52 protein-coding genes, 7 tRNA genes and 1 other RNA gene (1 of these 60 running past the window's edge) are annotated in these 57503 nt (G+C 65.3%); 57 read left to right on the forward strand and 3 right to left on the reverse strand.

The annotated features are described in order from the left end of the window. From QF819_05895 to QF819_06045, 31 genes are all read left to right on the forward strand, one after another. Window positions 1-781: hypothetical protein (locus QF819_05895; GenBank protein MDP6802695.1), on the forward strand; the 781-nt coding region annotated here is incomplete at its 5' end. Between the two features lie 75 nt (window positions 782-856). After that, window positions 857-1876, forward strand: coding sequence for an FtsH protease activity modulator HflK (gene hflK, locus QF819_05900; GenBank protein ID MDP6802696.1), 1020 nt, complete (start codon window positions 857-859; stop codon window positions 1874-1876). Beyond that, window positions 1873-2814: a protease modulator HflC gene (hflC, locus tag QF819_05905; GenBank protein ID MDP6802697.1), complete on the forward strand. Its 942-nt coding sequence runs from the start codon at window positions 1873-1875 to the stop codon at window positions 2812-2814. The genes hflK and hflC overlap by 4 nt, the downstream gene beginning before the upstream one ends. A 17-nt stretch (window positions 2815-2831) precedes the next feature. Further along, window positions 2832-3893, forward strand: a complete 1062-nt coding sequence (gene mnmA / locus QF819_05910) for a tRNA 2-thiouridine(34) synthase MnmA (protein ID MDP6802698.1) — start codon at window positions 2832-2834, stop codon at window positions 3891-3893. Between the two features lie 37 nt (window positions 3894-3930). Continuing rightward, window positions 3931-4016: transfer RNA gene (locus tag QF819_05915), tRNA-Ser, on the forward strand. A gap of 73 nt (window positions 4017-4089) precedes the next feature. After that, window positions 4090-4181: transfer RNA gene (locus tag QF819_05920), tRNA-Ser, on the forward strand. Between the two features lie 22 nt (window positions 4182-4203). Next, window positions 4204-4280 (forward strand) — tRNA-Arg (locus QF819_05925). Window positions 4281-4348: 68 nt separating this feature from the next. Next, window positions 4349-5206 carry a NosD domain-containing protein gene (locus QF819_05930; protein ID MDP6802699.1) on the forward strand — a complete coding sequence of 286 codons (858 nt, stop codon included), beginning with the start codon at window positions 4349-4351 and terminating at the stop codon, window positions 5204-5206. Between the two features lie 103 nt (window positions 5207-5309). Next, window positions 5310-6776, forward strand: coding sequence for an alkaline phosphatase family protein (locus tag QF819_05935; GenBank protein MDP6802700.1), 1467 nt, complete (start codon window positions 5310-5312; stop codon window positions 6774-6776). A gap of 19 nt (window positions 6777-6795) precedes the next feature. Beyond that, complete coding sequence (locus tag QF819_05940) at window positions 6796-8829, forward strand: tetratricopeptide repeat protein (protein ID MDP6802701.1); 2034 nt, start codon at window positions 6796-6798, stop codon at window positions 8827-8829. A 24-nt stretch (window positions 8830-8853) separates the two neighbouring features. Further along, window positions 8854-9387, forward strand: a complete 534-nt coding sequence (gene tadA / locus QF819_05945; GenBank protein MDP6802702.1) for a tRNA adenosine(34) deaminase TadA — start codon at window positions 8854-8856, stop codon at window positions 9385-9387. A 2-nt stretch (window positions 9388-9389) separates the two neighbouring features. Then, a tRNA-Ser gene (locus QF819_05950) sits at window positions 9390-9479 on the forward strand. Between the two features lie 63 nt (window positions 9480-9542). Beyond that, window positions 9543-9632: transfer RNA gene (locus tag QF819_05955), tRNA-Ser, on the forward strand. Window positions 9633-9678: 46 nt separating this feature from the next. Continuing rightward, window positions 9679-9754 (forward strand) — tRNA-Ala (locus QF819_05960). 40 nt (window positions 9755-9794) lie between these two features. Further along, window positions 9795-9894: signal recognition particle sRNA small type (ffs, locus tag QF819_05965), an RNA gene on the forward strand. Between the two features lie 36 nt (window positions 9895-9930). After that, window positions 9931-11793, forward strand: coding sequence for a DNA polymerase III subunit gamma/tau (gene dnaX, locus QF819_05970; GenBank protein ID MDP6802703.1), 1863 nt, complete (start codon window positions 9931-9933; stop codon window positions 11791-11793). A gap of 1 nt (window position 11794) precedes the next feature. Next, a complete protein-coding gene (locus QF819_05975; GenBank protein MDP6802704.1) occupies window positions 11795-12106 on the forward strand; it encodes a YbaB/EbfC family nucleoid-associated protein in 312 nt (103 codons plus the stop codon). A 2-nt stretch (window positions 12107-12108) separates the two neighbouring features. Further along, a complete protein-coding gene (gene recR / locus QF819_05980; protein MDP6802705.1) occupies window positions 12109-12717 on the forward strand; it encodes a recombination mediator RecR in 609 nt (202 codons plus the stop codon). Next, the gene (gene pgsA / locus QF819_05985) at window positions 12714-13313 is read left to right on the forward strand and encodes a CDP-diacylglycerol--glycerol-3-phosphate 3-phosphatidyltransferase (protein ID MDP6802706.1); all 600 of its coding nucleotides are present in this window, start codon (window positions 12714-12716) and stop codon (window positions 13311-13313) included. Before recR ends, pgsA begins: the two co-directional genes overlap by 4 nt. Beyond that, on the forward strand, window positions 13310-13804 hold the full coding sequence (locus tag QF819_05990) for a phosphatidylglycerophosphatase A (protein ID MDP6802707.1): 495 nt from the start codon (window positions 13310-13312) through the stop codon (window positions 13802-13804). Before pgsA ends, QF819_05990 begins: the two co-directional genes overlap by 4 nt. Before the next feature lie 30 nt (window positions 13805-13834). Next, complete coding sequence (locus tag QF819_05995; protein MDP6802708.1) at window positions 13835-14347, forward strand: CinA family protein; 513 nt, start codon at window positions 13835-13837, stop codon at window positions 14345-14347. 107 nt (window positions 14348-14454) lie between these two features. Next, window positions 14455-15555, forward strand: coding sequence for a recombinase RecA (gene recA / locus QF819_06000; GenBank protein ID MDP6802709.1), 1101 nt, complete (start codon window positions 14455-14457; stop codon window positions 15553-15555). Window positions 15556-15613: 58 nt separating this feature from the next. Continuing rightward, window positions 15614-16084, forward strand: a complete 471-nt coding sequence (locus QF819_06005) for a regulatory protein RecX (protein MDP6802710.1) — start codon at window positions 15614-15616, stop codon at window positions 16082-16084. A 46-nt stretch (window positions 16085-16130) separates the two neighbouring features. Next, window positions 16131-18833: an alanine--tRNA ligase gene (gene alaS, locus QF819_06010; GenBank protein MDP6802711.1), complete on the forward strand. Its 2703-nt coding sequence runs from the start codon at window positions 16131-16133 to the stop codon at window positions 18831-18833. Further along, a complete protein-coding gene (locus tag QF819_06015; protein MDP6802712.1) occupies window positions 18830-19648 on the forward strand; it encodes a tyrosine protein phosphatase in 819 nt (272 codons plus the stop codon). Before alaS ends, QF819_06015 begins: the two co-directional genes overlap by 4 nt. After that, window positions 19645-20712 (forward strand): glucose-1-phosphate thymidylyltransferase, encoded by a 1068-nt coding sequence (locus QF819_06020; protein ID MDP6802713.1) that lies wholly within the window; start codon window positions 19645-19647, stop codon window positions 20710-20712. Before QF819_06015 ends, QF819_06020 begins: the two co-directional genes overlap by 4 nt. Then, on the forward strand, window positions 20709-21608 hold the full coding sequence (gene rfbD / locus QF819_06025) for a dTDP-4-dehydrorhamnose reductase (protein ID MDP6802714.1): 900 nt from the start codon (window positions 20709-20711) through the stop codon (window positions 21606-21608). The genes QF819_06020 and rfbD overlap by 4 nt, the downstream gene beginning before the upstream one ends. After that, a complete protein-coding gene (locus tag QF819_06030; protein ID MDP6802715.1) occupies window positions 21605-22453 on the forward strand; it encodes an ABC transporter permease in 849 nt (282 codons plus the stop codon). Before rfbD ends, QF819_06030 begins: the two co-directional genes overlap by 4 nt. A 58-nt stretch (window positions 22454-22511) precedes the next feature. Continuing rightward, the gene (locus tag QF819_06035) at window positions 22512-23252 is read left to right on the forward strand and encodes an ABC transporter ATP-binding protein (GenBank protein MDP6802716.1); all 741 of its coding nucleotides are present in this window, start codon (window positions 22512-22514) and stop codon (window positions 23250-23252) included. A gap of 172 nt (window positions 23253-23424) precedes the next feature. Next, entirely contained in the window at window positions 23425-26598 is a 3174-nt protein-coding gene (locus QF819_06040) for a glycosyltransferase (GenBank protein ID MDP6802717.1), read from the forward strand. Between the two features lie 16 nt (window positions 26599-26614). Beyond that, the gene (locus QF819_06045; GenBank protein ID MDP6802718.1) at window positions 26615-28078 is read left to right on the forward strand and encodes a class I SAM-dependent methyltransferase; all 1464 of its coding nucleotides are present in this window, start codon (window positions 26615-26617) and stop codon (window positions 28076-28078) included. A gap of 8 nt (window positions 28079-28086) precedes the next feature. Here the strand turns inward: QF819_06045 and QF819_06050 are convergent, their stop codons facing one another. From QF819_06050 to QF819_06060, 3 genes are read right to left on the reverse strand one after another with little or no spacing between them, the layout of a single operon-like run. Beyond that, the gene (locus QF819_06050) at window positions 28087-29733 is read right to left on the reverse strand and encodes a glycosyltransferase (GenBank protein ID MDP6802719.1); all 1647 of its coding nucleotides are present in this window, start codon (window positions 29731-29733) and stop codon (window positions 28087-28089) included. A 4-nt stretch (window positions 29734-29737) separates the two neighbouring features. After that, window positions 29738-30850, reverse strand: coding sequence for a glycosyltransferase family 1 protein (locus QF819_06055; GenBank protein MDP6802720.1), 1113 nt, complete (start codon window positions 30848-30850; stop codon window positions 29738-29740). Next, window positions 30847-31986: a glycosyltransferase family 1 protein gene (locus QF819_06060; protein MDP6802721.1), complete on the reverse strand. Its 1140-nt coding sequence runs from the start codon at window positions 31984-31986 to the stop codon at window positions 30847-30849. The genes QF819_06055 and QF819_06060 overlap by 4 nt, the downstream gene beginning before the upstream one ends. A gap of 133 nt (window positions 31987-32119) precedes the next feature. On the opposite strand from QF819_06060, the gene QF819_06065 reads away from it, so the two are divergent. The 26 genes from QF819_06065 to smc all read left to right on the forward strand — a co-directional run. Then, complete coding sequence (locus QF819_06065) at window positions 32120-33250, forward strand: glycosyltransferase (protein ID MDP6802722.1); 1131 nt, start codon at window positions 32120-32122, stop codon at window positions 33248-33250. Window positions 33251-33362: 112 nt separating this feature from the next. Further along, window positions 33363-33944 (forward strand): SIS domain-containing protein, encoded by a 582-nt coding sequence (locus QF819_06070; GenBank protein MDP6802723.1) that lies wholly within the window; start codon window positions 33363-33365, stop codon window positions 33942-33944. Then, window positions 33941-35479, forward strand: a complete 1539-nt coding sequence (locus QF819_06075) for an exopolysaccharide biosynthesis polyprenyl glycosylphosphotransferase (protein MDP6802724.1) — start codon at window positions 33941-33943, stop codon at window positions 35477-35479. The genes QF819_06070 and QF819_06075 overlap by 4 nt, the downstream gene beginning before the upstream one ends. 22 nt (window positions 35480-35501) lie before the next feature. After that, on the forward strand, window positions 35502-35870 hold the full coding sequence (locus QF819_06080) for an EamA family transporter (protein ID MDP6802725.1): 369 nt from the start codon (window positions 35502-35504) through the stop codon (window positions 35868-35870). Beyond that, complete coding sequence (gene udk / locus QF819_06085) at window positions 35867-36526, forward strand: uridine kinase (GenBank protein MDP6802726.1); 660 nt, start codon at window positions 35867-35869, stop codon at window positions 36524-36526. The genes QF819_06080 and udk overlap by 4 nt, the downstream gene beginning before the upstream one ends. Then, window positions 36523-37407 carry a decaprenyl-phosphate phosphoribosyltransferase gene (locus tag QF819_06090; GenBank protein MDP6802727.1) on the forward strand — a complete coding sequence of 295 codons (885 nt, stop codon included), beginning with the start codon at window positions 36523-36525 and terminating at the stop codon, window positions 37405-37407. The genes udk and QF819_06090 overlap by 4 nt, the downstream gene beginning before the upstream one ends. Window positions 37408-37431: 24 nt before the next feature. Beyond that, window positions 37432-38310, forward strand: coding sequence for a 4-(cytidine 5'-diphospho)-2-C-methyl-D-erythritol kinase (gene ispE, locus QF819_06095; protein MDP6802728.1), 879 nt, complete (start codon window positions 37432-37434; stop codon window positions 38308-38310). 41 nt (window positions 38311-38351) lie between these two features. Next, window positions 38352-38660, forward strand: a complete 309-nt coding sequence (gene spoVG / locus QF819_06100) for a septation regulator SpoVG (protein ID MDP6802729.1) — start codon at window positions 38352-38354, stop codon at window positions 38658-38660. 44 nt (window positions 38661-38704) lie between these two features. Further along, window positions 38705-38779, forward strand: a tRNA-Gln gene (locus QF819_06105). Between the two features lie 95 nt (window positions 38780-38874). Then, window positions 38875-39813, forward strand: a complete 939-nt coding sequence (locus tag QF819_06110; GenBank protein MDP6802730.1) for a ribose-phosphate pyrophosphokinase — start codon at window positions 38875-38877, stop codon at window positions 39811-39813. A gap of 47 nt (window positions 39814-39860) precedes the next feature. After that, entirely contained in the window at window positions 39861-40559 is a 699-nt protein-coding gene (locus tag QF819_06115; protein MDP6802731.1) for a 50S ribosomal protein L25, read from the forward strand. Continuing rightward, window positions 40543-41139 (forward strand): aminoacyl-tRNA hydrolase, encoded by a 597-nt coding sequence (pth, locus tag QF819_06120; GenBank protein MDP6802732.1) that lies wholly within the window; start codon window positions 40543-40545, stop codon window positions 41137-41139. The genes QF819_06115 and pth overlap by 17 nt, the downstream gene beginning before the upstream one ends. 82 nt (window positions 41140-41221) lie before the next feature. Further along, window positions 41222-43279 carry a sodium-translocating pyrophosphatase gene (locus QF819_06125; protein ID MDP6802733.1) on the forward strand — a complete coding sequence of 686 codons (2058 nt, stop codon included), beginning with the start codon at window positions 41222-41224 and terminating at the stop codon, window positions 43277-43279. Between the two features lie 177 nt (window positions 43280-43456). Then, window positions 43457-44023 carry a 30S ribosomal protein S6 gene (gene rpsF, locus QF819_06130; protein MDP6802734.1) on the forward strand — a complete coding sequence of 189 codons (567 nt, stop codon included), beginning with the start codon at window positions 43457-43459 and terminating at the stop codon, window positions 44021-44023. After that, window positions 44016-44471, forward strand: coding sequence for a single-stranded DNA-binding protein (gene ssb, locus QF819_06135; GenBank protein ID MDP6802735.1), 456 nt, complete (start codon window positions 44016-44018; stop codon window positions 44469-44471). The genes rpsF and ssb overlap by 8 nt, the downstream gene beginning before the upstream one ends. A gap of 78 nt (window positions 44472-44549) precedes the next feature. Next, a complete protein-coding gene (gene rpsR, locus QF819_06140) occupies window positions 44550-44777 on the forward strand; it encodes a 30S ribosomal protein S18 (protein MDP6802736.1) in 228 nt (75 codons plus the stop codon). A gap of 21 nt (window positions 44778-44798) precedes the next feature. Next, entirely contained in the window at window positions 44799-45749 is a 951-nt protein-coding gene (locus QF819_06145; protein MDP6802737.1) for a DUF2232 domain-containing protein, read from the forward strand. Between the two features lie 10 nt (window positions 45750-45759). After that, window positions 45760-46524, forward strand: a complete 765-nt coding sequence (gene rplI, locus QF819_06150; protein MDP6802738.1) for a 50S ribosomal protein L9 — start codon at window positions 45760-45762, stop codon at window positions 46522-46524. A gap of 20 nt (window positions 46525-46544) precedes the next feature. Continuing rightward, window positions 46545-47726: a peptidyl-prolyl cis-trans isomerase gene (locus tag QF819_06155; GenBank protein ID MDP6802739.1), complete on the forward strand. Its 1182-nt coding sequence runs from the start codon at window positions 46545-46547 to the stop codon at window positions 47724-47726. Beyond that, the gene (locus tag QF819_06160; GenBank protein ID MDP6802740.1) at window positions 47723-48205 is read left to right on the forward strand and encodes a bifunctional nuclease family protein; all 483 of its coding nucleotides are present in this window, start codon (window positions 47723-47725) and stop codon (window positions 48203-48205) included. The genes QF819_06155 and QF819_06160 overlap by 4 nt, the downstream gene beginning before the upstream one ends. Window positions 48206-48504: 299 nt before the next feature. Continuing rightward, window positions 48505-50025 carry a penicillin-binding protein activator gene (locus QF819_06165; protein MDP6802741.1) on the forward strand — a complete coding sequence of 507 codons (1521 nt, stop codon included), beginning with the start codon at window positions 48505-48507 and terminating at the stop codon, window positions 50023-50025. 87 nt (window positions 50026-50112) lie between these two features. Further along, window positions 50113-51468, forward strand: a complete 1356-nt coding sequence (locus QF819_06170; GenBank protein MDP6802742.1) for a sodium-dependent transporter — start codon at window positions 50113-50115, stop codon at window positions 51466-51468. Further along, window positions 51465-52583, forward strand: a complete 1119-nt coding sequence (locus QF819_06175; GenBank protein ID MDP6802743.1) for an ABC transporter substrate-binding protein — start codon at window positions 51465-51467, stop codon at window positions 52581-52583. The genes QF819_06170 and QF819_06175 overlap by 4 nt, the downstream gene beginning before the upstream one ends. A 158-nt stretch (window positions 52584-52741) precedes the next feature. Continuing rightward, on the forward strand, window positions 52742-54136 hold the full coding sequence (gene selA, locus QF819_06180; GenBank protein MDP6802744.1) for an L-seryl-tRNA(Sec) selenium transferase: 1395 nt from the start codon (window positions 52742-52744) through the stop codon (window positions 54134-54136). A gap of 7 nt (window positions 54137-54143) precedes the next feature. Then, complete coding sequence (locus QF819_06185; protein MDP6802745.1) at window positions 54144-55439, forward strand: SPOR domain-containing protein; 1296 nt, start codon at window positions 54144-54146, stop codon at window positions 55437-55439. After that, window positions 55436-57503, forward strand: partial view of a chromosome segregation protein SMC gene (smc, locus tag QF819_06190; protein MDP6802746.1) — the 5' portion only. Its footprint extends 1580 nt past the window's final position; 2068 of the gene's 3648 nt are visible here — the first part of the coding sequence; its start codon is at window positions 55436-55438; its stop codon lies off the right edge, out of view. Before QF819_06185 ends, smc begins: the two co-directional genes overlap by 4 nt.

Raw genomic sequence — 57503 nt, forward strand, 5'->3', positions numbered from 1 at the left:
GCACGCCATGGAGCTCTGCCCGGACTCGGCGGACCCGTACATCCAGCTCGGGAAGGCGTATCTTGCGGGCGGGTACGAGCTGGAGGGAATCGAAGCGTTTCGCCGGGGGGTGGAAGTGTCTCCGGACGATCCCCGTCCTTACGACAACCTGGCGGCTGCGTTGTTTGATCGGCGGCTTTTCCCGGAAGCCGCGGCGGCCTACGAAGCCCTTCTGGCGCTCCCGGCCCACGGACACGATGCCGCGTGGGAGAGCTGGGCTCACGGTCGTGTCGCCTATGCGTATCGCTGGGGAGGGGCGTTTGATCGGGCCGCTCCACACTATGTGCACATCCTGGACTACCACAAGTCGGTCGGGACAGATCCGTCGGACCGCAGCTACTTCAACGCTCTTCGGGGTCTGGCGACGGCTTACACGGAAACGGGCCAGGTGGACGCAGCCATTCAGCTTTACGATGAGCTGATCTCCGTGAAGTCCGATCGTGCCGGGTACTACTATCAGTTGGGCGAACTCCTCAACGACGCAGGCCGATACCGGGAGGCCGTCACGCGTGTGAAGCAGGGGCTTGGGTTTGACATGAACTGCGGTGCCCATGCGCACTGCGTCCTCGGTCGGGCGTACGAGAAACTGCTGGAGTACGATCCGGCGAAACGCGAGTTTGAAATCGCCGTCCGGTGCAATGACCCACGATTCAATGATTACGCCACCAAGCAGATCGAGCGTCAGGAGCAACTGATCAAGATTCGAGAGCTCAAGGCGCAGAAAGAGAAGTACGGCTATTAGCCCGGAGTCTGGACTGACCGCCGATTCTGCCGGAATCCCGGCGGTCAGCTTCAGGTCCGAAAACAGGAGGGTGTCGTGAGTACCCCGAATCCAGACAATGTGGAGGAGTTCCTGAGGAATGTCCTCAAACCGAAGGGGGATCGTCCGTCGATGCGTCTCCCGATCATTCCGATTGTGCTGGTGCTTCTGGGCCTCGGAGCCGTTCGTACCACCTTCTTTACGGTAGAACCGGAAGAGGTCGGGGTTGTGCTCCGGTTCGGACAGTATGTCCGGGAAGTGGACCCAGGCCTGCACATCCGATTGCCATTCGGCATTGAGCGTTATGTGCGTGTTCCCGTGCAGAGGCAACTGAAGGAAGAGTTCGGATTCCGAACCACCGCCGCGGCCCAGCGTTCCGAGTACATCCGGGACCGGGGATCTCGTGCGGAAGCGGTCATGCTCACCGGGGACCTGAACATTACTGATGTGGAGTGGATCGTGCAGTACAAGGTCGTCGATCCGGTGGCGTTTCTCTTTCGGGTGCGTGCCGCGCGGGAGACTTTCCGCGACATGTCCGAAGCCGTCATGCGGTCGGTTGTCGGGGACCGCTCCGTGGACGAAGTGCTGACAGTGGGGCGGCAGGAGATCGAGGACCAGTGCCTGACCAAGCTGCAGGAACTCTGCTCGCAGTACGAACTGGGACTGGATGTCCAGATGGTCGCCCTTCAAAATGTCAACCCGCCCGAAGAAGTGAAGGCGTCCTTCAACGAGGTCAATCAGGCCGTGCAGGAACGGGAAACACTGATCAACATGGCTCAGGCGGAACTGAACCGGGAGATTCCCAAGGCCGAGGGTGAGGCGCTTGCTCTGATCGAATCGGCGCATGGCTACGCCATCGACCGCGTGAACACGGCAGAGGGGGACGCCTCTCGCTTTGCCTCCGTTCTGGCCGAGTACAAGCGGTCTCCCCAAGTGACCCGCGACCGGCTCTATCTGGAGGCCATGGCGGATGTTCTCCCCAGAGTGGGCAAGAAGGTGGTCCTGGATGAATCGCTGGACGGGGTGCTGCCGCTTCTCGATATCAACCGGCTTACGGAGACGGGAGGTGCAAGATGACTCCGGGGAAAATGGGTCTTCTAGCGGTTCTCCTGATGCTGTTCGTCGTGGGCGGCAGTACTCTCTATGTCGTCTCCGAGACCGAGCAGGTCATTATTACCCAGTTTGGTCGGCCGGTGGGAGAACCCGTTGTCGTGGCGGGTCTCCATTTCAAGATCCCGTTCGTCCAGACCGCGAATCGGTTTGATCGGCGTTGGCTGGCCTGGGACGGCGACGCCAACCAGATGCCCACTCGTGACAAGAAGTTCATTTGGGTGGACACCTATGCACGCTGGCGCATCAAGGATCCGTTGCTTTTCTTCCAGCGGGTTCGGGACGAGCGTGGTGCCCAGACACGATTGGATGACATCCTGGACGGGGAGACCCGGAAGGCCATCGCCAATGTGGACCTCATCGAAGTGGTGCGCTCGGAAAACCGGGAGTTCACGGTCACGGCGGAGGTAGCCGCCGGCGAAGAAGCGGCAAAGTCCGCGCAAATCTCCGTGGGTCGCGAGGCGATCACCAATGAAGTCCTCCGGCGTTCTTCGATCAAGACCGGGGCCTTCGGGATCGAACTGGTCGATGTGCGTCTCAAGCGGATCAACTATGTGGAGAATGTCCGGCGCTCGGTCTACGAGCGAATGATCTCGGAACGGCAGAAGATCCGGGACAAGCTTCGCTCGGAGGGGCAGGGTCGGAGTGCGGAGATTCTCGGCGTGAAAGAGAAAGAGCTGAAGAGGATTGCCTCGGGTGCGTATCGCCAGGCGCAGGGGATTCGCGGGATTGCGGATTCCACGGCCGCGCGGGTCTATGCATCGGCTTATGGGGAGGAGCCGGAGTTCTACAACCTGCTGCGGACGCTGGAGCTCTACCGCTCTACGATGGGCGAGGAGGATGTGCTGGTTCTCTCCACCGACGGGGACTTCTACCGCTTCCTTCGCGGAAGCTCGAACCCGTAGCGATTGTGCGCGTTCTTGTGGCCCTCTCCGGAGGAGTCGACAGTGCAGTCACGGCCCTCCTGCTGGCTCGGGAGGGCCGTGATCTCGTGGGGGTCACGCACAAGAACTGGTGCTACGGGGAGGACCCCGATGGCGGACGGTCGTGCTGCTCCCTGGAGTCAATCGAAGCGGCGCGAAGCCTCGCTTCGCACCTGAGCTTTCCGCACTATGTGGTCGATTCCGAGGACCCCTTTGACGAGTCGGTCATCGGCCCTTTCACCCGCGACTATCTGGAAGGCCGCACCCCGAACCCGTGCGTCGAGTGCAACCAGGCCGTTCGCTTTCCTGCGCTGGCGAAGCAGGCGCGGGACCTGGGTTGCGGAGCGTTCGCCACGGGGCATTACGCCCGTGTGGACCGTTCCGGGCCCGCCCCGCGCATTCTCCGCGCGGTAGATCGCACCCGCGATCAGAGCTACATGCTCTGGCGTGTCGGCGAGCAGGACCTGGAGATGGCGCTCTTCCCGCTCGGAGGTTTCGCCAAGGATGAGGTCCGGGAGGTCGCTGCGCAGGAGGGGCTTGGTGTGGCGAATCGACCGGACAGCCAGGAGATCTGCTTTGTTCCGGACGGGGACTTCGGGGCGTTTCTCGAGTCCCGCGAAGGAGACTCCGGCCGCCTGTCGGACACGCTCTCACCCGGGGACATCGTGACGGAGGCGGGGGAGGTTGTGGGAACACACCGCGGCACGGCCCGGTATACCGTCGGGCAGCGCCGGGGGCTTGGCGTGGCGCTGGGGGAGCCGGTCTATGTCCTGCGCGTGGACGCGGTGCAGAACCGCCTTGTCGTGGGGCCGGAGGCGGGGCTATTCGCGAGCCAGGCGGTTCTTCGGGCCGTTCGCCGCCCGACGAATCGGGGGGACGGGCGGTTCCTCGTTCAGATCCGGTCCCGGCACACGGCGGCTCCCGCTTCCGTCTCTTTTCCCTCCCCGGGCTTGGCGGTCGTGGAGTTCGACGAACCCCAGAGGGCCATCACCCCGGGTCAGTCCGCCGTCTTGTATGACGAGGATGCCGTGGCGGGCGGAGGAATCATCGCTCAGGGTTGACAGGAGATGCTCTCACCGTACAATGTCCGGCTCCCGGGGAGGGATGGCCGAGTGGTCGAAGGCGACGGTCTTGAAAACCGTTGAGCGAAAGCTCCGTGGGTTCGAATCCTACTCCCTCCGCCACCGGACTCCAGTGTCCGGGAGCGGAGGGGGCGGTGTCCCGGGCCGGGGTGGAGACTTCCGCCCGGAATGACAGGGAGAGGTGCGAGAGTGGCTGAATCGGGCCGCCTGCTAAGCGGTTAGGGAGAGAAATCTTCCTCGAGGGTTCGAATCCCTCCCTCTCCGCCACTGATTCGGGAAGGTGTGGTGCGCGCCCATAGCTCAATTGGATAGAGCGTTTGGCTACGGACCAAAAGGTTGGGGGTTCGAGTCCTCCTGGGCGCGCCATGCCATCCTGATGATTGCACTCTAGCCTCGGACTCTCCGGAGACCGGGGATCGACGCGGAGAAAGCAGATGAGATTCAAGACCCCGGCAGCCCTTCTTCTCCTCTTTGCCATGGCAGCCCCCGCCGATGCGGCCCGGCTTCGTGTGGAGGCCGCGCCGTATCTACAGGATGTTGTGGACTCCGCAGCCTATGGGGACACCGTGTTCGTGGCTCCGGGTCTCTACCCGCAGCTTCGTCTCCGGACGGGGATTCGGCTCATATCTGAAGGGGGTCCGGAGGTGACTACTCTCCGGAACGATCGCTTCTGGGTGATCCAGGCAAAGCAGACGGACAGCCTGACGGTCGTGGACGGTTTCACGCTGGATGGCGTGGAGGCTGCGGAGGGCATTTTGCATACGGAGGACTCGTTCCTGACCGTGCGGAACTGCGTTCTCCAGAATGGATGGAGCGGGATTCGGTCCGAGTACAGCGACCTTCGCGTGGAGAACTGCGTAATCTCCGGCTGCCAGAACGGGATCTACCTCTTCGAATCTCGCGGCACAATCATCGGCAATACCATTTCCGGATGCATCAACGGGATGTCCGTCACCAGTTCCAGCCCGCGCATCCTGCGCAACGAAGTCGTGCGGAACTCGGTGGGGATCTTCGTGACGGAACACTCGAACCCCAGCATCGGCGGCAGTCTTTCTTCCGCCAACCGGATTCATCACAACCGTGGCGGGAATATCAGGAACAGCTCCTATCTGAAGGAGTTCAGCATTCGGACGAAGAAACCGATGACCTTGAGCGTCCCGTTCAACTTCTGGGGGACGGATTGCCCCGACAGTCTCTCCTTCCGCGGGCCTGTGATCTGGTCGCCCTGGGTGGCTGAGAATGGAAAGGAGTCCCTTGAGTCCTGCCCGCCGGAAACCGGAGCGATTCACTAGCCGGGCGGTATCCCTCCAGTCCGCCCTGATTCTGGCGGTCTTCGTCGCCTCAGTCCTTGGCGCTTCAGGATGCGGCGGCTCCCGGGAACGTCCGCGCGTTCTCGTGATCGGCCTGGACGGTGCTACTTTCGCCGTGCTTGACCCACTCATCCAGGAAGGCGTACTGCCGAATCTGGCCGCCCTGCGGAGTCGGGGGGGCGGGGGTGTTCTGGAGTCGGTATTGCCGGTGGTGTCGCCGCCCGCATGGACGACCGCCTTCACCGGGGTCAATCCCGGCAAGCACAACATCTACGATTTCTTTCATGCGACAGCCGCCGGGCCGCAGGCCATCCTTACCTCTTCCCTCGATCGAAGGGCCGACCCTGTCTGGGAAGTTCTCAACGAGAACGGGGTTCGAACCGGCATCATGAATATCCCCATGACCTTCCCGCCTGAGAAGGTGGACGGCTTCATGATCTCCGGCTTTCCCTTCGGGGCGGCGCAGACGGGATACACCTCTCCGCCCGAGCTGGAGAAGCGGGTGGCTCCCTATCCGCTGGATCTGTTTGGCGAGAGCATCCAGCCCGGCGCGGAGGGACAGCTCCTCGCGCATTTTCGAAAGACACTGGACCGCCACGCCGCCGTCGCGGAGGCGCTTCTCGTCGAGGAGGAGTGGGATCTGTTCTGGGTGGTGTTTACCGGCCCCGACAAGGTGCAGCACTTCTTCTGGAAGTTCACGGATCCCGAGCACCCGGAATACGATCCCGCGCTGGCCGAACGATTCGGGAGCGCCATCCGGGATCTCTGGATTCGTATGGACTCCGTGGTCGGGGAACTGGTGGACCTTGCCGGCCCGGAGACGGACATCCTTGTCATGAGCGACCACGGATTCGGCCCGATCCATTCCGAACTGCGGCTCATGTCGTGGCTGGTTCAGGAGGGGTTTGTGCAGATCGACCGGGAGCATCCCGCGCGGAGTTCTGTTCGAGCGGTGGCCCCGGGACCTTTCGGCGGACTGGTTCGTGTGAATCAGCGCGACCGGGACTTTCGCGGCACAGTCCCGCCGGGAGAAGCGTCCGAGCGCGTGCTGGAGGAGGTTCGCGAAGGCCTGACCGCGTTGGTGGATCCCACGACGGGTGCGCCGTTTGTGCAGGAGATCCACCTGCGCGACGAACTCTTCCACGGTCCCTGGGTGGGCAATGCGCCGGACCTGGTGTTCCTGGAAGCGCCACGCGGGTTTGTCGGACGCGGCGGTCTGGAGGGCGATGCATTCGGGCCGCCCGGCTACACCTTCTCCGGGTTTCATCGACCGGATGGAATCCTGTGGGGAGCCGGGCCGCACATTCCTCCGAACGCCGCGCGGGGCCACTTCTCCATTGTGGATGTGACGCCCACGCTTCTCTGGCTGTTCGGGGTGGACCTTCCGGCGGATCTTGACGGAACGGTCATGGCGGATCTCATCGGGGCCGACGCGCTCGAGGCGCGGCCGGTGGTGCGCGGGGAGCGGACCGTCGTGACGCCCGTGGCGCAGGCCGTGGAGACGCCTGCTGCCGAACGCGAGGTTCTGGAGTCGCTCGGCTATGTCCGCTGACGCATTCCGGGAGCGCCGGATGACGCGATGGACTCTGGGGCTGGCGCTGGCCATCGGTGGGCTTCTCCGGTTTGAGTATCTTCGCGAACTCAGCGCGTCTCCATTCGGCCGGCACCTCTTCCTGGACGCGGGCTGGTTCTCCGAGACCGCCGCGGCGATCGCTTCCGGGCACCCGATCACCGGACCCGAGGCTCTCTTCCGGCCGCCTCTGTATCCGTACTTCCTGGCGATGCTCCTGTGGTTCGGGGGGGCAGAAGTCCTGGTGCCGCGCCTCGTGCAGTTCGCGCTGGGGTTGGTGCAGGGGTGGATGATCTACCGGATCGCACTTCGGACGCACGGGGTGCTGGTCGGTCGGATTGCGGGCGTGCTCGCCTTCACCTTCGGGATGTTCATCTACTTCGAAGCGGAGCTCCTGACCGCCACGCTGGCCACCTTCCTCGGGACGGCGGCGGTCTTCCTTCTGCTGGAGGGGAGGGATTCACGCTTTCCCGCCAAAGCCGCGGCGTCCGGGGTTCTGTTCGGGCTGGCGGGGCTGGCGCACGGTACGCTCCTGGTTGGCGCGCTCGGTGCGGCGCTCTGGGTAAGCCGGAGGTTCGGGCGCGGGGCGGCGATGCTCTTCGTTGCGGCGGTGTTGCTCTGCCCGGGGGGCGTGGCCGTGCGGAACCTCGTCCTTCACGGAGAGGCGATCCCCGTGGGGGGACAGGGCGGGATCAACTTCTACATCGGCAACTCCATCACGGCGGACGGGAAGTCCGCGCTGGCGCCCGGTGCCGCGGAGGCGGAGATCTCGATCGAGAAGGAACGCTATCGCGACACCATGCAGGCCGCGGCACGGCTGCACGCCGAGAGAATCCTGGGGCGGGAACTCACGGTGAGAGAAGTGGACCGCTTCTGGTACTCCAAGACCTTCGAGTGGATCAGCATGCACCCCCGTGATACCGCGGCACTCTGGATGCGCAAGCTGGTGTATGTCTGGAACGGGTCGGAGATCGGGAACAACCGGGACTTCCGCGACCAGGCCGGGCGGTTCACTCCCATCCTGCGTTTCTTTCTTCTCCAGTTTTCCGTCCTGCTTCCGTTCGCGCTCTACGGGATGATCCGTGGCGGGGGGCGCCGAAGAGAGCAGGGGCTTCTCGCGATTCTGCTTCTCACCCATACCGTGGTCCTCGTGGCATTCTTCGTCTGCAGTCGCTTCCGCCTGCCGATGATCCCCTGGCTCATCCCGTTTGGCGCGGCCGGGCTTGTGGCCTTTCTCCGCGATCTCCGCGCTGGTGCCGGCTCACCGGTTCGGGTCGCCGCGGCGAGTGTTGCGCTGACGGCTCTGTTCCTCGGAACGAACGCGCGCGTTCTCGAAGCCGTGGGAATGAATGAGATTCTGGTCGCCAAGGATGCTCCGTTCCATCGGTCCAATCTTGCGAATCTCTATCGACGTGAAGGAGACTTTGACGCCGCCATTGGCGAATACGAGGCCGCGATTGCGTACGGCGTGTCGGATCCGAGGATGCACTTGAACCTGGCCAACTGTCTCGCGCAGACGGGCCGGAGTTCCGCAGCCCGCGAGCACTACCGAACAGTGCTGGAGCTGTCGCCGGGGTACGAAGCGGTCGTCCGATGCGATCTGGGCGTCCTCTCCGCCCGGGAGGGCGACTGGGAGAGCGCGTTGCGCGAGTTCCGGCGAAGCCTGGCGGCGGATCCGGACCACGAGCTCTCGCTGGTCAATCAGGCGGCCACCTACCTGACGGCGGGGCGCTTCGAAGAGGCCATCGTGAGCTATCGCAGGCTTGTGCAGGGGGGCATCGGCGAGCCGGCGTTCGTCCGCAGCCGCCTGGGGCTGGCGTATCTGGAGGCAGGGCTTCTGGAGGAGGCGGAGTGGGAGTCGCTGGAGGCACTGCGGATGGACTCCGGGCAGATTGTGGCGGTCGTGACGCTGGGGAAGGTCTATGCGCGGCAGGGGCGCACGGAGGCCGCCGAGCGAATGTGGGAGAAGGCGCGGCAACTCGCGCCGGGTGCACCGGCCGTGGAACAGGCGATCCGGGACGCCCGGGGCGGGTAGGCAGCCCGGGGTGCGGGCGCTTTCTTGACAACTTCCCGCGTCATTCGCTACCTTCGCCCCGACCGTCCCGGCATTTCCGGAGGGAATCCCATCGGGCCAGACACAAGCGACGAACGCTGGATGGAGCACGCCATCGAGCTGGCTCAGGAGGCCGGGGACGCGGGCGAGGTGCCGGTCGGCGCAGTCGTCGTGAGAGACGGGCAACTGGTGGGTCGCGGGCGGAATCGGATGCGCGAATACGCGGACCCGTGTGCGCACGCGGAGATGCTTGCGCTTCGAAATGCGCATGAGCCCGGTGGTGCCGGGCGACTGGACGGTGATACGCTGTTCGTCACGCTGGAGCCGTGTTTTCAGTGTGCCGGGGCCATTGTTTTGGCGCGGATTGCGCGGGTGGTGTTCGGCGCCTGGGATCCGCGACTCGGGGCGGCGGGATCGCGCTTCGATTTGTTCGGCGAGGGAATCCTCGGGGAGGTCCGTGTTCGATCCGGGCTTCTGGAGGATCGCTGCTCCGAGCTTCTGTCGGGATGGTTCCGGGAGCGAAGGGCGCGCGAGGACTGAACGGAGAGATGCCAGAGCGGTTGAATGGGGCGGTCTCGAAAACCGTTGTACCCGCGAGGGTACCGAGGGTTCGAATCCCTCTCTCTCCGCCAGCGCGGAGGCCGGGGCATCCCGGAGCATGAGGTCCGGGACGCACGACAGGCAGGGCAAGACGCGGAGAGATGCGAGAGCGGTTGAATCGGCGCGACTGGAAATCGCGTAGGGCGGAAACGTCCTCGAGGGTTCGAATCCCTCTCTCTCCGCCATGAAGACCGCCCCCGGATTTGCGACCGGGGGTGGGCCGGAAGAAGTGGGGATGTAGCTCAGCTGGGAGAGCGCCTCGTTCGCAACGAGGAGGTCGGCGGTTCGAGCCCGCTCATCTCCACCATCATTCCGGGAGGAATCCGGAGGCGTTCTGCGGGGCGTCGTGTCGGGTCCTGTGCAGCGAAAACCTGCGAACCGCGTCAGGGCCGGAAGGCAGCAGCGCTCAGCAGATCTTTTCGGGTGCCGCAGGGTTGCCTGGCCGGCGCCTCCAGGGACTCCTTCCTTCAGCGGGAGTTGCTCATGGCCTATCAAGTGCTTGCTCGGAAGTGGCGACCCCAGGGGTTCGACGAGGTCGTCGGTCAAGATCACATCACGCGCACGCTTGCCAACGCCATTGACTCCGGTCGACTGGCTCACGCCTTCCTCTTCTGCGGGCCGCGCGGCGTCGGAAAGACAACGACCGCCCGGATTCTCGCCAAGTGTCTGAACTGCGAAAAGGCCACGGACGGGCCGATCGTGGATCCGTGCAATGAGTGCCCGGCCTGCCGGGAGGTCATTGACGGCTGCAGTCTGGACATTCTGGAGATCGATGGCGCGTCCAACCGCGGAATCGATGAGATCCGGGACCTTCGCGAGAATGCCCGCTACGCGCCCAGTTCCGGCCGCGCAAAGGTGTACATCATCGACGAAGTTCATATGCTGACCAAAGAGGCCTTCAACGCGCTTCTCAAGACGCTGGAGGAACCTCCGCCGGGCGTGTACTTCGTCTTCGCAACGACGGAAGTCCACAAGATCCCCGCGACGATCCGTTCCAGGTGCCAGCGCTACGACTTCCATCGCATCCCGGCGGATGTGATGGTGTCGTTGCTGAGCCGTCTTGCGGAGAAGGAAGGGATCCGTGTGGAGGAGTCCGCGCTGCACGAACTGGCCCGTCAGGCGGATGGGGGGTTGCGCGACGCGGAGAGCCTGCTGGACCAGGCGGCCGCCGTGGCCGCTGGAAGCATCACGGTCGAAGTGCTCCGCGAACTTCTCGGCGAAGCGGAGGAAGAGGTCTATCTGGACCTCGCCCGCGCGGTGGGGCGCTCGGATCCAGCCGGGGCGTTTCAGGTGGTGCAGGGGCTTCTGGACAGGGGGATGGATTCTTCGCGGATCGCGCTGGGCCTCGCGCGGACCTTTCGGGATCTCCTGGTCGCGTCGACGGCCGGGAAGGACGCGGCGTTACTCGGTGTTCGGAAGGATCTGGTAGAGGCGTTTCGGGAGGTGGCTGCGGCGTTTTCAGCGGAGCGTGTGACGGCACTTCTTACACTGGCGAACCGCACCGTGTCGGATCTGCGCCGGTCGGCGCGCCCGCGGCTGGTGCTGGAAGTGGCCGTGGCGCGAATGTGCTGTCTGGAAGACCCCGGGAAGATCTCCGAACTGCTGGCGCGTCTGGAGGCGCTTGAAGCGTTGCTCGGCGGGGGGGATGATGGCGGAGACCCTCCTCGTCCGGCGGAAACGCCGGCTCCGGTGCCGTCGCCCGCCCCGAAGGCACGCGTCCGTAAGGACGCGCCCCCCCCGGCGGATGCGCCCCCGCGGAGCGAGGACGGCCCGCCACCGGAAGATGCGTCCCCGCGGAGCGAGGACGGCCCGCCACCGGAAGATGCCCCGCCGCGGAGCGAGGACGGCCCGCCACCGGAAGATGCCCCGCCACCGGAAGATGCGCCGCCACCGGAAGAGGCCCCTCCGGTGGCGAGCATGGATTCTCCACCCGACCGCCGCGAACCTGCCGCTCCCGGTTCCTCTTCCGCTCCGGCCTTCTGGGAGGAGCTCTTGAAGGCCGTCCGCGGTCGGAAGATGATGCTGGCATCGTTTCTGGAGCATGGGATGCTGGGAGGTCTGGAAGACGAAGCTTTTTCCATTGTGTTCGACAACAACTACTACGAAGGGATGGTGGGACGTCGGGAGAACCTCGGCGTGATCGAGGAGGCCATGGAAGGGATCGTCGGGCGGCGGGTCTCCTGTCGCGTCCGTACCGGCGTCGTGGCGTCGCGCCCGTCAGGGCAGGCTGGAACGAAGAGCGGTGGTCCCGCCGGAGACCTGCTTCAGGAGAACCCCGGGTTGCGCAGGATCATGAATGAACTCGGTGGGCAGATGCTCCCGGGTGACACTGAGATTGGAGGATGAGTTGGATCTTCAGAAGATGATGAAACAGATGCAAAAGGCGCAGGAGAAGATGAACGCGCTGCAGGAAGAGGTCGCCGGACGGACCGTGGAGGCCACGGCCGGCGGGAACATGGTTCGCGTGGTCATGGGCGGGGATGGCGTGCTCCATTCGATTGTCATCGACCCGGAAGTCGTGGACCCGACGGATGTGGAGATGCTGCAGGATCTGGTGGTGGCCGCTGTGAATGAGGGCAAGCGCCGCACGCAGGAACTCATGGGGCAGGAGATGCAAAGACTCGCCGGGGGCATGGGGCTCCCGCCCGGAATGCTGTAGGCATGGCGGAACTGGGGTCCGAGGCACTCACGCTTCTTGCGGGAGAGTTCGCCCGCCTTCCGGGGATCGGTCGGAAGACCGCGCGCCGCCTTGCGCTCCATGTGCTGAAGGAAGAGGCATCCTATGCGGAGTCGTTCGCGGCGGCTCTGCTTTCGGTCAAACGAAGAGTGGTATTCTGCGAGACTTGCCAGAATGTGACCGAGTCCTCCCCGTGCGCCATCTGTGCAGATTCCCGCCGCGTCACAGATCTGATCTGCGTGGTGGAGGAACCGGGTGATGTGTTGGCCATCGAAGGAACCGGCGAATATCACGGCGGCTATCATGTGCTGCACGGCGTGCTGTCTCCGCTGGATGGCGTGGGACCGGAGGGGCTTCGCGTGAAGGAACTGACCGCGCGAATGCGGGAGTCGGACATTCGCGAAGTCATTTTGGCGCTGGACCCGGATACCGAGGGCGACGCAACCTCCTTTTACCTGCACAGCCTGCTGGCTCCGCTGGGCTGCCGTGTGTCGCGGATTGCGCGGGGGATTCCGGTCGGCGGGGACTTGGAGTTTGCGGATCAGGCCACGCTGGGCCGGGCCATTCTGAGCCGAGAGAGGATGGGCGAATGACCATCTCCAACCAACTCACGCTGTTGCGGTTGGTGCTGTCTCCGGTGTTTGTCGTGCTCCTCCTGCGCCAGACGGCCCCATCGCTCTGGCTGGCACTTCTCGTGTTCACCGTAGCGGCCCTCACCGACGCATGGGACGGACATCTTGCCCGGAGGCACGGGTGGATCAGTCGCACGGGGAAGATCCTGGATCCCATTGCCGACAAAGTTCTCGTGGGCGTGGCCTATGTTTCGTTCCTGGCGATCGGGTTGCCTTCCATGAAGTCGTGGATGGTGGCCATCATCCTCGGCCGCGAAGTGGCGGTCACGCTGCTGCGCGTCCTTGCGGGGCGGCGCGGTGTGACCATTGAGTCGAGTCGCCTCGGGAAGTGGAAGACCATCAGCCAGATGACGCTGGTGTTTGTGTTGCTGGCGCTGATGTCCGCCCGCGCGCTCGTCGACCCGTCGCCCGCGTACTGGAAGTCCCCGGGGATCGCGCCGGTCGGCACACTCCTTCTGGTAGCACTGGTCCTGGCGACCGCGGTGACCTTCGGTTCCGGAGCCGACTACTTCTGGCGCAACCGGCGGGTCTTTTCGCCGTCGAGGCCATCGCGTTGAAGCGCCTCGTGGATGGCGTTCTGCGCGTACTGGCCACGGGGTTCTGGACGGGCTTTTTCCCGGTTGCCCCGGGGACCGCCGGGAGCCTTCTTGCGGTGGCGCTCTATGTGGCGGTGCCCGCGCTTCCTCTGGGGGCGGACGGATCGTTCCCGACCCTCGCCGGAGGGCTCTTTCTTGTGGGGCTGTTTGCTCTCGGCGTAGTGGCCTCCACGCGCGCGGAGAAGGAGTTCGGTCGAGACGGCGGACCCATCGTCCTCGACGAAGTGCTGGGCCAGTGGATCACCCTTGCCGGGCTTCGTCCGGATCCGGGGGTTCTGGTCGCGGGTTTTCTCCTCTTCCGGTTCTTCGACATTGTGAAGCCGTTCCCGGCGGGCGTCAGCCAGTCGTGGAAGGAAGGGTGGGGGGTGATGGCGGATGATGTCTTCGCGGGTGTCTATGCGGCGCTGGCGCTGCGAGGCCTTCTTGCCCTGATGCCGGGGCTGGGAGGATAGCGCTGTGCGCACCGCGTGCTGGAGCGGGAAATGAAATGCACGGCGGGAGAAAACACACCTTCTGAAGAGGCGCTGGAGCGGGTCCTGGTTCGGGAACTGGAGCGGGCGGAGGAGACCCTCGCAACGGCGGAATCCTGCACCGGAGGCGGGATTGGGGCGAGAATCACGGAGGTGCCCGGCGCGTCCGCGGTATACGCGGGCGGGGTTGTGGCGTATTCCAACCGGATCAAGGTCGCCCGACTGGGGGTGGCCGACGAGACGCTGGAGCAGTACGGTGCGGTCAGTTCCCAGGTGGCACGGGAGATGGCCGAGGGTTGCCGCAGGGCGTTTGAAGTGGACCTGAGCCTTGCGGTCACGGGCATCGCGGGCCCCGGCGGAGGACTTCCCGGCAAGCCGGTGGGGACTGTCTGGATTGCGATTTCTGATGCTGCCGGGACGACCGCCCGGGAGTTCCGGTTTTCCGGGGATCGGGGCGCTGTCCGGGAACGAAGCGTCAACAAGGCGCTCGAAATCGCGTATCGTAGGCTCCGGTCGCGCTTGTAGCGGATCGGCTCGTTCCCCGCGGACCGAACAGTGGAGCGACGGGGTGCACCCCTCTTGCGAGGGGGCGACCTGTTGTGAACATGGACGACATCAACGGGAGGATGTGCATGAAAGGCGGGAAGCGAGAGGTCGCCCGTCCCAAGGACCGGGACAAGGCGCTGGACCTCGCAGTCGGACAGATCGAACGGCATTTTGGCAAAGGTTCCATCATGCGCCTCGGAGATCCAAGGCAGGCGCAAAGTGGGCCTCCGGCCATCTCCACGGGTTCCTTGTCGTTGAATGTCGCGCTGGGCATAGGCGGCGTGCCACGCGGGAGAATCGTCGAAGTGTTCGGGCCGGAGTCTTCGGGGAAGACGACTCTGGTACTGCACATGATGGCCGAAGCTCAGAAGGCGGGTGGAACCGCGGCGTTCGTGGATGCGGAGCACGCACTGGATCCTGCCTACGCGCAGGCGCTCGGCGTGGATGTGGAGAATCTCCTTGTGTCCCAGCCGGATACGGGCGAGCAGGCGCTGGAGATCACGGACATGCTCGTGCGCTCGGCTGCAGTGGACATCATCGCGGTGGATTCCGTGGCGGCGCTGGTGCCGCGTGCGGAAATCGAAGGTGAGATGGGCGACCACAATGTCGGGCTTCAGGCGCGCCTCATGTCGCAGGCCATGCGGAAGCTGACGGGTTCGGTCTCCAAGTCGAAGACCTGCATCGTCTTCATCAACCAGATCCGCATGAAGATCGGCGTCATGTTCGGCAACCCGGAGACGACGACCGGTGGCAACGCCCTGAAGTTCTATGCCACGCAGCGCCTGGACATCCGTCGGATCGGGGCGCTCAAGGACGGCACGGTCGGGATCGGCAACCGGACGCGCGTGAAGGTCGTGAAGAACAAGCTGGCCCCGCCGTTCCGTCAGGCGGAGTTCGACATCATCTACGGAGAGGGGATCTCCTTCGTGGGAGATGTGCTCGACATGGCTACGGAGAAGGAGATCGCGGAGAAGTCCGGGACCTGGTTCTCCTATGACGGGGAGAGACTCGGTCAGGGCCGGGAGAACGCGAAGGCGTTCCTTACGGAGAATCCGGACATTCTGGCATCCATGGAGCGGAAGGTCCGTGAGGCCTACGGTATTCCCGCGCCCGGCGGCCAGGCTCCGGCGTCGGATTCCGTAGAGACGGAGGAAGCTGCGGTTGCCGGTGCCCCCTCCGGGAAGTAGCCGAAAGAAGAAACGCGGCAGGAGTGGAGGCGCGGCCCCGGCCGCGACTCCCGTCGAGATGGCCATTCGCTATCTCGGGAGCCGGATGCGGTTCGAGTCGGAGGTCCGCTCGCACCTGAATCGCAAGGGTGTGCCCGGAGAAGCGCAGGAGGCTGCGCTGGAGCGCCTGCGGGAACTGGGGCTTCTTTCGGATCGGGACACCTGCGCGGCGTGGATCCGGGACCGGATGAACTTCTCGCCCCGGGGCACGATCCATATGCGGCGGGATCTCCTCCGCCGCGGTGTGGATCGGCAGGTGGTGGAGGACGCGCTCTCCGCCGAACTGGCACCGGGGGCGGAGACGGATCTTGCGGTTCGTGTGCTGAAGGGGCGGGCGAAGCGTTTTGTCGCAGTGTCGAAGGATGTGGCAAGGCGCAGGATGTGGTCTGTTCTCGCCGGACGGGGGTTTCCTCCGGAGGTGGTTCACGAGGCAATAGACCGGTTCGCTGTGGACAGGGAGTCCCCTTTGGAGAGGGCAGGGGAGTTGTGATGGGGCGGGCAGGACCCAGCGTCGCGCCCCGGGAAGGGGAAGGCCCATGAAGACGGCAGAAATCCGATCGGAGTTCTTGCAGTACTTTGCGGCGCACAACCACTCGGTGGTGCCCTCGGCTTCCCTTGTCCCCGTGGATGACCCCACACTGCTGTTCGTGAATGCGGGCATGGTTCCGTTCAAGGACGCCTTCACCGGGGCGGCTGAGCCCCCGGGTCCGCGCGCCGTCAGTTCGCAGCGTTGCCTTCGCGTTTCGGGGAAGCACAACGATCTCGCGGAGGTGGGCCGCACTCCGCGCCATCACACGCTCTTCGAAATGCTGGGCAACTTCTCCTTCGGTGACTACTTCAAGGAAGAGGCCATCTCCTTCGCATGGGAGTTTCTGGTCGATGTGCTGAAGCTCTCTCCCGATCGACTTGCGTTCACTGTTTTCTCTGGAGAGGACGGTCTCCCGGCGGATGAGGAAGCGGGAGAGATGTGGCCGCGTCTTACCGGGTGCTCGCCGGATCGTGTGTTGGGATTCGGGAAAGAGGACAACTTCTGGTCGATGGGTGACACCGGGCCGTGCGGACCCTGCTCGGAGATCCACTACGATCTGGGGCCGCAGCTCGACGGCTCCGTCAACGAGGGTGATCGCTGGATGGAGATCTGGAATCTGGTCTTCATGCAGTACAACCGGGACTCAGCGGGAGCGCTCACGCCTCTGCCCGCGCCGTCCATCGACACGGGGATGGGGCTGGAGCGGATTGCGTCGGCGGTGCAGGGCAAGCTCTCCAACTACGAGGGAGATCTCTTCGCGCAGGTCCTTGCGGGCGTGAGTTCGGTGACGGGATGTGCGTACGACGGCGGGCACTCCGACGACGCGGTCTCCATGCGGGTGATCGCGGATCATGCGAGAGCCACCGCGCTTCTCCTTGCGGACGGTGTCCTTCCGGACAGGACGGGTCGCGGTTATGTCCTGCGGAAGATCATGCGTCGCGCGGTCAGCCAGGGGGTTCTCCTGGGCGTGGATCGACCGTTTCTTGCGGAGGCCGCCGGAGTCGTGGTGGAGGCCATGTCGGATGCGTTCCCGATCCTTGCCGAGAAGGAGGACGCGCTGCGCACGGCGGCGGCGCAGGAAGAGGCACTCTTCCGGCGGACGGTGGAAGAGGGGATGCGCCGCATCTCGGATCTCGAGGACCAGTTGGAGGATGAATCGGTCTGGTCGCTCGGTCCGGAGGGGGAACGCATTCTTTCCGGCGAAGTCGCTTTCCGCCTCTACGACACCTACGGGTGCCCGCTGGAACTGACCGCTTCGGTAGGCGTTCGTCGTGGCTATGAGGTGGACGAGGACGGCTTCCTGCGCGAGATGACCCGACAGAAGGAACGCAGCCGGAAGAGCTGGAAGGGCGGTGGAGCCCCGGCCGTGCTGGACGGGTTCTATGCCTCCCGGCGTGCGGTGCTGGGGGAGACGCGCTTTACGGGGTACGCGGAGCAGGAGGGCGAGGCCCGGGTCCTGGCGATGGCGCGATGGTCGGGAGATGGGCTGGAAGAAGCGGACCGAGCCTCCGAAGGAGACCCGGTTGCACTGGTGATGGAGTCGACGCCGTTTTACGGCGAGGCTGGCGGTCAGGTCGGAGACACGGGGGAACTGACCGGGGATGGAGTTCGGGTCCGCGTTGAGGACACGCGGCGTACCGCGGGCGGGAGCCTCATCGTGCACATGGGGCGCGTGGAAGAGGGGGAACTGTCGCCCGGGATGCGGCTCACGCAGAGCGTGGATCGTTCACGACGGGAGGAGGTCCAGCGGCACCACTCCGCCACGCACCTTCTCCACCATGCACTTCGCGAGGTGCTGGGGGGGCATGTTTCGCAGAAGGGTTCATTCGTCGGGCAGGAGAGGCTGCGGTTTGACTTCAGCCACCCGGAAGCCGTGGCACCGGCCGCGTTGGCGGAAGTGGAGGCGCGCGTGAACGAACTGATTCGCGAAAACCACGCCGTCTCCACGGAAGAGACCGATCCTGATTCCGCGCGGGCCGCCGGGGCGCTGGCCTTCTTCGGGGAGAAGTACGGAGATACGGTGCGCGTGGTGGGCATGGGGCCTTCCCGGGAGTTGTGCGGTGGCACGCATGTGGCGTCCACGGGAGACCTGGGGTATTGCGCGCTGGTTGCAGAGGGGTCCGTGGCGTCGGGAGTCCGTCGCGTGGAAGCGTTCGCGGGGAGCCCGGCGGTGGTGGCGGCCTGGCGGGCGCGTGCGGAACTGGAGCGGATCGCCGGAGTGCTTCGAACCGCTCCTGCGGATGTACTGGCCCGGCTGGGAGACCTTCAGGAGGAGACCCGCAACCTCAAAGCGCGCATTGAGGAACTGGAGCGGGATGCCGCCGGGAGTGTGGCGGACCGGCTGGTTGCGGCCGCGGTGGAGGCTTCGGGAACGCGCGTCGTGGCCGGAGTTGCGCCCATTTCGGAGCGGGGGGCGCTGCGGGATCTTGCGGACGAGATTCGTCTGTCTGCGGAGCGCACAGTGGTGGTGCTCGGTGCCACCCTTGACGAGAAGGTCGCGCTGGCCGCCGCGGTTTCGGACGATCTCGTCAAGGAGGGGCGGATCAAAGCCGGAGATCTCGTCGGGCGCGTGGCCGAGCTCGTGGGTGGCGGAGGCGGAGGGAAGCCTCATCTGGCGACGGCCGGAGGCCGGGATGTGGCCGGACTTCCCGGTGCGCTGGAGGAGGTTCCGGGGATCGTCGAGGCACTCATGAGCGAGAGCGCCTCGTGATCGATCTGCACTGCCATATCCTCCCCGGACTCGACGATGGTGCCGCGGATGATCACCAGGCGCTGGCCATGGCGAGAGCGGCTGTGGACATGGGCATTCAGGAGGTGGCGGCCACTTCGCACTTCGGGTTCTTCTCGTTGTTCTCCGCAGACTCCGGGAGCATTCGCGCGGAGCGGGATCGTCTGGTAGAACTCGTTGCGGCCGAGGGGATTCCTCTGGAGATTCACCCCGGTGCGGAGAACTACTACGGGGAGATGGAGCCCGCAGAGTTTGCATCGCGGGCGATCCCTCTGGCGGAAGGCCCGTATGTACTCATGGACTTCTCTTTTCGGCGGGTCCCGGAGACTCTGGCGGAGGGTCTCGCCCGGCTTCGGCAGGGGGGGCGGATCCCTGTGATCGCTCACCCGGAGCGGAATCGGGAAGTTCAGCTGCTGCCGAAGATTGTGGTGGACTGGTTGGATGCGGGAGCCATGCTGCAGGTGAATGCCTCCAGCCTGACAGGACTGCTTGGCGAAGATGCACAGTTGGCGGCGGAGACACTTCTGGCTGCGGGAGCCGTGCAGATACTCGGCTCGGATGCACACGACCTCAGCCGACGCCCGTTCTGCCTGAGCGCGGGAGAGGCGGCGGCGGCGGACATCGTGGGAGCGGATGCAGCAGCACGAATGGTACGCGATACCCCCCGGGCCGTGTTGCGCGGGGAGAAGATAGAAGTTCGGAGCCCGGATTCGGATCGGCTGAGCGGAGGAGCATCGCTCTTCGACCGGATGTTCGGGCGGGGGCGGGGCCAGACCGAGCAAGGAGATCGAGAGTGAAAGGCCTGATTCTCTCCGGAGGGAAGGGAACACGACTGAGACCCATCACGCACACGAGTGCCAAGCAACTGGTGCCGGTCGCGAACAAGCCGATCCTCTTCTTCGCCATTGAAGCCGTGCGCGACGCGGGGGTCGAGGAGATCGGGATCGTGGTGGGGGAGACGGGTGCGGAGATTCGCGCGGCCGTGGGGGACGGGTCCGCGTTCGGCGTGAAGATCACCTACATCCCGCAGGAGAATCCGCTCGGACTGGCGCACGCCGTCAAGGTCTCGCGGGACTTCCTCGGCGAGGATCCATTTGTGATGTTTCTGGGCGACAACCTCATCAAGGACGGGATCACCCCACTGGTGGACGAGTTCCGGCGAGACGGCCCGAACTCGCAGATCCTCCTCGCGAGCGTGCCCAACCCGTCGGAGTTCGGGGTGGCGGAGATTGCGGACGGGAAGGTCGTCGGGTTGGAAGAGAAACCCGCGCAGCCGAAGTCGGAGTTCGCGCTGGTGGGCGTCTACATGTTCGACCGGAGCATTCACGAGGCGGTGGACAACATCCAGCCTTCCGCACGGGGAGAACTGGAGATCACCGATGCCATCCAGTATCTGATCGACCACGACTTCGATGTACGCAGCCATGTCATTCGTGGCTGGTGGAAGGACACCGGGAAACTGGAGGACATGCTGGAAGCCAACCGGATTGTGCTGAGCAGTCTGGAGCGACGCATCGACGGGGAAGTGGACGATCGGAGCCGTATCATCGGAGAGGTCGTCGTGGGGAAGGGGGCGCGTGTGGAAAACTCCGAACTTCGCGGGCCGCTTATCCTGGGAGAGGGTGCGGTCGTGAAGGACTCCTATGTCGGGCCGTTCACATCCATTTCGGATCAGTGCGAAGTGCTTTCGTCGGAGGTGGAGTTCTCCATCATCCTGAAGGGCGGGCGCGTCCACGATCTGGACCGGCGTATGGAAGGGAGTCTTGTGGGGCGCAACGCCACCATCCTCTCTTCCGCCGTCCGTCCCCGGGCGTACCGGTTCATGGTGGGCGACAACTCCGAGGTCCGGGTCCCCCGATGAGCGCCGAACGAGGCGGTGAGTCCGCATCTCAGGCGACGGTTCGCGTGGCGGCCACCGGGTGCGCGGGCATGCTCGGGAGGGAGCTGGGTGCAGAGGCTGCGGCGCGGGGCGTGCCGTTCACCGGGTGGGATCTTCCGGACTTTGACCTGACGGATCGAGAAGCCGTGATGCGGGAGATCGGGTCGGCGCGACCGGATGTGGTAATCCATGCCGCCGCATGGACGGATGTGGATGGCTGCGAGTCGAATCCTTCGAAGGCGTTTCTTGTGAACGGACGGGCCACGGCGCATGTCGTGGAGGCGTGCCGGGAAGCGGGGGCGCGCGTCGTCCATGTCTCCACGGACTATGTGTTCCCGGGAGACCTCGACCGCCCGTACCGCGAGGACGATCTGCCCGGTCCGCTTTCCGTCTACGGTTGGTCGAAACTTGCCGGGGAGGAAGCGGTCCGTTCGCTGGGGGACGCGGGTGCCATTGCGCGGACCGCCTGGCTGTATGCGGGCCACGGTGCGAACTTCCTCCGCACGATGCTGCGTCTCGGCCGGGAGAGGGATTCCCTGGCCGTGGTCGACGACCAGTTGGGTTCACCGACCTTTGCGGGAGATCTTGCGCGGGTGTTGCTTGATCTCGCGATCGAAGGCGGGAGCGGCACATTTCACACCACCAACACCGGTTCGGTCACCTGGCACGGCTTCGCCAGCGCCATCTTTGCGGCGGCCGGAATCGGCGTCGAAGTGAAGGCGGTGACGAGTGCGGACTTCCCCCGACCGGCTCACCGCCCCGCGAACTCCGTGTTGCTGGATTCCCGGCTTGCTGATGCGGGGATTCATCCGATGCCGTCGTGGGAAGACGGGCTGGCCCGGTGCTTTGCGGGAATGGCGAAGGAAGGTGCGGCATGACGGAAGACAGCGCGGCAGTCATCGCGGCCGGGCGCGCGGACTACGACTCGGCGGTTCGGCGCGGCCGGGCGATCGACGAACTGAGTGAGTTGTTCCGATTTCGCCATCTGGTCGTACAGCTCGTGAAGCGGAATGTCACCTCGCGGTACAAGCGGTCATTCCTGGGACTGGCGTGGACTCTCCTTGATCCACTCCTCACGATGGGCGTGATGGCTGCCGTGTATTCCGCGATTATCCGGGATCGGGTGGAGGCCTTCCCTGTCTACATCTTGTCCGGGCTGGTGATCTGGAATTTCTTCTCGCAGTCGAGCACTCAGGCGATCACCTACTTCCTGCACGGGCGGGCGCTCCTCGGGCGCGTGTACATGCCCAAGGCGACGATGGGGGTGGCGGCGGTCGGCACCGGTTTCGTCAACCTGGTGGCGTCCATCATTCCACTGATGGTGTTCATGGTGATCTTCCGATGCCAGTTCACTCCCGCGCTGCTCTTCGTGCCGGTCGCCATTCTGCTGGCGTCTGCATTCACGCTGGGTGTCGGGCTCCTGGTGTCCGCATGGTCGGTTTTCTTCGGAGACATGGAGAACATTTTCCGGTTTCTCCTGCGGCTGGCCATGTATCTGTCCGGGATTTTCTACTCGCTGGACATCCTGCCGGAGCAGCTGAGACGGGTTGTCTGGTGTATGCCGACCTATCATCTGATTGAACTGTTCCGATCCCCCGTTCACACCGGGACTCTCCCGGACGGTCAGAGCATTCTGATTGGAGTCGCATGGTCGCTGGGTTTCCTTCTCGCAGGTTTCGGGTACTTCGCACGAAAGTCGAATGCGTATGCATACCGACTCTGACAGCCCGCGCGTAGCGGAACAGGCGTCGGAGAGACCCCCGGCGCTTCTTCTGTCCGGAGTGTCGGTGGCTTTCGAATCGCACCGAACACCGGCGGCCACTCTGAAGGAACACCTGATCCGCTGGACCAAGCGGGATCTTGAGAAGAAGAGTGTCCGCGCTCTGGACGGACTGGATCTGCGGGTGGATCGGGGAGAGGTGTTTGGGATCGTCGGGAGAAACGGGGCGGGGAAGAGCACTCTCCTGCGCGTGATTTCCGGCATCCTGCACCCGTCTCGGGGAAGGGTTCGAGTCTGGGGGAAGGTCACGCCGCTTCTCGGCGTCGGTGCCGGGTTCCACGGCGATCTGACCGGGCGGGAGAATATCGCGCTTTACTCGGCCATCCTCGGGCGAAGCCCGGAGCGTACCCGTGAGCTGGTGGACGACATCATCCGCTTCTCCGAACTTGCGGACTTTATCGACGCGCCGCTTCGCGTGTACTCCGCGGGCATGTCCGCACGGCTCGGATTCGCCGTCGCACTGGCCGAGTCGCCGGAGGTCCTTCTGGTTGATGAAGTGCTCGGCGTCGGGGACGAACAGTTCCGCCGGAAGTGCCGGGACCGCTTTGAAGAGATCCGCAAGGCCGGCGCCACCATTGTCATCGTGACGCACTCGATGTCCGTTGCCAAAGAGATGTGCGACCGACTGGCGTGGATCGAGAATGGCAAGGTCCGCGAGTGCGGGACTTCCGAAGAAGTGGCCGCATCCTATGTGGAGTTCCAGAAGGCGGTTCGGAGCGCCTCCACGATCCGCCCCCGCTGATCGGAACCGCACTTCTCGCTCGCGGACGGGGCGAGCCGGGTCGCGGGCGGCCGCTTGACTCGGCTCCTTTCGCGTGGGAGCATCGCTCGACCCGGCCACTGATTCCCACCGTTCTGCGCAGCCCGGGCAGGTTCCCCGAGAGCCTGTGCGGAGGAGGCGCCCCTTGCGACCCGTGATTCTCGTGCTTGGCATGCATCGAAGCGGCACTTCCGCAGTGGCGGGGGCCGTACGGATGCTCGGCGTAGACCTCGGGGATTCGCTGATGCCGGGACGCGCGGGGGAGAACCCACAGGGTTTCTTCGAAGACACCCGCGTCATGGCCGCCAACGAGAACATTCTGGAGTCCGCAGCGTCCTCGTGGGATGACCCCTTTGGAATCGATCCGGGCTGGTTTGATTCGGATGAAGGGAAGCCCCATGCGCGAGACCTTTCATCGCTTCTCGTGGGGATGTTCCCGGAGGATGCGCTGTGCGGAGTGAAAGACCCGCGCATCTGTCGGTTGCTTCCCGTGTGGACGGCCGCACTGGAGCAGGCGGGACTCGCGCCCCATGTCCTTCTGGTGACCAGGCCTTGCGCGGAGGTCGCCGATTCGCTGGCTCGAAGGAACGGCTTCTCGCGTGAGAAGTCGGCCTTCCTCTGGGCCGACCATGTCCTTCGGGCGGAGGAGGGGACGCGGAGGATCCCGCGAGTGTTCCTGCCCTATGCGGACCTGCTGGAGAATCCCGCCGGGGTGCTGGCCGGAGCGGGACACGCTCTGGGAATCACCTGGCCGGTATCTCCGGAGGCGGCCTCGACACGGCTGCGCGCATTTGTCACCGGCGAGCTTCGGCACCACCGGGTCGGGGACGCGGAGAAGTCGCATCGTCGCGCAGACGGATTCGTGCGGGAACTGGATCTGCTGCTGGAAAGCGTCGCGGGCGGTTGCGGCGGCGGCGGCACGACCCGGTTTGACCGAATGGCGGAGCAAGTGGCGGCCGTCCTTCCCCGAATGGATCCGCTCTGGCAGGAACACTTGAGCCGTGGCGTCCGGGTGGCGGATCAAGTTGCGGGGCTGGAACAGACCTTGTCCGATCGGACCGAGTGGCTGCGTGCGTCGGCGGAGGAAGTGAAGAGTCTTCGGGCCGCCGTGGAGGAGATGCGCAACGCCGGATCCAAAGACGCGACCCGCCTGCGGGTGGAAGTGGAGGAGATTCGCGCCGCGACGCTGGATGTCGGCCGGCGCGTGGATCGTCTGGACTTCTTCCGGCTTGGCATGCGACTGGTCCGGTTCTCTCGACGGGTGGCGGGCCGCCTGGTGCGCGGCGCGGCGCGGCGAAGGAGCGCCCTTCACGGCAGACTCCGCGACGCATTCCTGAAGCGGCCGGTGACCCGCGCGCGAGTGACTGGGATTGCACTGCCTCAGCATGAACATCCGGATGTCTCGATCATCATCCCCGTGTTCAACCAGACGGGTCATACCGTCCGGTGCCTGGAATCGCTGGCGGCATTGCGGGAGGAGACCTCCTTCGAGGTGGTCCTGGTGGATGACGCCTCCACGGCCGCGTCGATTGGCCTGCTGGCGTCGGTAAGGTCGATCCGACTCGTGCGAAACGAACGCAATCTCGGGTTTGTGCATTCGTGCAATCGGGGCGCGAAGGAGGCGAAGGGGCGGCACCTTCTCTTCCTGAACAACGACACGCGCGTGGAGCCGGGTTTCCTGGACCGGCTTCGGGCCTCTTTGGAGGAGTTCCCGGATGCGGGGATTGTGGGTGCCCAACTGGTGTACCCGGACGGCCGCCTGCAGGAATCGGGCGGGATCGTCTGGGAGGACGCCAGTGCGTGGAATTACGGTCACGGGAGAGACCCGTCCGCACCGGAGGTTTCGTATCTTCGCGAAGTCGATTACTGCTCCGGTGCATGCATCCTGGTGGACCGGAGTCTGTTCAACGAACTGGGCGGGTTCGATGAGCGGTACGCTCCCGCCTACTACGAAGATGTGGATCTTGCTTTTCGCGTTCGCGAGGCCGGTCGACGCGTGCTTGTCAACCCTGTGGCGCGTGTCATTCATTGCGAAGGTGCCACTTCCGGTACGGACCCGGAGAGTGGTGTGAAGCGGTACCAGGTGCGCAACCAGCAGATCTTCCTGGATCGATGGCGGAAGGAACTTGGCTGCCACGGCCGAAACGGGGAAGACCCGGAACGGGCGAAGGAGCGGAAGGCCCGTTCCCGCGTCCTCGTCATCGACCACCGTATGCCGACTCCCGATCAGGACGCGGGATCGCAGCGAATCCAATGGATGATGCGGATTCTTCGCGACCTCGGCCATCGAGTGACCTTTCTGCCCGACAATCTACTCCCGTCCGAACCCTACGGGGCAGACCTTCGCGCGCTGGGCGTGGAGGTATGGCAGTCACCGCACCTCAGGACGATCCGCCACTTCCTGGAGTGCCGGGGGAGCGAGTTCGATCTTGTGATTCTGAGCCGTCTGGGTACGGCGGGAACTCATATCGATGATGTGCGGAGGCTCTGTCCGCGGGCGCGGGTCGTCTTCGATACGGTGGACCTGCACTTTCTTCGTGAAGAGCGGGCCGCAGAGTTGACCGGGAGTGCCGCCGATCTCGCGGCCGCGCGGGAGACACGCACGCGGGAACTCTCGGTGGCCCGCCGTGCGCACGAGACGCTGGTCGTCAGTGAAGAGGAACGCGAACTCATCCAGAGCATCGATCCGAATCTCGCCGTGCGTATCGTCCCCACCATCCACGAGACTTCCGCGTCCGGGCTTCCATTCGAGGAGCGGCACGGACTTCTCTTCGTGGGGGGGTTCGAGCATCCGCCCAATGCTGATGGCGTCCGGTGGTTCGTGGAGACCGTGCTGCCGATGGTACGGGAGGAACTGCCGGATGTTTCGCTTCGGATCGTGGGCAGCAAGCCGACACCGGAGATGGATGCTCTCGCGGGACGGGGCGTGGATGTCGCCGGGTGGGTGCCGGATCTCGAAGCGCTTCTCCGCGAGTCCCGGGTATCCATCGCGCCGCTCCGGTTTGGCGCCGGGGTGAAGGGGAAAGTCTGCGAGAGCCTCGCGCACGGGTTGCCGACCGTGGGAACGAGCATCGCCTGCGAGGGGATGGCGCTCACTCATCGAACAGACATCTGCATCGCGGACACGGCGCACGACTTCGCGCGGGAAGTGGTGCGTCTGCATCAGGATCGTGCCTTGTGGACGCAGTTGGCCTCAGCGGGGCAGGAAGTGATCCGGAACCGGTTCTCTCCCGCCGTAGCCAGGGACGCACTTCGACGACTGGGGCGCGGCCCCGCCGAATCCCCCCGGGGGGGACTCCTGGCGGTGGAAGCCCAACTACTCTCATGACAGGAGGCGACCAGAAATGGCATTGACCGCACTGGCCGGTCCACCCGGAGTGGGGAAGACCACCCACCTCATTGGAAGGCTCGAGGACGCGCAGAATGCCGGGAATCCCACGGCGCTCTTTTTGTGCAGCGACTCGGACGATCTTCGATCGCGCCCGAATGTCCGGGAAGGCGGCACCATGGGATGTCGCACTCCCGGGATGGGCGCGACCATTGACCACTTCGTTTCGGCAGCGGAAGCAGGCCGTATCCTCTCGGAACTTCCCGCCGGGAGCCTGGCGGCCTTCGACGAAGCGGCGTGGTTCGGTGTGGACATCGTGGAGGCGTGGATCGAAGCGGAGCGGCGAGGAGTGGATGTCGTGGTGTCTTCGCTCTCCGAGCAGCAGGTGGCAATCCTGAAAGAGCGAAGCTACCCGGTCACGCGGCTTACCGTACCCTGCATGCTTTGCGGGAAGGACCGGGGGCGTCACTCGCACGAACTGTTCCACACGGCGGAGCGCGGTTTCGTCGTGGTGTGCGATGCCTGTCGCGAGGCGGTCGCCAGGAACCAATGCCGATCGGAACCTTCTTCTCTGGATGGTGAACTCTGCGAGGAGCTCACTTCGGAACTCAGGCGCATGAAGCCCTTCCCGGGAAAGGAGCACGCGTATCAGCCGGTCTTCGGGTTGGACCTCCCGGGCTGGGAACTGGTGCGGGGAGACACGCCGATTCGCGCGGACCTCATTCGAGAGGTGCTGGAGGCGGCCTTCCCGGCGTGGAGCGCGTCATCGAGGGCGGGCGAAGCCGACGGTCGTCCCAGCTTCATCGATCTGGGATGCTGCACCGGGTTTTTCTGCGAGTACTTTGCGGCGCGGGGATGGGAGGCCTGGGGGCTGGACATCGACGAGGACTTCATCGCGCTGGCTCGGCGCGTGTCACAGGCTCTTGGAAGCGGAGTGGAGTACTGCCAGTCCGCGCTTCTTCCCCATGTGCAGGGCCATCCCGGCGCCCGGTTTGATGTGACCACTTCGTTCGCGACCGTGCAGTGGGTGATCGCCCAGAGCGGTCTGGATGCGGGGCTGGAGTGCTTCGACTGGATCTTCGGCGCGGCGCGGAAGATGTGTGTTCTTGAGATGGGCTACTCGGAAGAGGAGATCTACCGGGAGAAGCTGCCCGTGCGCATCGACCGCGAGTGGGTTGAAGAACTCATGCGAACCCGTGGAGGATTCGACGAGGTTCTCGTGATTCCGAAGGGATCGCGGGGCGTCTGGCGAGATCTCTTCATCGGTCTGAAGGATCCGGAAGTGTGCGGAGTGACCGTGTCCGGGGAGGGCGCGGCCGAACCGGGCCGACCCGCGCCCGTATGGAACGCGGCCGGTATTCTAGGGCTGGCAGCGCGTGCCGTGCGAAACCCGGGGCGCGTCGTGCAACTGGGCGGGAAGGCCGTACAGGATCCGGCGAGGGCGATGCGCGAACTGGGGCGGCGGTTGCGCGGCGGTTGATCGTTCGTTCACCGAAGCGTGGACGCCAGCCTCGCGCGATGCGGATCCAGGAAGGGGCATTCGGACTCCCGGTTCATCGCGATCGGGAGCAGCGGGTCTTCCGTCAGGCGCGATCTCCACCGCTGCCGCATGGTGATGACTTCCCGCGGGTCAAGGAGACGGCTGCGGGTGCGGGTCTCGTGGTGGATCAACTCGGCACGCGGCTCGTACAGAATCCGCCCTCCGCGCTGAGTCAGCCGGAGGCACAGGTCGACATCGTTGAACGAGACGGGCAGATCTCCGGCGTCGAGTCCCCCCAACTCCTCAAAGGCGCCGCGACGAACCAGGAGGCAGGCGGCGGTGGCCGCCGAGACTTCCCGTGCGGTACGAGCTCCGGTTCCCGGAAAAACCTCGCGCCCTCCCGAAGAACCCCACTCCCGACCCAGATGACCCGCGACCGTGCCGATCCCGAGCCCAATGCCCGCGTGCTGGCAGGTGCCGTCGGGATAGAGCAGCCGCGCGCCCACCGCGTCCACGCCCGGCCAGTGCATGGCGGCGACGAGGTGCGTGAGCCATGCGCCGTCGATCGCTTCCGTGTCGTTGTTGAGCATCAGGAGGAAGTCCCCGCTCGCTTCCGCTGCGGCTGTGTTCGTGATCCGGGCGAAGTTGAAGGAGCCTCCCTCGCGAATCACGCGTACCCCGGCGTGCTTTTCGGCCTCTTCCAGCAGGTGAAGCGCACGCGGATCTGTCGTGAGGTGATCCACCAGAATCACCTCGTGACGGACTCCGCCATCCAGCCGCTCGATGGAGTTGAGGAGTCGGCCGAGCAGGTCCGGCTGATCTCGCGTCGGGATCAGGAGGGACACGAGGGGGTCGGCATCGATCCGGGGGTGGATGCTCAGTGTCTCCGGATCGTCTCCCGCACTCACCGGGGCCGCCGTCCCCCGATCGGCGAGAAACGATGCCACCGCATCCATCCGCCCGCGCAGAGGGCCGAAGAGCGGGTCGTCGTCGCGCTCCGGCCGACGAAGGACCGGCAGCGGCAGGTGGCGCACAGCGTCGGCTTCGTCGGTCGCCCGAAGAAGCACATCGGTCCAGTCGGCTCCCTCCCGCAGTCGTCTTGAGGCAGCCTGCGCGGGGATGGCGGTCGCGGCGCCCGGGAACCTACCGGGGTGCGTCAGCGCGAGAAGCGGACTCCACGCCGGCTTGAGATCACCTCGGAGGGAGCCACCGGGAGCAAGCCGGACTTCGTCCGCGTACAGCACACCGCCCTCGTCGAGATCGGCAATGTGCCCAAGCCACGCATTTCCCGAATCGGACACGAACTCGTCGCCCGCAGCCAGCGCGACCCACCTCTCGCCGGGACGCTCCACGGCGGGAGGCGCCTCCCCGCGGCACACATCACTTGCGGGGAGACCGGCGCCGAGGAGCGAATCCCGGGTTCGCTGTTCGTCCCCCTCTCCGAAGAGCAGGACGCGGACGGGGGCCGGGGAGCGACAAACGCGAACCGCGGGACGCGCCCGGGCCACGGCGGACAGCCATCGCCGGATCTGTTCAGCCTCGGTGCGCCGCTGCTCGATGCGGCCGCGGAGGCGTCGCACGATTCTGCCGAACGCATGGAACCCCTCGGCGCGAATGAGAGTGCGGGCTGCGCGCACGCGGTGAAGAAGGTTCACGGGTTCATCTCCCCGCCGCCCTGCGATATCCGTCCCGCGTCGCCCGCGCAGTTTCCGCCCAGTCGAAGAGGGCGGCGCGGGCCGGGCCGAGTGCCGCGAGTTCCCCGCGACGGCGGTCGTCCATCCAGAGCCGCGCGAGGGCATCCGCAAGCGCACGGGCGGTCTCCACCGATGCAAACGCGGCCGCGTCGCCCAGGACTTCGCGATGCGGAGGGATGTCGCTGGCGAGCACCGGCCCGCCGCAGGCCGCCGCTTCCAGCGCGGGGAGCCCGAAGCCTTCGCATCGCGAGGGAACGAGTACCAGTCTCGCTCCGGCATACAGAAGCGGAAGGTCGGTGTCGGTTACGGGACACAGGATGCGGACGCGCGAAACCCCCGCGGCAATGGGTTCCAGTCTGGCGCGGGTTTCGTGATCGCGTGCCGGGATGACGAGTTCCGCGTCGGCGAGTCCCGCGGCGCGAAACGCACGGAGCGCGCCGTCGAGATTCTTGTGGGGCCGATGCGAAGCGACGCAGAGGAGGAAGGGCCGTGTGAGACCCCGACCCGCCAGGAACTCCGTCACGCTCTCAGGCGATGGCGGAGCGAACACAGGCGCAACGGCGTGGGGGATCACCGTGAACCGGTCGGCCGGAGCGCGAAGGCACCGGGTCAGCTCCGCCCGGGCCGCTTCCGAGCCGGTGAAGAGAACGGCGGACGACCGGATCGACCACGCCATCATGATGCGGGCGTAGAGCCGGTGGAGCGGAGAGCGGGGGAAGAGCAAGTGGATGGGGTCATGCATCGTGACCACCACGCGGCACCCGGGAGCCGCCGAGCGCACATAGTGCGGGAAGTGCAGAACATCGAGCTGATGCCGGCTTGCCGCGCCACGGAAGGCCGCCAGTTCCTTCACGCTGTAGAGCGGCGCACGGCATTGCGCCAGCCGGAAGCGCTCCGGGTCGAGGAGTTCAGGCAGTCCCCCCGGAAGCGCACGGAGATCCGGCTCCGGAAGAAAGAGCGTGTACCGCTCCGGACCGTGGAGTCCGGCGAGCCCCGTGAGGAGTCCCTCAAGGTATCGTCCGATTCCGAAGTCGCGGATCTTGCGCGCATCGATGCCGATGTGCAGCGGAGCAGTCATCGGTCGGCGGCCTCCATGGCTTTGCGGTAGGTGTCCAGCGTAGCGCGTGCGGCTGCTTTCCATGAGAACTTCTTCGCCCGGACCTGCCCCGCGCTCCTCAGTGCGGCATGGAGTTCGGGATCGTTGAGCGCGCGGAGAATGCCGCGGGCGATCGAGCCCGGTTCGTGCGGATCGATCATGACGGCGGCTTCGCCCGCGATCTCCCGAATGGATGGGATCGCGCTGGCCACCACGGGCACGCCGCACGCCATCGCTTCCAGTACGGGCAGACCGAATCCCTCTTCGAACGAAGGGAAGACGAACGCTTCCGCCCCGGAGTAGAGCGCCGGGAGATCCTTCGCATCCACGAATCCGGTTGTGAGGACGGAATCCGCGGGGTCGTCACCCTCCAGGGCGCGGACGAACTCGCTCTCAAGCCATGCGGCCTTCCCCGCCACGACGAGGCGGAGGTTGCTTTCGTGGGCGTTGCGCACTTCCCGAAAGGCACGCAGCAGTCCGGGGAGGTTCTTGCGAGGCTCCAGATTCCCCACGAAGAGAAGGTACGGTTGCGAGATGTTCAGCTTGTGCAGGACCTCGTCCACCCGCGTGGGAGTCTCCGGGGAGAAGCGGGATGCCACGCCGTGGGGGATGGCGTCGATCCTGTGGGCCGGAATGTGGAAGGCGGCGCACAGATTCTCCCGCATGGCACCCGATCCCGTGATGACGCGGGTCGCGCGGCGCAGGGACTTCGGGATGAGCCAGCGCATGTAGGCGGCGTATCGACGGGGGATGGTCTGCGGGTGCGTAAAGGCGATCAGGTCGTGGATTGTGGCAACAGCGACGGGCTTTCCGGGGAAGAGGGGGACGAGGTAGTTCGGTCCGTGGATGAGATCCACGCCGAGCTTTCTGGCCCGGCGGGGCAGGACGAAGTGCTCCCATGCGTCACCCGACGGATGGCTTTCGTGAGAGAAGGGGGCCTCGATCAGCTGGAATCGACCGTCGAGGTCGAGCCCCCGCAGGGCCGTCTCCGCAGGGGCAAGGAGCAGGAACTCGTGGTCGCTGTCGATCTGCGAGAAGCCCCTCACCAGCTCAAGGACATAGTTCCCCACGCCGGAGAACTCACGCCCCACCGTTCGGGCATCGAGGAGGATTCGCATCGGTCGGTCCGGCCTCCCGGCGGGGAGGCTCCCCCCGCGATGCGTCAGCGTACGATGGTGCGCCCCTTCGGGCGACGCGATTCTTCCCGGAGAGCCGCCGGGCTGTTACCTTGCGCCCTCGGGAGGGGATGCCGTGCGCGTTGCTCTGGTTCACGACTGGCTGACGGGAATGCGGGGCGGGGAGAGAGTCCTCGAAGTCTTCTGCGACCTCTTCCCGGGGGCGGACCTCTTCACGCTGGTTCATATTCCCGGCGCAGTCTCTTCGGTGATTGAAGACCGCAGAATCATCACCAGTCCGCTCTCGCGCCTGCCGGGAATCGCCCGGAGTTACCGGTACTTCCTCCCGCTCTTCCCGGCGATGGTGGAGCGCTTCGACCTTCGCGACTACGATCTCGTGGTGTCGTCCTCGCACTGCGTGGCGAAGGCCGTTCGGCCCGGTCCCGGCGCACGCCATGTCTCCTATGTGCACACGCCCATGCGGTATCTCTGGGATCGCTACGAAGACTACTTCGGAGGCGGGTGGGCCGGGCCCGCCACGCGCGCGGCCATGGCGACGCTGCGCGGCCCCTTGCGTCGCTGGGATCGGCGGACCTGCGATCGCGTGGATGCTTTCGTCGCGAACTCGCGCTTCGTCGCCGAGGCGATCGACCGGATCTATGGACGCACCGCGGAGGTGGTCCATGCGCCGGTGGATACGGATCTCTTCAGCGAGAGTGGGGAACCGCGCGGGGAGGAGTGGCTGGTCGTCTCCGCATTCGCCCCGTACAAGCGCGTGGATGTGGCCATTCGTGCCGCGCGCCGAGCGGGAGTCCGGCTTGCGATTGTCGGCGTGGGGCCGATGGAGAGCGATCTCCGTCGGCTTGCCGGTTCGGGCGTCCGCTTCCTCGGGTCGGTCCCGGCGGACGAACTCGTAAGGCTCTACTCCACGGCGCGGGGTCTTCTCTTCCCCGGCGTGGAGGACTTCGGGATCGTCCCCCTGGAGGCGATGGCGTGCGGATGCCCGGTGGTCGCGCTCGACCGGGGCGGAGCGCTGGAGACGGTGGTGGGTGCCGAGTGGGCCGGAGACCCGGCTGGCGTTTCGACCGGGGCCACGGGGCTTTTTGTCGGCGAACAGACGCCGGAGGCTTTTGCGCACGGAATCACAGTGGTAGAGAGCGCCGAGGTCGCCTTCGATCCGGACGCGTGCCGGAAACGGGCCGAGGAGTTCTCCACCGGGGTATTCCGGAGCCGAATGGCGCAGATTCTGGGAATCGTCAGCGCCTGACCTTCCGACGCTGGGCGTCTTGACACGGGTGCGACGCGGGTGGGACTCTGGCATGGGTTTCCGGGAACCCCGGACCGGGGTGACTCCGGAACGGGGCCGGGGAGGGGGAGTCATGGACATCGACGGAATCCGGGAGTCCATGACGGAGACCGTGCGCGTGCTGGAGCGTCTCCGGGACGAGACCGCTCCGGCAGTGGCCGCCGTCTCCGAGGAGCTTGTTCGGTGTGTGACGGCCGGTGGGCGCATCCTGGTCTGCGGCAATGGAGGGAGCGCGGCGGACTCCCAGCACATGGCCACGGAACTCACGGTCCGGTTCCGGAAGCAGCGCCGTGCGATTTCCGCGCTTGCCCTCACGGTGGATTCCTCGGTGCTTACCGCAGCTTCCAACGATCTGGGCTTCGCGAAGGTGTTCAGTCGCCAGGTGGAAGCTCACGGGAAGGCGGGAGATGTGCTGATCGCGATCTCCACCAGTGGGAACTCACCGAATGTGGTGGAGGCGGTCCGTGAGGCCCGCGTGCGGGGACTGGTCACCGTGGCGCTCACGGGAGCGGCGGGGGGGGCGCTTGCCTCGGAAGTGGACCACTGGATCGGCGTGCCTTCCGAAGAGACTCCACAGATTCAGGAAGCGCATCTCGTGGTGGAACACCTGCTCTGCGAAGCCATGGAAGACGCGGTGGCGGAGGATGCGCCGTGACACCGGGAGACACCACCACGCCTCCGTCCACGGGAGGAGCCCCGCCGACGCTCCCGCGTGCGGCGATCGCGGATCGGGCGATGCGTCGCATCCTGAAGTCCGCGTCCACCGTTCCGACGCCCTCGGCCTCGTCTCTGGAACCCGCGCTCTTTGCCGCCATCTGGGTGGCACTGGACGGCATCGCGGTGACGACGGCATTTCTTGCGGCGTACTGGATCCGGTTCACCTCCGCGTGGATTCCCGCTCCACTCGGCGTGCCGCCTCTGGCGACCTATGTGCCGGTTCTCGCGGTGGTGCTTCCGGTGTCGATCTGGGCTTATCGCCGCTGTGGCCTCTACCGGCCCGGCCGCGTCTCCTCCTTCAGCCGGGATTCGCTGTCCGGCGTGAGAGCGGCGGCTCTTGCGGTCGTGGTGCTGGTAGCGGCGGCCTTCTTCTACCGCAGCACTTCCTTCTCCCGGGGGTTTGTCGCGCTCTTCTGGGTGGCGACGACCGTGGCATTCCCGGTGTTTCGCCGCGTGGCATCGGTGGTGCATGGTGGGCTTCGCAAGAGGGGACACGGCGTGGCACGGATCGCCATTCTTGGCGGGGGAGAGGTGGCGCGTCGGCTGGAGGAAGAGATCCGCTCCGGCCCGGGCTCCGGGTTGATCGTTGCGGCATCACTCGGAGGAGACGACTGGCGTCCGCCCGGCGTTTCCCCGGAGTCTTCCGAGGATCGAGCGCTGCGGACCGCCAGAGTTCGAAACCTCGTCCGGTCCCGGAGGATTCACCGCATCCTGGTGACGGATGCCGGGCTCTCCTTCGACAGCCGCATGGACCTCATGGAAGAGTGCCATTCGCTGGGGATTTCCTGCGGATTCGTCCCGGATCTCTTTGAGGTGCTCGTGGGGAGGACCCATGTCGAGGACATCGGCGGGTTTCCGCTGGTCGGGTTCCGGATGTTTCCGCTGGACCGATGGGATCGGTTTCAGAAGCGTTCCCTGGACATCGCCGGGTCACTCCTGGGGCTGGTTGCGTTGCTGCCCCTTCTGGCGTTTGTCGCGCTCTGCGTGCGTCTGGATTCGCCCGGTCCGGTCTTCTATCGCCAGCAGCGTCTGGGGCGGGACGGCCGTGAGTTCGACATTGTGAAGTTCCGTTCGATGCATCCCGGAGTGGAGAGCGACACCGGTCCCGTGCGTGCCCGTCGTACGGATGGTCGTCCCACTCGGGTGGGACGCGTGATCCGCCGTCTCAGTCTCGATGAGCTCCCTCAGCTGTGGAATGTCCTGCGAGGGGTGATGTCGCTGGTGGGACCACGCCCGGAGCGGCCTCATTTCGTAAGTGAATACCAGCGCAGAATCCCGCGCTATCTGGAGCGACATGAAGTGAAGTCCGGCATGACCGGCTGGGCACAGGTCAATGGTTTTCGGGGCGACACATCCATCGAGGGGCGCACCCGACTGGATCTGTGGTATCTGGAGAACTGGTCGCTGGCTCTGGATGTGAAGATCCTGGTGCTGACGGCCGTTCGGTTTCTCTTTCAGAAGGAGGCATTCTGATGCCCATCGGAGAATGCACTTGATGAGGAATGTACTGCTCATTCTGGTGTGCGTCGCCCTCGGCGTCTGCGGACAACTTCTGCTGAAGCACGGGATGAGTTCGCCCGGTATCCGTGTCACCGCGGCTTCCCAGATTCCTGCCATGATCGGGCGGGCGATCGCTACGCCTTCGGTCGTCTCCGGCTTCCTCTTCTACGGGCTCTCGTCCGTGTTGTGGCTCGTCATCCTCACGAGAGTGGAGCTTTCCATGGCCTACCCGATGCTCTCCATCGGATATGTGCTGGTCGTGTTTCTCTCGCGGTTCTTCTTCCATGAGCATGTGACTCCCATGCGCATTCTGGGGACACTCGTCGTTTGTCTTGGCGTGTTCCTGATCTCGCGATCCCAATGAGCACCGCCGAGACGACGCGCCCCATCGTCATTGGGATTGCAGGCGGGAGCGGGTCCGGGAAGACCACGGTCGCCCTGCGTGTGGCGGACCATTTCGAGAATCGGAAGGTGGTCATTCTCCATCACGACAGCTACTACCGGGATCGATCCGATCTCCCGCTGGAGGACCGGCGGCGCCTCAACTACGATCACCCGGACTCCTTCGAGAATGAACTGGTGGTCGAGCACCTGGTGGCGCTTCGTACGGGAGAGGCGATTCCACGCCCGACCTACAACTACGAGAGCCACTGCCGCGAGGAGAAGCCTGTCTCCGTGGGGCCAGCGCACATCATTCTCCTGGAGGGGATTCTCGTATTGGATATCCCGGAGATCCGGGAGTTGCTGGACATCAAGCTGTATGTGGACTGCGCGGCGGACGAACGGCTGACGCGCCGCATCCTGCGCGATCTCCACGAACGCGGCCGTTCCGTGCATTCGGTTCTGAATCAGTACACGGACACGGTCCGCCCCATGCATCTTCAGTTCGTGGAACCGTCCAAGCGTCACGCGGATGTGATCATCCCGAGGGGCGGGTTCAACGAGGTCGCCATAGACCTGATCGTTTCCCGGATGCGTGAGATTCTCACCAGACTCAGCGAAGTCGAGGTGGAGCGATGACCGCCCTCATCACGCTGGCGCGCCCCCGCCAGTGGATCAAGAATATCGTGGTGTTCGCGGGCGTCGTGTTCGCCGGGAGGCTGGGGGATCCTGCCTTCGCGGTCAGAGCGGCGGCCGCGTTCGCCATCTTCTGCGTGCTGTCGAGCGCCATCTATGTGTTCAACGACTTGATGGATGTGGAGAAGGACCGTCTCCATCCCCGCAAGCGCACACGGCCGTTGGCCTCGGGAAGGGTCGGGCGCCCGATTGCGGCGGTGTTCCTGTTGGCGCTTGTGCTGGCGGGACTCTTCGCGGCATTCCGGGCGGGGCCGCGCTTCGGACAGGCGGCGGTGGCGTTCCTGCTCCTCAACGGGATGTACTCGCTGTGGCTCAAGCGGCACGCCATGATCGATGTCATGTGCATCTCCGTGAGCTTTCTGATTCGGGCCATTGCAGGGGTGCGGATTCTTCAGGACGCGGACCCGACCGTGGCTCTCTCCAACTGGCTGCTTCTGTGTACTTTTTTCCTGGCGCTCTTTCTGGGATTCGGGAAGCGAAGGTCGGAACTGGTTCTCCTGGAGGGGGATGCTTCTGAGCATCGCGCATCGCTGGGCGAGTACTCGGTGGAACTTCTCGACATGGTGATTTCCATCGTGACCACCAGTGCAATCCTGTCCTTTTCCATCTACACAATCTGGCCGGAGACCATCGCGAATCTCGGCACGGACAAACTCGTTTACACGGTGCCGGTCGTCATGTATGGCTTCCTCCGGTATCTGTTCCTGATCAGGGAGAGGGGGCTCGGGGGCAACCCGTCGGAAATCCTCTTCCGGGATCCCCCCCTGTTGGCCGGAGTGGTGGCGTGGGTCGTCGCGGTGGTCGGCCTTCTGTATCTCCGCTGATCCATTGCCGGGGAGGGACCAGGAGTGAAGAAACTCGTCGTTGAATCCCCCGCGAAGGTGAACCTGTCGCTGGAAGTGCTGGGTAGGCGCGCGGACGGGTACCATTCTCTTCGCGGTATCATGGTTCCCGTAACGCTGGAAGATGTCGTCACCTTCACGCCGGGCGGGCGGGGGTTCGTCTTCCACGCAGGCCAGGGAACTCCCCGTGGCGAAGGCAACCTTGCCCATCGGGCAGCGACGCTCCTCATGGAAAGAACCGGAGTTCGGCACGCGCTGGATCTCCGCGTCCTGAAGAGAATCCCGGTGGCGGCGGGACTCGGCGGCGGCAGCTCGGATGCGGCGGCGGTACTGGCCGGGCTCAACCGAATGTGGGACCTGGGTCTGTCCGGCGCGGATCTGGAGAGTCTGGGGCTGGAGCTCGGCTCGGATGTCCCGTTCTTCCTTCGCGGGGGGATCTGTGTTGCAGAGGGGCGCGGAGAGGAACTGGAGCGCCTGTCGGTGCCGGTCGTGCCGGAGTTCGTGCTGGTTCATCCTCCCATTCGGGTTTCCGCGGGATGGGCCTTCGATCACATTCCGGAAGAACACCCCCGGGCAACGGGCGCGACCAACATGCTCCGCGTGGCACTGGCGACCGGGCGGCCGGAACTCCTTGGGCCGCACCTGGTCAATGATCTTCAGCCGGGAGTAGAGGCGGAACACCCGATCGTCCGGGAAATCCGGGAGCGGCTTCTTTCGGCCGGAGCCCTCGGAGCGGTCATGTCGGGCAGTGGTCCGACGGTCCTGGGTGTGAGTGCCGACGCGGAGAGCGCGAACCGCGTTGCGGCGGAGATGGAGGATTCCCGCTGGAGGGTCTATCGCGCGTCGGTGGCATCGAGTCAGGTGGAGGAGACGACCTCCCCCTGAAGACAGGGTGGCTGGGAGTGTGGGAGCGGGGGGATGCATCCATGGAAATCACCGAGGTCCGTATATCTCTTCGAGAAGAAGAGAAGCTGAAGGCGTTCGTGACCATCACCTTCGACGGATGTTTTGTCGTCCGGGGGGCGAAGGTCATTGACGGGAACCAGGGGCTTTTCGTCGCCATGCCGAGCCGCCGAAAGTCAGACGGGACATTTCAGGATGTCGCCCACCCGATCTGCGCGGAGATGCGAAGGGAACTGGAGGAGCAGGTTCTCGACGAGTACTATATCGAAGCGGAGCGGCAGGATGAGCCGGCCCGGGAGTATGCGGACGCTTCGAGGGACGCAGGCGGTTGATTCTCGTCCCCCTGGGGGGGGCGCTCTTCCGGGCGGGATCACGCTGGGGCGTCGTCAAGTGGTAAGACACCGGCCTTTGGAGCCGGCATTCGGAGGTTCGAATCCTCCCGCCCCAGCCATCACGCGTCGCCGGATTCAGCTTGCCCCGCCCCCGGGATCCTCGCTAGAATGCGCGCCCGTTCTGCGCCCTTCCTGTTCCGGAGGAGAGTGACCCTTGGCGGACGACATGGTTCTGTTCTCGGGGACGGCCCATCCCGACCTGGCCGCCCGGATCGCGGACGAGCTTGGAACAAAGCTCGGGTCCGCGGAGATCTCCCGTTTCTCCGACGGAGAGGTCTTCGTGAAGCTGAACGAGAATGTCCGGGGCGTGGATGTCTTCATCATCCAGCCGACGCTGGCCGGTGCGGATCACCTGATGGAGCTGTACATGCTCATGGACGCGGCTTCGCGTGCCTCGGCCGCCCGAATCACCGCAGTGATTCCGTACTTCGGATACGCCCGGCAGGATCGCAAGGACCAGCCGCGCGTCTCCCTGGCCGCAAAGCTCGTGGCCAATCTCATCACGACCGCCGGAGCGGACCGCGTGCTGGCCATGGATCTTCACGCTTCGCAGATTCAAGGGTTCTTCGACATTCCGGTGGATCACCTGTACGCCGCGCCGCTGTTTACAGAGCACTTCTCGCGGTTTGATCCGGGGGAGATCACGGTGGTCGCCCCGGACCTCGGCAGCGTGAAGATGGCGCGCGCCTACGCGAAGCGACTCGGCGCGTCGTTGGCCATTGTGGAAAAGAGGCGGCCCAAGGCGAACGAGGCGGAGGTGATGAATGTCATCGGCGCCAGCGAGGTGGCGGGGCGGAACCTGCTGATCATCGACGACATGATCGACACGGGGAAGACGCTCGTTCAGGCGGCGAAGGCCCTCCGGGAGGCGGGTGCGCGGGACATCTATGCGTGCGCTACGCACGCGGTCCTGTCCGGCGAAGCCCGGACGCGTCTCTTCGAGTCGGATGTGTCCGGGCTGATTGTCACCGACACGATTCCACCCGGAGATTCCACCGACCGGATTACCGTGCTGTCCACGGCTTCTCTTTTTGCAGAGGCGATCCTCCGGATTCACCGGATGGAGTCGCTCTCGGTGTTGTTCGACAACTGAGTTTCACTGCCTGACTCTTCGGGGCGGGCCCAGCAAGGAATGCGTACATGAAGACGATCCAGATTGAAGCAGCGCCCCGGGAGCGGCTCGGGAAGGGCGGAGCCCGTACTCTCCGCCGCGAGGGGCGCATTCCGGCGGCTCTCTACGGGCAGGGCCGGATGGAGTCGCTGTCCGTGGGACGCAAGGAGTACCTGGAAGCGCTGGCCGAATCCCACGGCGACAATGTCCTGTTTGATGTCGTGATCAGTGGCGGCGATCCGCTGCGGGCGATCGTGCGTGAGACCCAGATCGATGTGCTGAGTCGCGAGATCACCCACCTCGACTTCCACCACATCTCCATGACGGAGAAGATCCGCGTGGCGGTGGCTATTCACCTCACGGGTGAACCCGAGGGCGTGAAGACTTTCGGCGGCGTGCTGGAGCATGTCACCCGGGAGGTCGAGGTCCTGTGTCTCCCGTCGGACATTCCGTCTCATCTGGAAGTGGATGTCTCGGGGCTCTTGATCGGCGATTCAGTCCATGTCTCGGACCTCGCCGCGTACGGAGCCGACATCCAGGAGGAATCCGACCGCGTGATTGCCATGGTCGCCGCCCCGACGGTGGTTGAAGAGCCGACGGAGGAGGAAGAAGAAGGCGAAGAGGGTGCCGAGGGTGCCGAGGGTGCCGAGGGTGCCGAGGGTGCCGAGGAAGGTGCCGAGAAGGCCGAAGGTGCGGAGGATTCCGGGGACGATGGGGCGAAGTCCTGAATCTGTGGATTTCATCGTCTTCGGGCTGGGAAATCCGGGCGCGGAATACGCCCGGACCCGGCACAACCTGGGCGTGATGGTCGTAGACGCGCTGGCCGGGGGTTCCGAAGGAGCGTTCCGTGCGGGCGCGGGCTCCTGGGTGGAGCGTCGCTTTACGGAAGGTCGGCGAACGGGAGTTCTGGCGCGTTCGCTCTTGTGGATGAATCGGTGCGGGGAGTCGGCGCGTGAGGTTCTGGACTCGCACGCCGTCGCCCCGGAGGACTTTCTGGCCGTTTCGGATGATCTGGATCTCCCCCTCGGGCGGGTTCGATTTCGTCGGGACGGGGGCGAGGGCGGGCACCGGGGGATTCGCTCGGTGATCGAGGCTTTGGGAACGGAGGCGTTTCCCCGCTTGAGGCTGGGGATCGGTCGTCCGGAGGTGGAGGCGGCGCGTGCGGGCGTTGTGGAGCATGTGCTGGACGCGTTCCGGGAAGAGGAGCGCGAGGCGGTCGATCGGACCGTGGCCGTGGCGGTGGATGGTGTCCGGTTTTTCCTTCGGGAGGGCGTGGACGCGGCCATGAACGAGTTCAACGCCGGCTGATGGATTTAGTCGGTTTTCGCGGGGACGGGCAGGTTGCGCGTCCCTTTTTCCGAGTGTTCTGAATCGGGGGTTTTTGCACCACATGAACAACCCGTGGTTGATTCCGGCGGCCGGATGTCTGGCTCTCCTGTTTGCCCTATTCAAGGCAAACTGGGTCAATCGGCAGGATCCCGGCAACGAAAAGATGGTGGAGATCGGGAAAGCGGTTCGTGAAGGAGCCATGGCGTTCCTGGGCCGTGAGTACCGTGTCCTTGGTGTGTTCGTTCTTGTTGTGGCGGGGCTGTTGTTTCTGGCCTATCGCGGGCAGGGGATGGGGCTGATCGCGCTGTCGTTTGTGGTCGGCGCGCTCTGTTCGGGCGTAGCCGGGTTCATCGGGATGCGCGTGGCGACCGCCGCGAACGTCCGCACCACGAACGCGGCCCGCGAGAGTTTGAATGCAGCGCTTGGCGTCGCGTTCAGTGGCGGGACCGTCATGGGGATGGGCGTGGTCGGGCTGGGGGTCATCGGCCTCGGCGGGCTCTGGATTGCCTATGGCGGATCCGGGGCGGGGGGCAGTGGGCTGGCGGATATCATCCAGAAGCTCACCGGATTCAGTCTGGGCGCCTCTTCCATTGCGCTGTTCGCGCGCGTGGGCGGCGGCATCTACACGAAAGCCGCGGATGTGGGCGCGGACCTCGTCGGAAAAGTCGAGGCGGGCATTCCGGAGGACGACCCCCGGAACCCGGCGACCATTGCGGACAATGTCGGCGACAATGTCGGTGATGTCGCGGGGATGGGCGCGGACCTCTTCGAGAGCTATGTCGGGTCCATCATCGGCGCCATGGTGCTGGCCACTGCGTTCGGCGCGGCTGCCGGCGTCTATGCCTTCCTGCCGCTGGTTCTCGCAGCCACGGGGATCATCGCTTCGATCGTCGGGACCTTTCTCGTTCGGACAAAGGAAGGCGGCAACCCGCAGGCGGCCCTCAACACGGGGACCTTCGGCGCGGGCGCGCTGATGGTTGTGGCATCGTGGTTCGTCATTCCGGCCGTGCTTGGTGGAAGCGCCGGGGGGGAGGGCGCACCGCCCGCGTCCAGCGTCTTCTTCGCGACCATTGCCGGGCTCGTCGCCGGAATTCTCGTGGGCCTCTTGACGGAGTACTACACGGCGGAGTCGAAGGGGCCGGCGCGGTCCATCGCGCATGCTTCCGAGACGGGGAGTGCTACCAACATCATTGCCGGTCTCGGCGTGGGCATGACCTCCACGGCGCTGCCTGTGGTGGTGATCGGGCTGGCCATCCTGGTTTCGCACCACCTTGCCGGTCTGTACGGGATTGCGATTGCAGCGCTCGGTATGCTGGCGACCACCGGGATTCAGCTGGCAGTGGACGCGTACGGGCCCATCGCCGACAACGCGGGCGGCTGTGCGGAGATGGCGGAACTCCCACCGGAGGTTCGCGGCCGCACGGACAAGCTGGACGCGGTCGGGAATACCACGGCGGCCATCGGGAAGGGCTTTGCGATCGGGTCCGCGGCGCTGACGGCGCTGGCGCTGTTTGCGTCGTATCAGAAGATCGCGGGAGTGGAGAGCATCGATGTCTCCAAGCCGAATGTGATGGCCGGACTCCTGATTGGGGGAATGCTGCCGTACCTTTTCTCCTCCTTCGCGATGAAGGCGGTGGGGAAGGCCGCATTCGACATGATCGAAGAAGTGCGCCGCCAGTTCCGGGAGATCCCCGGGATTCTGGAAGGGACGGCGCGGCCGGACTACGCGCGTTGCGTGGACATCTCCACGGCGGCGGCCATCAAGCAGATGGTGGTGCCGGGGCTTCTGGGGATTCTGACGCCGGTGTTCTTCGGGTTGGTCCTGCGAGATGCGGAAATGCTGGCGGGCGTGCTGGCCGGTGTGACCGTCTCGGGTGTGGTGCTTGCCATCTTCATGGCGAACTCGGGCGGCGCATGGGACAACGCGAAGAAGTACATTGAGGAAGGGGCTCACGGCGGAAAGGGATCCGACGCCCACAAGGCGGCGGTGGTTGGCGATACGGTGGGAGATCCTTTCAAGGACACGGCCGGACCTTCGCTGAACATCCTGATCAAGCTGGTCTCCGTGATCAGCCTGGTTCTTGCGCCGATCATTGCGAAGCTGACCCCGATATTCTAGTTCTGCACCGGGCGCCGGGGGGGCGTGAACCCCTCCGGCTGTCCGGGAGAGTGCCACTTTGACGGGCTTGACGACGGCCTGGAGGGCGGGTAGACTGCCTCCCCTTGTGGCAGGATCCGACATTGCAGGCGCATGACCGACCCCCGCGAAGGGGTCGTTCCCGGGAGGAACCCAAGCATGCGAATTTACGAAACGACCTTCATTCTCGTGCCCTCTCTGGAAGAGCAGGGCATCACCGAGGAAGTAGACTCCATCAAGGAGTTCATCACTTCCCACGGCGGCGAAGTCACCGAAGAGAAGCTCTGGGGAAGACGCAGGCTGGCCTTCCCGATCCGCAACGCCACCGAAGGTGTGTACTACATCCTCCGGTTCAGCCTCGATCAGGGGCAGATTCCCGAACTGGAGAGGACCTTCCGACTGAACAGCAATATGCTGCGCTACCTCCTGCTTGTCAGCGAGGGAACGCCGCTGGACCAGATCGGCCGGGAAAACGAGTCCGAAGAACGCGACAGAGGCTTCCGTGGGCGTGGAGGGTATCGCGACCGCGAACGGGGTGGGGATCGAGATCGGGCGAAGTCGGCCGATGCGAAGGAGGACGCACCGTCTTCCGGGAGCACGGAAACCGCAGACTCCGCCGAATCGACCGAACCCGTAGCGGAGTCGGCGGACACCGGAGCACCGACTCCGGAGCCCGTGGCGGAACCTGCCACGACCTCTGCGGAAGGGGAGAATAACCATGAGTGAACTGAAGCTTCCCTCCCTGAACAAAGTCATGATCACAGGTCGGCTCACCCGGGATCCCGAGGTGCGCTATATCCAGACCGGCGTTGCCGTCGCCAAGCTGGGACTGGCTTCCAATCGCTACATCCGGGACCGGGACAACGCCAGCGGGTGGAAGGAAGAGACCTGCTTCGTCGATGTCACCGCCTGGCGTGAACTGGCGGAGCGGTGCGCGGATTCCCTGAAGAAGGGGAGTTCGGTGCTTGTCGAGGGGCGGCTCCAGAGCCGGTCCTGGGAAGACAAGGAGACCGGCAAGAAGCGTACCGGACTGGATATTGTCGCGGACCGCGTTCAGTTTCTGGACCGGCGTGGCGATGGACAGAGCGCTCCGGCCTACGCCGGTGGCGGACAGAGCCAATCAGCCGCTCCGGGGGGTTCGTCCCAGGGCGATGGAGACGACATTCCCTTCTAGATACTCGAAGACCCCGCATGGTTCCTCCGGCTCCCGGGCCGGAGGGATCGGGTGGGTCCGCCTGAAGGAGGCAGCAGCATGGGTGATCGCCGCAAGGTGTGCAGGTTTGATCAGGACAGGCTCGGCGCGGTGGACTACAAGGACATCGGTCGCGTCCGCCGCTATGTGACGGACCGGGGGAAGATTGTTCCCCGGAGGATTACGGGGAACTGCGCGTATCACCAGCGGTCTTTGACCACGGCGATCAAGCGGGCGCGCTATCTGGCGTTGCTTCCCTCCTCGGCGGAGCACTACCACCACCGGTAGCCGTCCGAGGGGGTGAGGCTGGTGGATCGAAGACTGACGGCTCTGGCGCTGCTGGCTCCGACGGCCTTTATCGTCGCGGGGGCGGTTCCCGGGCTGGGTTTTCTTCCCTGGCTACTCGTCCCGGCGGCGTCGCTGGCATGGGCCGTCCGCGTGGGGGCTTTGGGCTGGGCGCTGGCGATGGGTGCGGGGGCACTCGTGGTGGCCGGGCTGATGGGGCCGCGCTTGCCGGAGTTTACGGCGGCGGTCGCGTCCGGGTGGGTCATCGCGCGTGCACTGGGGCGCGGAAGGTCACCCGGGGAAGCTCTGGTGTGGGCCACCGTCCCCATGGTTCTGCTCGTCTCTCTCTCGATTCCGGGAGGGGGCGGGTTGCTGGCCGAGGAAGTTCGCTCGGTGTTGGACGAGCTGCTCCGTGGAGCGGCCGTGCGCGGAGATATTCCCGCGGAGCGGCTGGACGAACTTCGCGTGGGGGCTGAGGTGGCGCTGGATGTGCTCGGCCGAATCTGGCTGGCCTATCTGGCGACCGTGTTCTGGGGTTTTCTGGCGCTCGGCTATGCGGGGGTATCCCGCTGGGTTGGAGGCGGCCGGATTCCACGCCTGCCGCCGCTGGAGCTGTGGCAGGTTCCCGACCGGGTGGTGTGGGCGCTTCTGGTCGGGCTGGTCCTGGTTCTTCTCCCGATGGACGCGGGGAAGAGCCTGGGCTGGGGGTTGGTGTACCTGGCGGGTTTTGCCTGTGTTCTGCGGGGACTTGCCGTGCAGGTTTGCTTCCTCCGGAAGCGCGGACTCGGAAGACCGGGACAGCTTGTGGTCCTGGCGGGATTGACAGTGTTCTTCCTGCCTGCCCATCTGGCCGTGACGACGGGTCTTGGGGTTTTCGACACTTGGTTTGATTTCAGGGGGTTACGCCCCCCCGGTGAGAGGGACAATCCTCTGGGCTTCCTTCGGCGCCCGTCGAAACGGGACGGTCAAGAATAGGGGAGATGACATGAAGGTCATACTGACGATGGATGTGGAGGAAGTCGGGAGCCGGGGTGAACAGGTCGATGTCGCGGCCGGATTCGCCCGGAACTACCTGCTTCCGCGTGGCGAAGCGGTTCCGGCAACGCCGGGCAATGTCCGCATGATGGAGGAAGAGCAGCGGCTGACGGATGTCCGGGGGCAAAGATCGCTCCGGGATGCCGAGAAGGTGGGGTCCTTTCTGGAAGCCACGGATGTCTTTGCCACGCTGAAAATTGGCCGCGAAGGCAGAGCATTCGGTTCGGTGACGAGCCAGCAGATTGCCCTTCTTCTGAAGCAGGCCGGAATGGAAGTGGACCGGCGCAAGATCCGTTTGCCGAAGCCCATTCGCCGGCTTGGCGTGATGGATGTCGCGTTGAACATCCACCCCGATGTGGAGACGGTCGTGACCGTGTTTGTGGATCGCGAGGGCGGTTCCCGCGAAGGCGCTCAGATGGAGCAGGAGAAGTTCGAGGCCGCGGAGAGAGAGGCCGAAGAGGTCCGGCGGCTGGAGGCCGAGGAGCGTGCTGTTCGGGAGAAAGAGGCCGAGGAGATCATGGCCGAGGCAGTCCGCCGCGCCGAGGAGCGCAAGGTCCGTGAAGAAGAGGAAGCCGCTGCCCGGGCAGCTCGAGAGGCGGAATCCAGGGCGACCGTGCCCGAGGGCGCCGAGGAGTCTGACGGAGAGGAAGCGTCCTCGGACGCGGATTCTCCGGCCAAGACGGAAGAGCCCGCACCGGAGTCCACCGAATCCTGAGAAAGGGCAGGAGGGGTCGGATGTTTATTCCCTGGAGGCGCGCAGCTCTTCCGGCACTGCTGCTCATCTCCGGGTGCTCCGGAGACTCCTCCACGGAGGCGGATGACGCAGTGCTCGTCGTGGTCGGGGGCACCCCCATCACCGAGTCTGCGGTCGCTTCGCACTTTGCTGAACTTCCTCCCGACATCCGGGCAGGCCTGCGTGGCCCTTCGGGTCGGGAAAAGGTCCTTGCCCGCCTCGTGGAAGAGGAACTTCTCTATCGCGGCGCGCTGGATGACGGACTGGAGCAGGATCCACGCGTTGCCGCCGCGCTGCGGGCCGCTCGCCGGAGCATCCTCTCGCGGGCGTTTCTGGACCGGCGAAGAGACCAGGTGGCACGCGTTTCCGAAGAAGACCTTCGTGCCTTCTACGACTCCCACAAGGAGGACTACAGCGTTCGGAGAACACTCCGGGTGCGGCAGCTTCTGGTATCCACCCGGGAGAAGGCGGATGAGATCCGGGAGCAGGTGGTCGCGGGGCAGCTGGACCTAGAGGATGCCTGCTGGCGCCAGAGCGACCATCCTCAGGTGGTTCAGGAACACGGGCTTCTCCCGGAGTGGATTCGCAAAGGCCGGGCGGTGGGCTGGTTCGGGAATCACCCGCGCTTTCATGAGGTGGTCTTTGAGTTGGCTCCCGGGGAGGTGAGCGAGGTCTTTGAGACCGCATTCGGCTTCCATGTCGCCCGGATCGAAGAAGAGCGTCCCGCCAGCACGCGCCCCTTCGAGGCTGCCCGCGCAGATATTCTGGCTCGAATGTCGCAAGAGCGCATGGGCAAGCTGGTGCCGGATGTCATGGAGGCGCTGCGCGGGGAATACGGCGTGGAGTACCCGGAAGAGCAGGATCCGGAGGCTGGCGTCCGCCGGCTCTTTGAAGAAGCTCAGGCGGAACCTTCCCCCCGGCGCAGGCTGGCCCTTTACGAACAGCTGGTCGAGGAGTATTCAGGGAGCAGGTACGAGGTCGAGGCGCTGTTCATGATCGGCTTTATCCTGCGCGAGGAACTCGCGGATGCAAACGGAGCCGAGCGGGCCTTCCGCCGTGTTGTGGAAGAGTTCCCCGAGTCGGATCTGGCCGCGTCGGCGCGTTGGCTGCTTTCACCGACAGAGGGAGAGCCTCCTTCCGCAGTCGCAGCGCCACCCCCTCCCGATGAGGAGGATTCGCCATGATGGAAGTAAAGGTGTCCGGGCTGGCCATCGACGAGAGGACTCACACGCCCGTCGTTCTCCTGCGTGAAGAGGGTGGCGGAGGAATGCTCCCCATCTGGATCGGTCCCTCGGAGGCCAGTTCCATTGCGATCGAGCTGGCCGGGCGCAAGTTCCAGCGTCCGCTCACGCACGATCTCCTGAAGACCGTGATCGAAGGACTGAAGGCGCGCGTCGCCCGCGTGGCGATTGTCGGCTTGCAGGAAAACACCTTTTTCGCGCGCGTGTTTCTGGAACGGGAAGGAGAGCTCCTCTCCATCGACGCCCGTCCCTCGGACTGCATTGCGCTGGCTCTCAGGAGTTCCTCCCCGATCTTCGTGCGAGAGGAACTTCTTCGCGACGAAGAAGACCTGGCGCCCATGGCAGAGGAGAAGTCCATGGAGGATCTTCAGCGAAAACTGGAGGACATGGACCCGGAGGAGTTCGGAAAGCTGTGGTCCTAGCCTGCGTGGCGCGGCAGTCTGTGCTGCGGACTTGCGGAGGCCTCTCCCTCCTGGTGCTGTCGGTGTTCCTCGCAGGATGTGGCACGCGCGCGCCGGTGGTGCCCGTCGACCCTGTTCCCCGGACTCCGAAGCCTGTCCCCGCCTCGACGACTCCCGAATACCCCCCGGCTGTTCGTGCGGCCCTGCGCCTGTCTGATCCGGGGAGTACGGTTGCGGTTTCGCGGCAATACCGGGACACCCATCCGGGGTCGGCTTTCGAGGTTCGCCTGATGCTGTTAGAGGCGGGCACTTTGGCGCAGATGGGAAGATTCCCCGAAGCGAAGCTGGCGTTTTCGCAGGTAGCGAGCGCACCTTCGGGTCGAACCGCTCGGGCAGAAGCGTGGGAGGGGGTCGCTCTTTGTGAGGCGGCGGAGGGGCACCCCGCTGAAGCGGCACGATCCTGGATGCTTGCGTGGGATGAGTCTTCCGGGGAAGGCCGGAAGAAGCGGCACACGGATCTGGTGTCTGCGCTGTCCAGAGTCCCGTTGCCGGAGTTGCGGGGCCTTTCGCGCGAGAGCGGGGCCGGGAACTCCCGGGAGCTGGTTCTGGCGGAACTGCGGCAGCGCGGAGATCTGGACCATGGGGCGTCCGTCACCGTCCTGGCACCTCTCAGCGGCCGCCTTGCGGAGTTCGGTGCGGACTTTGTTCTCGGCGCTCGCCTGGCTCTGGAGGACGGCGCGGGCGGCGATTCCCTTCCGCCTCGTCTTGTGGTGCGAGATACGGGAGGCAGCCTCCCCGTAGCCCTGTCGGCTGCGCGCGCAGCCATCAGGGAAGACCGGAGCGTCGCGATCATCGGGCCGCTTCTCAGCAGCAGCGCCCACGGGGTGGGTGCCATGGCTGCGGCCTGGGACATTCCCGTTCTGGCACCACTGGCGGGAGATCCGCGCCTCTCGATGGACGGTTCCGGCGTCTTCACGCTGGCCCCCCCCGCGTCAGCTCTGGCGTCTCCTCTGGCCGAAGCGGCGGTTCATGTGCTGGGCTACCATCGCCTGGGGGTCCTTCTGCCGGAGGGAGAGGATTGGGCCGCATTCGAAGAGGCCTTTCGTCTCACCGCAGAGAGCCTGGGGGCGCAAGTGCTTCTCTCGCTGGTATACGACCCGTCGGAAACGGACTTCCGAAACCCGATTGATCGACTGGAAGCGGAGAGCGTCGAGGCCGTCTACTTCCCCGGGGGGGTGGCGGAACTTGAGAAACTCGTGCCGCAGCTGGGCTTCTACGATTTCACCCCGCGGGTTTTCGGCAACGGCCCCTGGCTGGATCCGCGGGTTCTGGACTCCGGGAACTCGGCGCTGCAGGGAGCGGTGTTTGCTGCCGAACGCGCGGAACTCCCCGAGTCGGACTTTCGCATGAGGCTGTCGCGTGCCGTCCACGCCCGGTCTCACGGAGAGGTGACGCGCTTCCATGTGGGCGGCTATCGGGCCATGGCGGATCTCCTGACAGCGTGCGCGATGGGGACCGAATCCAGGCGAGCGCTGTCTCTTGCCCTGAAGCTCCGGAATCTCTGGGAGTCACCCCCGGACGCGGCCGTCGTGGAGACCGTGACCTTCCGGGATGGGGTGTTCGGCCCCGTCGAATGGGCAGCCCGATTCAATCTTCCCCCGGAGCCGGACCCGGAGCCGCCACCGCAGGCAAAGCCGGTTCCGGAGGAGGGGGAGGACACGGACGAAGTGGGCGCGGAAGGGACGGTCGACGGGGTGGAAGATGCCGGGGAAGCCGAGGAAGAGGTCGAGGAGCCCCCCACGAAGGTCTCCCGCAACCCGGCGTCTCTCTGGCGCGAGTGATCGTGCCTGCCCGCCGGTCTTCGTCTTTTCGCTCGACATCCCGGCCGGGTGCCTGATACGACCTTCCCCCCAAAGGAGGGAGTTTTGATGGATCGCCGCCCGGTATCTTCAGGTTCCCGCGGACGCTGGGGCAGTCGCCTGGGGTTCATCCTTGCCGCTGCCGGAAGCGCCGTCGGGCTGGGGAACATCTGGAAGTTCCCCTACATCACCGGAGAGTACGGGGGCGGGGCGTTTGTCCTCGTCTACCTCCTGTGCATCATGGTGGTCGGGCTGCCGCTCATGTACTCGGAGCTGATCATCGGGCGCCGTGGAGGCAAGGATGTGCTGGGTGCCATCCGGGGACTGACCGCACATCAGGGGCCGGCCGGGATGGCGGCAAGCTGGTTTGTGGGGATTCTCGCGGTAGGGTCGGGTTTCCTCATCCTGTCGTTCTACTCGGTCGTGGCCGGATGGGCGTTCCACTTTCTTGGCGTGTCGGTGAAGCTCATCCCCGCTCATGTCGATGGAGCTGGAGCGACCTTCGATGCACTCACCGCAAACCCTGTCATGTCAACCATTTGGCACACTCTCTTCATGGGCTTGGTCATCGCCGTGGTGGCTCGTGGAGTGCATGACGGGATCGAATCGGCCTGCAAGCGATTGATGCCCGCACTCATTGGCATTCTGGTGCTCCTCCTGATCTATGTGGGGTTCCGGGGCGGGCTGGCGGAGTCGGCCGCGTTTCTCTTCCGTCCGGACTTCGGGAAGCTGAGTCCGGAGGCTGTGCTGGAAGCTCTGGGGCACGCGTTCTTCACCCTCTCGCTCGGGATGGGCGCGATGGTGACCTACGGATCCTACCTGGGCAGCGAACGCAATGTCGTCCGGGACGGGCTGGCCGTCGCTATCCTCGACACCGCGATCGCCCTCCTGGCCGGCCTCGTGATTTTCGCGGTGGTTTTTCAGGCAAACGGAGAACCGGGAACAGGGCCGGGGCTGGTCTTCGTCACGCTTCCCGGGCTCTTTCTCGATATGCCGCTGGGCACCTTCTTCGGGATCGCCTTTTTCGTGCTGCTCATTTTCGCGGCGTGGTCCTCGGCGATTTCGCTTCTGGAGGTGGTCGTAGCCTACCTCACCGACGAACACGGATTCGCCCGGCCCCGTGCCACCTGGATCATCGGTGGGCTCATCTGGGCGGTGGGGGTGGCGTCGGCGGTCTGGATGCCGGTTCTCGATTTCCTCGACGATCTGACGACGCGCTACATGCTCCCTCTCGGCGGGCTGGGGATCGCGATCGCGGCGGGGTGGCTGCTCCGTCGAGAGGATCGCGAGTCCGGACTGCTCGCTCTCGGCGGCGCTGGCCGGGGGCTTGCCGCAGTGTGGACTTTCCTCATCCGGTTTGTGACTCCGGTTCTGGTTCTTCTCGTGATCCTGTTCAAGATGGGCGCGCTTCCGTTCGGCAAATGAGCGACTTCCACCGATGGGCCACAGCCCTGCTTCTGCTGGCTGCCTCGGGGTGCGCGCGAGAGGCCCCGGACCCGGATCCGCTTCCCGTGCTGGGCGCGGTCCTGCCGCTGTCGGGGCCCTACGCGGACGCCGGAACGGAAGTGCTGGCTGGATTGCGCATGGCGGCGGCTTCTCCTGGCCAGCTTGCTTTTGAGTTGCGCGTTGCTGACGGGCTGGGCACTCCCACCGGGACGCTGGCCGCGCTCCAGTTGCTGGCGGCGGACTCCTCGGTGGTCGGTATCGTCGGGGGGTGGATTGCCGCAAACGGGCGCATACTGAGCGCGGCGCCGCTGGAGAACCCGCCGGTCCGCCTTCTGCTCTCTCCGCTGGCGTTCACGGGACCCTCCTCCGGCGGCGATGGCGTCTTTGCCCTCCATCGGATTGAGTCGCTGGGCGTCGCGGCCGCAGGGTTCGCCCGGGAGGATCTGGGTGCGTCGCTGGCCGGGATCGTCGGGTCGGACGCCAGCGAGGCGTCGCGTCTCTTGCGTGCGGGGTTCGCTCACGAGTTTGAAGGCGAAGGCGGGCGGATTCTGTGGACCCTCTCGCCGGACCCCTCCGGGCGAGTGGCTCCGCCTCCGTCGGGAGGGGAACGCCCGGATGTGGTGTTCGTTGCCGGGCCGTCCGACTGGGCCGGGAGCGTGCCCATTCCCCGGGGAAGGCGTGAGAGTCCCCCTGCGTTTCTCTTCCCGGAGGGGTGGAATCTCGATGCGGCAGCCTCCCTGGGGGAGAAGGGGGCCGCGGCGTATCGCGTGTCCTTCTTCAGCGACACGGGGACTTCTCCGGGGTGCCGCCGGCTTCGGGAGGAATGCACGCTGGCGGGAGTGCGCCTGACCCCGGCGCTGGCCGCCGGGTGGGATGCGGCACGGCTTCTCTCGCTGGGTATGGCGCGGGGAGGGGCAAGCCGGAGTGGCCTTGCCGGAGCGCTTCCTTTTGTGGAAGGGCACGACGGCGCTTCCGGACCGGTCCCGGTGTCGCGAAGCGGAACTCTCCGGGAGGCGCCGGCGGTTTCCTCTCTCGGGGGAGGAGGTCCGGTGTTCCTCCGACGGGTCGAGGCCATTCTTCCCGCAGAGGACTGATCGCCCCATCCCGCGCGGGCAGCGGCTTTCGGGATCCGCTTGACTCCACGCGGGGTGCGTCGCACCATGCTCACCGCGGACGGTCGCAACCCGGGAGGCCGCCATCCGCACCCTCTGGCCGACGCACGCCGACTCCCTTCGGGTGGGCCCTCACCGCCATGAAGTGCCACCGCAATGCTCTTCGCCGGATTCCCTCGGTTGATCGGGTGCTTGGTGCTCCCGTTCTCCACGACCTTCTTCGGGATGAACCGCGTCCTCTCGTCCTTCGATTCGTGCGAGCTCATCTGGAGGGTCTTCGCGCACGGATTCTGAGCGGCGACATGGAACCCACTCCATCGCCCGAAGAGGTGGCTGCGGATATCGCGCGGCGTGTCCGGGAGCGTCCTCGCGGTCTTGCCCGTGTGTTGAACGCCACGGGAGTGGTCCTCCACACCAACCTGGGTCGTGCGCGTCTGGCGCCGGAAGCGGTGGAGGCCGTTCTGGAGGCGGCGGGAGGCGCGTGCGATCTGGAGTTCGATCTCGAGACCGGCCGGAGGTCCCGGCGGGGTGTGCATGTGGAAGAACGCCTGGTCGAAGTCTCCGGGTTCGAATCCGCCCTGGTGGTGAACAACAACGCGGGCGGTCTCGTTCTGGCTCTGAACGAACTGTCCCAGGGGCGCGAGGCCATTGTCTCCCGGGGAGAGCTCGTTGAGATTGGCGGGTCGTTCCGGATTCCGGATGTGATGGCACGAACGGGTGCCAGGCTGGTGGAAGTGGGGACCACGAACCGCACCCACCTTGCGGATTACGAACAGGCGATCGGTCCGGACACGGCGGTTCTCGTCAAGGTGCATCGGTCGAACTTCCGGCAGGAGGGATTCGTCTCCGAACCGACGCTCGCGGAACTGGTGGAAGTGGGTCGGCATCGGGGGGTTCCCGTTCTCCACGATCTGGGGAGCGGACTTCTCCGCGCCATTGCCGGGGCCGAATCGGAGCCCACGCTGGCCGAGAGTCTTGCCGCCGGAGTGGACCTGGTGGCCATGTCGGGGGACAAACTGCTTGGGGGTCCACAAGCCGGGATTCTCCTGGGCAGGCGTGAACTTGTGGACCGGCTCCGGGGGAACCCGCTGGCCCGCGCTCTTCGCGTGGACAAGATGACGCTCGCAGCGCTTGCGGCGACGCTGGATCTGCTGGAAGATGGCGACCGGGCGGTGGAGCGCGTGCCCACACTGCGCTCGCTGGTGGCGACCCCGGCGGAACTGGAGTCTCGGGCTTCGTGGATCGCGGAGGGGCTCTCGGCCATTCCGGGCATGACGGTCCGCACGATGCCCGGTCTCGGAGAGGTCGGCGGAGGCGCAGTTCCGGCAAGGGGACTGCCGACCACCATGGTCGGGTTGTCGCTGCAAGGGATGTCGGCGCGGAATCTGGCGGAGGAACTTCGTCGGATGCCGCTTCCTGTGGTTGCGCGGATCGTGGATGAAGAGGTGCTCCTCGATCCACGCAGTCTGGATCCGGGTGAGGATGCGGAGTGTGTTCGGGCCATTGCGGAATGGTCTGAACGCCGGGGAGGATGAGGGGATCATGACCACTTGGACGGGCTTTCGTTCACCCGAAGCGGCTTCCGAGGATTTGGGAGTGCCCCTTCTGGGAGTGCTCGCGTCACCGGAGGCCCAGGGCACGCACCACCCCGTCCGACCTCCCGCCACAGACGACATCCCTGCGTTTCGCCAGGTGGCTCGTGCGGTGGCGGCGCTTCTGCATGCCCGACCGGGCCCGGTCTGTCTTGTCGGGGATATGCCCCCCGCCGCGCGAAGTGCGGTCTCTTCAGGGATCGCGTGGGCATTGGCCGAATCCGCTCCGGTGGTGCTGGTGGATGCAGATATTCGGTCGGCCTGTCTGGCGTTTGATGATCAGGGGCGCGCGCAGGAAGGGCTGGTGGATGTGCTCCGCTACGGTGTTCGGTCCCCTCGTGTTGTCGCTCCGACGGAAGTCCCGGGCGTTCATTTGCTTCCCGCGGGATCGGGCACGGTGGATGTGGAGGGAACCTACCGATCCGAGTCCGTTGCCTCGCTCTTCGAAGATCTGGGGAGTGGTGGAGATCTCGTACTGGTGCACGGACCGGATGCTGCGGACATGATCTCAGCGAAACGGTTCTTTTCCAGCATTCCGACCGTGCTTCTCCTCCACGAGTTCGGATACTCGGAAGCGGAGCGAACGCGGTCCGTCGCCACGACCGTGGGCGCGGAGCGTTGCGCGGGACTGATCACGATCGGGGAGTCCGGGGCTGATGAGGAAGTGCACGCCACCGACCCGGCGGACGAACCGATCGTCGAGCAGGGGCCGACGGCCTATCCGGGCGCAGACTCCGGGAGAGTGGCGGACCTCGTGGACGAGTTCGCGTCCGGGCAAACGGACGGAACTCCTTCCACCGACGCGCGAAGCCATGCCCGGACCTTCCTTTGGCTGGCGGGAGCCGCCCTTGCGGCAACGCTGTTGATCCTGCTGCCGAAGTGGAGCGGGCGCTTCGCCGAGCCGCCCGCCGAGGCGCCCCCGGTCGCCGGGACGCCGCCTGCCGAGCCGCCGGTGGTGGGGCCTCGCTTTGGCGTTCATGTGACATCATTCCGCTCGCCGGAACTGGCCGCTCACGAGGTTTCGCTCCTTGTGGGCGCAGGAGTGCCTGCCGTCCATCGTCGGGTGGATGTGCCGGGACAGGGAAGCTGGTTTCGCGTATTTGCGGGACCGTGCGATACGCGCGAGGAGGCGAACCGCCTTCTTGCCCACATCCGTGAACAGGACATTCGGGGTTTCGCTCAGGTCCGGATCCTCCCCCCCGGGGAATCCGCGGACGGGTCGGGCGGGGGATGGGAGAATCGATGAATCTCAAGAAGATTGAGCTGTTCGGGTTCAAGTCTTTCATGCGGAAGCTGGACTTCCACTTCAGCGACGGGATCACCGTCATCGTGGGTCCGAACGGGTGTGGCAAGACGAATGTCACGGATGCACTGCGATGGGTTCTCGGCGAGACGAACGCACGCATGTTGCGCGGGAGCCGGATGGAGGATCTCATCTTCAACGGCGCGGGCGCATACAAGCCGTTGAATGTTGCGGAGGTCAGCCTTTCGATCGACAACTCCTCGGGCATTCTCCCCACGGAGTACACGGAAGTCACCGTGACTCGTCGTGTTCTGCGCAACGGCGAGTCCGAGTTTCTCCTGAACAAGATTCCCTGTCGCCTGAAGGACATCACCGAACTCCTCATGGACACGGGGCTGGGCAGCAGGGCGTACTCCATCATCGAGCGGGACATGGTCGAGATGGTCCTGTCGGATCAGCCGGAGAAGCGACGCGAGCTTCTGGAAGAGGCGGCCGGAATCAGCAAGTACAAGACCCGCGAAAGGCAGGCCCGGCGAAAGCTGGAAGCCACCGACGAAGACCTCCAGCGAATCACCGACATCCTTGCCGAAGTGGAGCGTCAGGTGCGCTCCCTGAAGCGGCAGGTGGGCGCGGCTCGCCGGTATCAGGAAGTACGGGATCGGCTGAAGGGGCTGGAAGTGTCGCTGGCCGCGTGTGATCTCTCGTCCATTCACAAGGAGAGGGCTTCGCTGGACGAGGGGGTTGCGGAACATCGTACGGAGCGTGACGGCGCGCAGGCCCGGATTGCGGCCATGGAGGCGTCGATTGAGGAACTGCGCCTGAAGTCCGCGGACGCGGAGACGCGGCTGTCAGGAATCCAGTCGGAGGTGGACGAACTGGCGGAGGCCGCCCGGGACGCGGAGTCGAACAACCGCGTGCGGAAGGAGCGTCGCGATGCCTTCTCCGGATCGGCACGACGCCTCGCCTCCGAGAAGGAGGATCTGACGCGCAGCATTCAGGACGGAACGGAACGGGCGGAGGAACTCCACAGCGAGAGGGAGCAGCGCTCCACGGATCTGGAGGGGTTGGAGGGGGAACTGAAAGAAGCCCGGGAGTCTCTGGATCGGGTGGAGTCAGACCTGGGTGAGAGGCGCTCGGCGCTGGAGTCCGCACGCGAAGCTTCAGCGGGGGCTGCGAAAACGCTTTCGGATCATGTATCAGAACTTTCCGGGATGGTGGCGCACGGGGCGCACCTCGCGGACCGTGATGCGGCGTTGTCGGCGGAGGCGGACTCGCTGCGGCGCGCGTTGGAAGCCCGGCGGGAGGACGCCCGTTCGGAGGCGGACCGATCGGAGCAGTCGCGCACGGAGTGGGAGCGTCTGGAGGAGCGTGCGGCCGAATGCCGTCGGCGGATGGAAACGCTCGAGGAGAAGCGGGAGAACATCCGCGAAGAGGAGAGTGCGCATTCGCTGGAAGCTCAGGCGGCGCAGTCCGCGTTGGAGATGCTTCGGGGTCTGCACGAGAGTTTTGAAGGATACGGCAAGGGTGCGCAGTCGCTGCTGGCGAATGGCGGGAGTGAGCGTCTCACCGCGCTTGCTGACTCACTTCGCGTCCCGCGCGAAGACCTGATCCCCGCGATCGATTCCGCTCTGGAGTCGGCCGCCCATTGCCTGGTCGCCCCGGATTCCGGGGCCGCCGTGGAAGCGGTTCGCTCGTTGAAGGCGGGCGGCGGTCGCGCGACGCTGCTCGACCTGGAGGCGTTCCGGTCGTCAGGCAACGGAGCCACGCTGCCGGAGGTGGCGGATTCGTCCGTAGTAGGCCCGGCGCGATCGTTTCTGGAAGTCAGCGACGAGTTCACGCCGGTGCTGGATGCGCTCCTTGCGAGCGCGGTCATCGTGGAGACGCTGGAGGACGCCGTGCGTCTCTCGAATGTCCCCGCGTATGCGGGATTGCGGTTCATCGCCCGCGACGGAGACTGGGCTTCGGCGCCTGGCGTCATCCATGGCGGAAGTGGCGAACACTCCCCGGGTTCGAGTGTGCTGGGCAGGGCGGGTCGTATCGAGAATCTGGAAGGACTCGTGACGAGCG

Source organism: Gemmatimonadota bacterium (assembly GCA_030747075.1).
Classification (GTDB): Bacteria; ARS69; ARS69; order ARS69; family ARS69; genus ARS69.

What these genes read in the sequence shown, in the direction of transcription:
- hflC (MDP6802697.1), top strand. Translation starts at nt 1,873, where the DNA reads ATGACTCCGGGGAAAATGGGTCTTCTAGCGGTTCTCCTGATGCTGTTC.
- QF819_06090 (MDP6802727.1), top strand. Translation starts at nt 36,523, where the DNA reads ATGACCGCCCTCATCACGCTGGCGCGCCCCCGCCAGTGGATCAAGAAT.
- QF819_06155 (MDP6802739.1), top strand. Translation starts at nt 46,545, where the DNA reads ATGTTTATTCCCTGGAGGCGCGCAGCTCTTCCGGCACTGCTGCTCATC.
- QF819_06115 (MDP6802731.1), top strand. Translation starts at nt 39,861, where the DNA reads ATGAAGACGATCCAGATTGAAGCAGCGCCCCGGGAGCGGCTCGGGAAG.
- rplI (MDP6802738.1), top strand. Translation starts at nt 45,760, where the DNA reads ATGAAGGTCATACTGACGATGGATGTGGAGGAAGTCGGGAGCCGGGGT.
- QF819_06070 (MDP6802723.1), top strand. Translation starts at nt 33,363, where the DNA reads ATGGACATCGACGGAATCCGGGAGTCCATGACGGAGACCGTGCGCGTG.
- QF819_05940 (MDP6802701.1), top strand. Translation starts at nt 6,796, where the DNA reads ATGACGCGATGGACTCTGGGGCTGGCGCTGGCCATCGGTGGGCTTCTC.
- QF819_06160 (MDP6802740.1), top strand. Translation starts at nt 47,723, where the DNA reads ATGATGGAAGTAAAGGTGTCCGGGCTGGCCATCGACGAGAGGACTCAC.
- rpsR (MDP6802736.1), top strand. Translation starts at nt 44,550, where the DNA reads ATGGGTGATCGCCGCAAGGTGTGCAGGTTTGATCAGGACAGGCTCGGC.
- QF819_06005 (MDP6802710.1), top strand. Translation starts at nt 15,614, where the DNA reads ATGGCCATTCGCTATCTCGGGAGCCGGATGCGGTTCGAGTCGGAGGTC.
- QF819_06060 (MDP6802721.1), bottom strand. Translation starts at nt 31,986, where the DNA reads ATGCGAATCCTCCTCGATGCCCGAACGGTGGGGCGTGAGTTCTCCGGC.
- selA (MDP6802744.1), top strand. Translation starts at nt 52,742, where the DNA reads ATGAAGTGCCACCGCAATGCTCTTCGCCGGATTCCCTCGGTTGATCGG.
- QF819_06175 (MDP6802743.1), top strand. Translation starts at nt 51,465, where the DNA reads ATGAGCGACTTCCACCGATGGGCCACAGCCCTGCTTCTGCTGGCTGCC.
- QF819_06055 (MDP6802720.1), bottom strand. Translation starts at nt 30,850, where the DNA reads ATGACTGCTCCGCTGCACATCGGCATCGATGCGCGCAAGATCCGCGAC.
- QF819_05995 (MDP6802708.1), top strand. Translation starts at nt 13,835, where the DNA reads ATGAAATGCACGGCGGGAGAAAACACACCTTCTGAAGAGGCGCTGGAG.
- QF819_06170 (MDP6802742.1), top strand. Translation starts at nt 50,113, where the DNA reads ATGGATCGCCGCCCGGTATCTTCAGGTTCCCGCGGACGCTGGGGCAGT.
- QF819_06125 (MDP6802733.1), top strand. Translation starts at nt 41,222, where the DNA reads ATGAACAACCCGTGGTTGATTCCGGCGGCCGGATGTCTGGCTCTCCTG.
- pgsA (MDP6802706.1), top strand. Translation starts at nt 12,714, where the DNA reads ATGACCATCTCCAACCAACTCACGCTGTTGCGGTTGGTGCTGTCTCCG.
- spoVG (MDP6802729.1), top strand. Translation starts at nt 38,352, where the DNA reads ATGGAAATCACCGAGGTCCGTATATCTCTTCGAGAAGAAGAGAAGCTG.
- rfbD (MDP6802714.1), top strand. Translation starts at nt 20,709, where the DNA reads ATGAGCGCCGAACGAGGCGGTGAGTCCGCATCTCAGGCGACGGTTCGC.
- dnaX (MDP6802703.1), top strand. Translation starts at nt 9,931, where the DNA reads ATGGCCTATCAAGTGCTTGCTCGGAAGTGGCGACCCCAGGGGTTCGAC.
- QF819_06185 (MDP6802745.1), top strand. Translation starts at nt 54,144, where the DNA reads ATGACCACTTGGACGGGCTTTCGTTCACCCGAAGCGGCTTCCGAGGAT.
- udk (MDP6802726.1), top strand. Translation starts at nt 35,867, where the DNA reads ATGAGCACCGCCGAGACGACGCGCCCCATCGTCATTGGGATTGCAGGC.
- QF819_05930 (MDP6802699.1), top strand. Translation starts at nt 4,349, where the DNA reads ATGAGATTCAAGACCCCGGCAGCCCTTCTTCTCCTCTTTGCCATGGCA.
- rpsF (MDP6802734.1), top strand. Translation starts at nt 43,457, where the DNA reads ATGCGAATTTACGAAACGACCTTCATTCTCGTGCCCTCTCTGGAAGAG.
- QF819_06080 (MDP6802725.1), top strand. Translation starts at nt 35,502, where the DNA reads ATGAGGAATGTACTGCTCATTCTGGTGTGCGTCGCCCTCGGCGTCTGC.
- QF819_06165 (MDP6802741.1), top strand. Translation starts at nt 48,505, where the DNA reads ATGGGAAGATTCCCCGAAGCGAAGCTGGCGTTTTCGCAGGTAGCGAGC.
- pth (MDP6802732.1), top strand. Translation starts at nt 40,543, where the DNA reads ATGGGGCGAAGTCCTGAATCTGTGGATTTCATCGTCTTCGGGCTGGGA.
- ssb (MDP6802735.1), top strand. Translation starts at nt 44,016, where the DNA reads ATGAGTGAACTGAAGCTTCCCTCCCTGAACAAAGTCATGATCACAGGT.
- QF819_06030 (MDP6802715.1), top strand. Translation starts at nt 21,605, where the DNA reads ATGACGGAAGACAGCGCGGCAGTCATCGCGGCCGGGCGCGCGGACTAC.
- QF819_06045 (MDP6802718.1), top strand. Translation starts at nt 26,615, where the DNA reads ATGGCATTGACCGCACTGGCCGGTCCACCCGGAGTGGGGAAGACCACC.
- recA (MDP6802709.1), top strand. Translation starts at nt 14,455, where the DNA reads ATGAAAGGCGGGAAGCGAGAGGTCGCCCGTCCCAAGGACCGGGACAAG.
- alaS (MDP6802711.1), top strand. Translation starts at nt 16,131, where the DNA reads ATGAAGACGGCAGAAATCCGATCGGAGTTCTTGCAGTACTTTGCGGCG.
- recR (MDP6802705.1), top strand. Translation starts at nt 12,109, where the DNA reads ATGGCGGAACTGGGGTCCGAGGCACTCACGCTTCTTGCGGGAGAGTTC.